Source organism: Pseudomonas yamanorum, assembly GCF_013386765.1.
Taxonomy (GTDB): domain Bacteria; phylum Pseudomonadota; class Gammaproteobacteria; order Pseudomonadales; family Pseudomonadaceae; genus Aquipseudomonas; species Aquipseudomonas yamanorum_A.
Genome location: NZ_JACARE010000009.1, coordinates 1 through 56,049 on the forward strand (window position 1 = coordinate 1; position 56,049 = coordinate 56,049).

Annotated in this window: 60 protein-coding genes and 1 tRNA gene (1 of these 61 only partly in view); 26 read left to right on the top strand and 35 right to left on the bottom strand. The window is 58.2% G+C overall.

Translation table 11 applies throughout. The features are described 5' to 3' along the window. Positions 1-226 precede the first annotated feature (226 nt). From HX875_RS05475 to HX875_RS05490, 4 genes are all read right to left on the bottom strand, one after another. On the bottom strand, positions 227-628 hold the full coding sequence (locus HX875_RS05475; RefSeq protein WP_003218118.1) for an ExbD/TolR family protein: 402 nt from the start codon (positions 626-628) through the stop codon (positions 227-229). A 1-nt stretch (position 629) separates the two neighbouring features. Then, a complete protein-coding gene (locus tag HX875_RS05480; protein WP_177042427.1) occupies positions 630-1,355 on the bottom strand; it encodes a MotA/TolQ/ExbB proton channel family protein in 726 nt (241 codons plus the stop codon). Between the two features lie 51 nt (positions 1,356-1,406). Beyond that, positions 1,407-2,216, bottom strand: coding sequence for an energy transducer TonB (locus HX875_RS05485; RefSeq protein ID WP_177042273.1), 810 nt, complete (start codon positions 2,214-2,216; stop codon positions 1,407-1,409). Between the two features lie 241 nt (positions 2,217-2,457). Further along, positions 2,458-2,847, bottom strand: coding sequence for a CesT family type III secretion system chaperone (locus HX875_RS05490; RefSeq protein ID WP_177042275.1), 390 nt, complete (start codon positions 2,845-2,847; stop codon positions 2,458-2,460). 436 nt (positions 2,848-3,283) lie between these two features. On the opposite strand from HX875_RS05490, the gene HX875_RS05495 reads away from it, so the two are divergent. Beyond that, a complete protein-coding gene (locus HX875_RS05495; protein WP_177080058.1) occupies positions 3,284-4,267 on the top strand; it encodes a hypothetical protein in 984 nt (327 codons plus the stop codon). 69 nt (positions 4,268-4,336) lie between these two features. Here HX875_RS05495 and HX875_RS05500 read toward each other — a convergent pair whose 3' ends face one another. Continuing rightward, positions 4,337-5,182 carry a LysR family transcriptional regulator gene (locus HX875_RS05500; protein ID WP_177042279.1) on the bottom strand — a complete coding sequence of 282 codons (846 nt, stop codon included), beginning with the start codon at positions 5,180-5,182 and terminating at the stop codon, positions 4,337-4,339. A 106-nt stretch (positions 5,183-5,288) separates the two neighbouring features. Here HX875_RS05500 and HX875_RS05505 point away from each other — a divergent pair, with 106 nt between their 5' ends. The 7 genes from HX875_RS05505 (at position 5,289) to HX875_RS05535 (ending at position 11,443) form a co-directional block, all read left to right on the top strand. Continuing rightward, entirely contained in the window at positions 5,289-5,750 is a 462-nt protein-coding gene (locus tag HX875_RS05505) for a nucleoside deaminase (RefSeq protein WP_177042281.1), read from the top strand. Continuing rightward, positions 5,737-6,936: a CynX/NimT family MFS transporter gene (locus HX875_RS05510; protein WP_177042282.1), complete on the top strand. Its 1,200-nt coding sequence runs from the start codon at positions 5,737-5,739 to the stop codon at positions 6,934-6,936. Before HX875_RS05505 ends, HX875_RS05510 begins: the two co-directional genes overlap by 14 nt. Before the next feature lie 74 nt (positions 6,937-7,010). Then, complete coding sequence (locus tag HX875_RS05515; RefSeq protein ID WP_177042284.1) at positions 7,011-7,943, top strand: LysR family transcriptional regulator; 933 nt, start codon at positions 7,011-7,013, stop codon at positions 7,941-7,943. A gap of 128 nt (positions 7,944-8,071) precedes the next feature. Next, positions 8,072-9,244: an L-dopachrome tautomerase-related protein gene (locus tag HX875_RS05520; protein ID WP_177042286.1), complete on the top strand. Its 1,173-nt coding sequence runs from the start codon at positions 8,072-8,074 to the stop codon at positions 9,242-9,244. A 12-nt stretch (positions 9,245-9,256) separates the two neighbouring features. Next, the gene (locus HX875_RS05525; RefSeq protein WP_177042288.1) at positions 9,257-10,138 is read left to right on the top strand and encodes a LysR family transcriptional regulator; all 882 of its coding nucleotides are present in this window, start codon (positions 9,257-9,259) and stop codon (positions 10,136-10,138) included. Positions 10,139-10,221: 83 nt separating this feature from the next. Next, positions 10,222-11,010, top strand: a complete 789-nt coding sequence (locus tag HX875_RS05530) for a glycine betaine ABC transporter substrate-binding protein (RefSeq protein ID WP_177042290.1) — start codon at positions 10,222-10,224, stop codon at positions 11,008-11,010. Between the two features lie 121 nt (positions 11,011-11,131). After that, positions 11,132-11,443 carry a putative quinol monooxygenase gene (locus HX875_RS05535; protein WP_177042292.1) on the top strand — a complete coding sequence of 104 codons (312 nt, stop codon included), beginning with the start codon at positions 11,132-11,134 and terminating at the stop codon, positions 11,441-11,443. Between the two features lie 38 nt (positions 11,444-11,481). On the opposite strand, the gene HX875_RS05540 is transcribed toward HX875_RS05535, so the two are convergent. Next, positions 11,482-12,561, bottom strand: coding sequence for a fatty acid desaturase (locus tag HX875_RS05540; protein WP_177042294.1), 1,080 nt, complete (start codon positions 12,559-12,561; stop codon positions 11,482-11,484). Positions 12,562-12,662: 101 nt separating this feature from the next. Between HX875_RS05540 and HX875_RS05545 the strand changes: the two genes are divergently transcribed. Continuing rightward, positions 12,663-13,667, top strand: coding sequence for an AraC family transcriptional regulator (locus HX875_RS05545; protein WP_177042296.1), 1,005 nt, complete (start codon positions 12,663-12,665; stop codon positions 13,665-13,667). A gap of 147 nt (positions 13,668-13,814) precedes the next feature. Here the strand turns inward: HX875_RS05545 and HX875_RS05550 are convergent, their stop codons facing one another. Beyond that, complete coding sequence (locus HX875_RS05550) at positions 13,815-14,180, bottom strand: response regulator (protein ID WP_003218132.1); 366 nt, start codon at positions 14,178-14,180, stop codon at positions 13,815-13,817. A 38-nt stretch (positions 14,181-14,218) separates the two neighbouring features. Beyond that, complete coding sequence (locus tag HX875_RS05555) at positions 14,219-14,905, bottom strand: Crp/Fnr family transcriptional regulator (protein WP_177042298.1); 687 nt, start codon at positions 14,903-14,905, stop codon at positions 14,219-14,221. 83 nt (positions 14,906-14,988) lie between these two features. Between HX875_RS05555 and HX875_RS05560 the strand changes: the two genes are divergently transcribed. Next, positions 14,989-15,513 carry an Mpo1 family 2-hydroxy fatty acid dioxygenase gene (locus tag HX875_RS05560; RefSeq protein ID WP_177042300.1) on the top strand — a complete coding sequence of 175 codons (525 nt, stop codon included), beginning with the start codon at positions 14,989-14,991 and terminating at the stop codon, positions 15,511-15,513. 155 nt (positions 15,514-15,668) lie between these two features. On the opposite strand, the gene HX875_RS05565 is transcribed toward HX875_RS05560, so the two are convergent. From HX875_RS05565 to dibA, 6 genes are all read right to left on the bottom strand, one after another. Continuing rightward, positions 15,669-16,649: a sulfate/molybdate ABC transporter ATP-binding protein gene (locus HX875_RS05565; protein ID WP_177042302.1), complete on the bottom strand. Its 981-nt coding sequence runs from the start codon at positions 16,647-16,649 to the stop codon at positions 15,669-15,671. A gap of 3 nt (positions 16,650-16,652) precedes the next feature. Beyond that, positions 16,653-17,525, bottom strand: coding sequence for a sulfate ABC transporter permease subunit CysW (gene cysW / locus HX875_RS05570; RefSeq protein WP_177042304.1), 873 nt, complete (start codon positions 17,523-17,525; stop codon positions 16,653-16,655). 13 nt (positions 17,526-17,538) lie between these two features. After that, positions 17,539-18,357 carry a sulfate ABC transporter permease subunit CysT gene (gene cysT, locus HX875_RS05575; protein WP_177042306.1) on the bottom strand — a complete coding sequence of 273 codons (819 nt, stop codon included), beginning with the start codon at positions 18,355-18,357 and terminating at the stop codon, positions 17,539-17,541. A 198-nt stretch (positions 18,358-18,555) separates the two neighbouring features. Further along, positions 18,556-19,566 (bottom strand): sulfate ABC transporter substrate-binding protein, encoded by a 1,011-nt coding sequence (locus HX875_RS05580; RefSeq protein WP_010168832.1) that lies wholly within the window; start codon positions 19,564-19,566, stop codon positions 18,556-18,558. Between the two features lie 76 nt (positions 19,567-19,642). After that, positions 19,643-19,825, bottom strand: coding sequence for a sulfur starvation response protein OscA (gene oscA, locus HX875_RS05585; RefSeq protein ID WP_003170956.1), 183 nt, complete (start codon positions 19,823-19,825; stop codon positions 19,643-19,645). Positions 19,826-20,129: 304 nt separating this feature from the next. Beyond that, on the bottom strand, positions 20,130-22,040 hold the full coding sequence (gene dibA / locus HX875_RS05590) for a phosphodiesterase DibA (protein WP_177042308.1): 1,911 nt from the start codon (positions 22,038-22,040) through the stop codon (positions 20,130-20,132). A gap of 166 nt (positions 22,041-22,206) precedes the next feature. Between dibA and desA the strand changes: the two genes are divergently transcribed. Together desA and HX875_RS05600 are read left to right on the top strand one after the other, a co-directional pair. Continuing rightward, positions 22,207-23,391 (top strand): delta-9 fatty acid desaturase DesA, encoded by a 1,185-nt coding sequence (gene desA / locus HX875_RS05595; RefSeq protein ID WP_010168824.1) that lies wholly within the window; start codon positions 22,207-22,209, stop codon positions 23,389-23,391. 444 nt (positions 23,392-23,835) lie between these two features. Beyond that, a complete protein-coding gene (locus HX875_RS05600; protein WP_177042310.1) occupies positions 23,836-24,834 on the top strand; it encodes a GGDEF domain-containing protein in 999 nt (332 codons plus the stop codon). A 136-nt stretch (positions 24,835-24,970) separates the two neighbouring features. Here HX875_RS05600 and HX875_RS05605 read toward each other — a convergent pair whose 3' ends face one another. From HX875_RS05605 to gabD, 3 genes are all read right to left on the bottom strand, one after another. After that, positions 24,971-26,179 carry an HDOD domain-containing protein gene (locus HX875_RS05605; RefSeq protein WP_177042312.1) on the bottom strand — a complete coding sequence of 403 codons (1,209 nt, stop codon included), beginning with the start codon at positions 26,177-26,179 and terminating at the stop codon, positions 24,971-24,973. Between the two features lie 137 nt (positions 26,180-26,316). Continuing rightward, positions 26,317-27,594: a 4-aminobutyrate--2-oxoglutarate transaminase gene (gene gabT / locus HX875_RS05610; RefSeq protein WP_003218153.1), complete on the bottom strand. Its 1,278-nt coding sequence runs from the start codon at positions 27,592-27,594 to the stop codon at positions 26,317-26,319. Positions 27,595-27,776: 182 nt separating this feature from the next. Beyond that, positions 27,777-29,219, bottom strand: a complete 1,443-nt coding sequence (gene gabD / locus HX875_RS05615; RefSeq protein ID WP_177042313.1) for an NADP-dependent succinate-semialdehyde dehydrogenase — start codon at positions 29,217-29,219, stop codon at positions 27,777-27,779. Positions 29,220-29,614: 395 nt separating this feature from the next. Between gabD and HX875_RS05620 the strand changes: the two genes are divergently transcribed. The 11 genes from HX875_RS05620 (at position 29,615) to HX875_RS05670 (ending at position 38,230) form a co-directional block, all read left to right on the top strand. Further along, a tRNA-Arg gene (locus HX875_RS05620) sits at positions 29,615-29,691 on the top strand. Positions 29,692-29,858: 167 nt separating this feature from the next. Then, complete coding sequence (locus tag HX875_RS05625; RefSeq protein WP_177042315.1) at positions 29,859-31,094, top strand: tyrosine-type recombinase/integrase; 1,236 nt, start codon at positions 29,859-29,861, stop codon at positions 31,092-31,094. A gap of 282 nt (positions 31,095-31,376) precedes the next feature. Next, positions 31,377-32,216 carry a hypothetical protein gene (locus HX875_RS32710; RefSeq protein WP_256348037.1) on the top strand — a complete coding sequence of 280 codons (840 nt, stop codon included), beginning with the start codon at positions 31,377-31,379 and terminating at the stop codon, positions 32,214-32,216. A gap of 101 nt (positions 32,217-32,317) precedes the next feature. Next, the gene (locus HX875_RS05635; RefSeq protein WP_177042317.1) at positions 32,318-32,638 is read left to right on the top strand and encodes a helix-turn-helix transcriptional regulator; all 321 of its coding nucleotides are present in this window, start codon (positions 32,318-32,320) and stop codon (positions 32,636-32,638) included. Continuing rightward, positions 32,635-32,940: a hypothetical protein gene (locus HX875_RS05640; protein WP_177042319.1), complete on the top strand. Its 306-nt coding sequence runs from the start codon at positions 32,635-32,637 to the stop codon at positions 32,938-32,940. The genes HX875_RS05635 and HX875_RS05640 overlap by 4 nt, the downstream gene beginning before the upstream one ends. A 47-nt stretch (positions 32,941-32,987) precedes the next feature. After that, positions 32,988-33,473: a hypothetical protein gene (locus tag HX875_RS05645; RefSeq protein ID WP_177042271.1), complete on the top strand. Its 486-nt coding sequence runs from the start codon at positions 32,988-32,990 to the stop codon at positions 33,471-33,473. Further along, entirely contained in the window at positions 33,470-33,754 is a 285-nt protein-coding gene (locus tag HX875_RS05650; protein ID WP_177042321.1) for a hypothetical protein, read from the top strand. The genes HX875_RS05645 and HX875_RS05650 overlap by 4 nt, the downstream gene beginning before the upstream one ends. Further along, positions 33,751-34,023: a DUF3077 domain-containing protein gene (locus tag HX875_RS05655; RefSeq protein ID WP_177042323.1), complete on the top strand. Its 273-nt coding sequence runs from the start codon at positions 33,751-33,753 to the stop codon at positions 34,021-34,023. The genes HX875_RS05650 and HX875_RS05655 overlap by 4 nt, the downstream gene beginning before the upstream one ends. Continuing rightward, positions 34,020-36,908 (top strand): DUF927 domain-containing protein, encoded by a 2,889-nt coding sequence (locus tag HX875_RS05660; RefSeq protein WP_177042325.1) that lies wholly within the window; start codon positions 34,020-34,022, stop codon positions 36,906-36,908. Before HX875_RS05655 ends, HX875_RS05660 begins: the two co-directional genes overlap by 4 nt. 91 nt (positions 36,909-36,999) lie before the next feature. Further along, on the top strand, positions 37,000-37,980 hold the full coding sequence (locus tag HX875_RS05665; protein ID WP_256348038.1) for a chromosome segregation protein SMC: 981 nt from the start codon (positions 37,000-37,002) through the stop codon (positions 37,978-37,980). Positions 37,981-38,044: 64 nt separating this feature from the next. Further along, the gene (locus tag HX875_RS05670) at positions 38,045-38,230 is read left to right on the top strand and encodes a hypothetical protein (RefSeq protein WP_177042327.1); all 186 of its coding nucleotides are present in this window, start codon (positions 38,045-38,047) and stop codon (positions 38,228-38,230) included. A gap of 305 nt (positions 38,231-38,535) precedes the next feature. On the opposite strand, the gene HX875_RS05675 is transcribed toward HX875_RS05670, so the two are convergent. The 3 genes from HX875_RS05675 to HX875_RS05685 are packed head-to-tail and all read right to left on the bottom strand — an operon-like array spanning position 38,536 to position 41,638. After that, a complete protein-coding gene (locus HX875_RS05675; protein WP_256348045.1) occupies positions 38,536-39,687 on the bottom strand; it encodes a DNA methyltransferase in 1,152 nt (383 codons plus the stop codon). Between the two features lie 5 nt (positions 39,688-39,692). After that, entirely contained in the window at positions 39,693-40,565 is an 873-nt protein-coding gene (locus HX875_RS05680; protein WP_177042331.1) for an SIR2 family protein, read from the bottom strand. Further along, positions 40,562-41,638: a ParA family protein gene (locus HX875_RS05685; RefSeq protein ID WP_177042332.1), complete on the bottom strand. Its 1,077-nt coding sequence runs from the start codon at positions 41,636-41,638 to the stop codon at positions 40,562-40,564. Before HX875_RS05685 ends, HX875_RS05680 begins: the two co-directional genes overlap by 4 nt. A 360-nt stretch (positions 41,639-41,998) precedes the next feature. Here HX875_RS05685 and HX875_RS05690 point away from each other — a divergent pair, with 360 nt between their 5' ends. After that, a complete protein-coding gene (locus HX875_RS05690; RefSeq protein WP_177042334.1) occupies positions 41,999-43,000 on the top strand; it encodes a DUF6896 domain-containing protein in 1,002 nt (333 codons plus the stop codon). Positions 43,001-43,176: 176 nt separating this feature from the next. On the opposite strand, the gene HX875_RS05695 is transcribed toward HX875_RS05690, so the two are convergent. After that, on the bottom strand, positions 43,177-44,658 hold the full coding sequence (locus HX875_RS05695) for a hypothetical protein (protein WP_177042336.1): 1,482 nt from the start codon (positions 44,656-44,658) through the stop codon (positions 43,177-43,179). A gap of 1,032 nt (positions 44,659-45,690) precedes the next feature. On the opposite strand from HX875_RS05695, the gene HX875_RS05700 reads away from it, so the two are divergent. Then, the gene (locus HX875_RS05700) at positions 45,691-45,912 is read left to right on the top strand and encodes a hypothetical protein (RefSeq protein ID WP_177042337.1); all 222 of its coding nucleotides are present in this window, start codon (positions 45,691-45,693) and stop codon (positions 45,910-45,912) included. 244 nt (positions 45,913-46,156) lie between these two features. Here the strand turns inward: HX875_RS05700 and HX875_RS05705 are convergent, their stop codons facing one another. From HX875_RS05705 to HX875_RS05740, 8 genes are all read right to left on the bottom strand, one after another. Then, positions 46,157-46,756 (bottom strand): hypothetical protein, encoded by a 600-nt coding sequence (locus HX875_RS05705; RefSeq protein WP_177042338.1) that lies wholly within the window; start codon positions 46,754-46,756, stop codon positions 46,157-46,159. Next, positions 46,753-47,313 (bottom strand): RNA polymerase sigma factor, encoded by a 561-nt coding sequence (locus tag HX875_RS05710; protein ID WP_177042339.1) that lies wholly within the window; start codon positions 47,311-47,313, stop codon positions 46,753-46,755. The genes HX875_RS05705 and HX875_RS05710 overlap by 4 nt, the downstream gene beginning before the upstream one ends. A 26-nt stretch (positions 47,314-47,339) precedes the next feature. Further along, a complete protein-coding gene (locus HX875_RS05715; protein WP_177042340.1) occupies positions 47,340-48,989 on the bottom strand; it encodes a vWA domain-containing protein in 1,650 nt (549 codons plus the stop codon). Positions 48,990-49,063: 74 nt separating this feature from the next. Further along, complete coding sequence (locus tag HX875_RS05720; protein WP_177042341.1) at positions 49,064-49,645, bottom strand: hypothetical protein; 582 nt, start codon at positions 49,643-49,645, stop codon at positions 49,064-49,066. Between the two features lie 242 nt (positions 49,646-49,887). Then, positions 49,888-50,478, bottom strand: a complete 591-nt coding sequence (locus tag HX875_RS05725) for a hypothetical protein (protein WP_177042342.1) — start codon at positions 50,476-50,478, stop codon at positions 49,888-49,890. Between the two features lie 320 nt (positions 50,479-50,798). Next, a complete protein-coding gene (locus tag HX875_RS05730) occupies positions 50,799-51,203 on the bottom strand; it encodes an SMI1/KNR4 family protein (protein ID WP_177042343.1) in 405 nt (134 codons plus the stop codon). Beyond that, positions 51,170-51,646 (bottom strand): SMI1/KNR4 family protein, encoded by a 477-nt coding sequence (locus HX875_RS05735; protein WP_177042345.1) that lies wholly within the window; start codon positions 51,644-51,646, stop codon positions 51,170-51,172. The genes HX875_RS05730 and HX875_RS05735 overlap by 34 nt, the downstream gene beginning before the upstream one ends. Before the next feature lie 37 nt (positions 51,647-51,683). Beyond that, positions 51,684-52,376: a hypothetical protein gene (locus HX875_RS05740; RefSeq protein ID WP_177042347.1), complete on the bottom strand. Its 693-nt coding sequence runs from the start codon at positions 52,374-52,376 to the stop codon at positions 51,684-51,686. Positions 52,377-52,700: 324 nt separating this feature from the next. Between HX875_RS05740 and HX875_RS05745 the strand changes: the two genes are divergently transcribed. Next, positions 52,701-52,889, top strand: a complete 189-nt coding sequence (locus HX875_RS05745; protein WP_177042348.1) for a hypothetical protein — start codon at positions 52,701-52,703, stop codon at positions 52,887-52,889. A 79-nt stretch (positions 52,890-52,968) separates the two neighbouring features. Here the strand turns inward: HX875_RS05745 and HX875_RS05750 are convergent, their stop codons facing one another. The 6 genes from HX875_RS05750 to HX875_RS05775 all read right to left on the bottom strand — a co-directional run. Continuing rightward, a complete protein-coding gene (locus HX875_RS05750; RefSeq protein WP_177042350.1) occupies positions 52,969-53,835 on the bottom strand; it encodes a hypothetical protein in 867 nt (288 codons plus the stop codon). A gap of 188 nt (positions 53,836-54,023) precedes the next feature. Next, positions 54,024-54,185, bottom strand: a complete 162-nt coding sequence (locus tag HX875_RS05755) for a hypothetical protein (protein ID WP_177042352.1) — start codon at positions 54,183-54,185, stop codon at positions 54,024-54,026. Then, positions 54,182-54,376: a hypothetical protein gene (locus tag HX875_RS05760; RefSeq protein WP_177042354.1), complete on the bottom strand. Its 195-nt coding sequence runs from the start codon at positions 54,374-54,376 to the stop codon at positions 54,182-54,184. The genes HX875_RS05755 and HX875_RS05760 overlap by 4 nt, the downstream gene beginning before the upstream one ends. 91 nt (positions 54,377-54,467) lie before the next feature. Next, the gene (locus HX875_RS05765) at positions 54,468-55,004 is read right to left on the bottom strand and encodes a hypothetical protein (RefSeq protein ID WP_177042356.1); all 537 of its coding nucleotides are present in this window, start codon (positions 55,002-55,004) and stop codon (positions 54,468-54,470) included. Positions 55,005-55,180: 176 nt separating this feature from the next. Continuing rightward, a complete protein-coding gene (locus HX875_RS05770; RefSeq protein ID WP_177042358.1) occupies positions 55,181-55,537 on the bottom strand; it encodes a hypothetical protein in 357 nt (118 codons plus the stop codon). A gap of 124 nt (positions 55,538-55,661) precedes the next feature. Next, on the bottom strand, positions 55,662-56,049 hold the 3' portion of the coding sequence (locus HX875_RS05775) for a transposase (protein ID WP_177042360.1). Its footprint extends 296 nt past the window's final position; the window shows 388 of its 684 coding nt (coding positions 297-684); its start codon lies off the right edge, out of view — the gene reads right to left on this strand; its stop codon occupies positions 55,662-55,664.

Genomic DNA, 56,049 nt, shown 5'->3' on the forward strand with positions numbered 1-56,049 from the left:
CGTGCTGCCTGCGTTCGGGCACACCGAGCCTAGGCGAGGTGCCGAGTGGTGGGGCAAGAGCGTTTTGCTTACTTTTGCGCTGTTCAAAAGTGAGCCGCTGTAAGAGCGGAACCATATCAGCCATCCCCCAAATAACGGATATGTACACACCCCCCCAAACCGCAGGCAAAAAAAAGGCCGCACCCTGCCAAGGAGACGGCCAAAAAAATTGTCGAGGCATTTGAAACTAACGTGCAGTAATCACCGACAGCTTGGTAATCCCAGCGCGTTCGATAGACGCCATGGCTCGCGCCACTTCGCCGTAGTTCACTCCATCATCAGCCTGCAGTTGCACCCGCACATCCGGGTCCTTGGCCTTGGCCGACTGCAGGTTGAATTCCAGCAGGTCCGGCTGGATTTCATCCTTGTTGATAAACAGTTTGCCGGCGGCATCGATGCTCACCACCAACGGGTCTTTCTGCTCCACCGGCGCCACGGCCTCGGTCTTGGGCAGGTTGATCGGAATCGCATTGGTCAACAGCGGCGCCGTCACGATAAACACCACCAGCAGCACCAGCATCACGTCCACCAGCGGCGTGACGTTGATCTCGCTCAGCACCTCATCACTGTCTTGCGTGGAGAAGGCCATCTCAGGACGCCTCCTTCACTTTTTGCGCGCCGCCCTGGGAGCCGGCCTTGCTCAGCGTCGGGTGCAGCAGCACACGGAACGAGTTCTTCTGCGCCAGGCTGTAGAAGTCGTGGGCGAAGTCATCCAGGTCGGCGGCGGTGAGTTTCAGGCGACGCAGGAAGTAGTTGTAGACCAGCACCGCCGGCACCGCGACAGCAATACCAACACCCGTGGCAACCAGCGCGGCACCAATCGGCCCGGCCACGGTTTCGAGGCTGGCGGAACCGGCGGCGCTGATGCCTTTCAAGGCTTCCATGATCCCCCACACGGTGCCGAACAGACCGATAAACGGCGAGGTGCTGCCGATACTGGCGACCACGGCCAGGCCGGTTTCCAGGGAGCGACGCTCACGCACAATCTGTTGGCGCAGGGCACGTTCGAGGCGGTCTTGGTGATTGATCGCCTGGCTCAGGTCAGCCGCGTGCGGCGCATCGCCGACCTGGATCGCGGCGTAACCGGCCTGGGCCACACGGGCAGCAGCGCCCGGTTTGGTTTCAGCCAGTTCCGCGGCCGAATCCAGGCTGGAGGCCGCCCAGAACTGTTTGTGGAACTTGCGATCCTGGGACTTGAGGCGGCCGAACTGGACGCCCTTGAGCAGGGCCAGGCCCCAGGTGGCGACCGAAAAGACCACCAGCAGCCAGATAACCGCGCTTTCGATGGATTCAGTTGGAGATGCTAATGCCATGATGTCTTCCCTCTGTGCAGGTCGCGATGTGTCCAACACACCGCATCCCAATAATTAATGAATCTTGAAATCGATCGGTACGCTGACCCAGCCGTCCTGGGCCACATCGCCCTGCTTGGCCGGTACAAAACTCCAGCGCTTCACGGCAGCCAGTGCGGCTTCGTCGAGTTGCTGGCGACCACTGCTTTTCTGAATCTGGATCTCACCCGGTTTGCCGGTAGCCAATACATGCACCCGCAACAACACCGTGCCTTCCCAACCCCGGCGCTGGGCCAGTGACGGGTATTCGGGCGCCGGGTTCTTCAGGTACGCGGCGTTGGCCGAGGCCGGCGTTACCGGCGCTGGCGCAGGCGGTGCCGGGGCTGGAGCCGGTGGCGCAGGTACAGGTGGCGCAGGCGGCTGCTCCGCCACCGGTTTCGGTGCGGGCTTGGGCACAGGCTTCGGTACCGGCTTGGGTTTCGGAATCTTTTTCGGCGCCGGCTTGGCGGCCAACTCATCGACCACCGGTGGCGGTGGCTCGACAACCGGTGGCGGCGGCGGTGGCGGCACGGGTGGCGGCGGTTCCACAACCGGCGGTGCCGGCTGGGAAAATTCGATGGTCATCGGCGGAATTTCCGGCGGCACAATCGGCAGCACCGGGGTTGGCTTCTGGCTGACCCAATAGATCACCGCGCCGTGCAAGGCCAGCGCGAGAATCCCCAACAGGATCGCTTCACGCCGACTCAACACACCCTTGGGGGTTTTCTGCGTACGCAGCTGCCCCAACGGCGCGCGATGCGGCCGGCCAAGGTCGACCAACTCACCACCCGGTGCCTGGCGCCACTGCGCCTCTTGTGCACTGGCGGCGGTCTGGACATTGCCCATTGATTAACTCCCCTGCGGTCTTAAGCAAAAAAACCGACGGGCCTGCCTTGGCGGCCGTCGAGGGGTGAATCATCGGCGGCAGACGCTTATCTCTTAAAGTAATCTTTAAAGTTATAGATAGATCTAAATTGAATAACCGAAACATCCGGATACGCCGAGGCCACGTCCTGCGCGGCCTGGCGCCGAGGGGGAAAATCTCAATGCTTTTCAGGCATAAGAAATATTCTCTAAAGGCATCGGTTCAGAGACAGCACTTACGCAATTGATCGCGCAGTTCAACAGCCACCTTCGTGAATCCCGACACCCAGTCACAGAAAATCACTTCGTCCAAGGCCTTCATCGACATCTGGGAACACAACCTGAGCAAACCGGCTTCATCCAAGGCTAACCAACACCCAGCACTGCGTCCCTGTTGAAAATTCATCTCAAGCATTCGTCGGCATCCCAACGGACTCAAGTCAGACAGGCCCATCGTGCAATGCAACGTCACACTTGCCGCATCCTTCGGCATTTCGATGATTACCGCTTCCTGTTGCCGAGCGTCGGCCAAAGCGCACACACCGTCCTGCAATGAAAAATTGCCACCAAACCTTTTGCTCAACGCCGCCATTAGCAAATTGCTAGCTTCCACCGTCATTCTCCCTCGAGTTGTACGGCACAAAGAGTGGTTAGACGGCGACTCAGAGTTCCATGCAAAGCGTAGGAAACTCTCCGCAGCAGCCGTACGGCGTTTGGAACTGCGCTCAGCAACCGTACCACTGAGCTAAACCAATCTGAGAAAAGGTAACCGCATGTTCATCCATCAATCCGTCCCTTCCATGCCCCCACTCGTTGGCGTGGAACCTCCTCAGCTAAACCAGCTTCGCCAGCACACGGCCCCACCTGTGTCGCGCAGCGAGTCCTTGATCGAAAGGGGCGCGCGTGGAGCAGATTTGACTGCCCTCCAGCAGGTTCCTCTGCCTGCTCTCCCCAAAACGACTGCCCAGCCTCAGCACACGGGCTTTGTCGACCCAGCCACTCGTTCCGCCGCAAACGGCCAAACACGACAATTGGCGTTGCAACAGACCATGAGTGCCAGGGACCTGCTCTATAACCCAGGCGAGGCGCTACGCACCGAACTGGGATTGGCCGCAGGCCGCGCGCACGACATGATCAGCGGCCTCGGTGATCTGCAGGACCCTCTGGGTGGGCACTTGTTCGGAGCAGAAGGGCTCATGCCAGGCCAGAACGCGCAGGCATTGCTCGACGCCTTGAAACGCCTGCATAACGACATACCTCCGGGCCGCAGCAACGCGACGGCGAAAGACCGATCGATATTGATCGCGCTCATGGGGGATATCGGCTCGATTCTGAGTGATTCCACTACGGGTGTTGAGCGTACAAAAGACCAGGACAAGCAGCTCAAGGAATTGATTCCAAAGCGACTGAACCTTGCGACGTCACCAGAGACGATCATAGCGCCCACTGTGGCATTGGGAGGCTCTGGCACCATAGGCCCGGCCAAGAAACAGGAAAGAATCAAGCCACCCAATGAGCAGCCTCCCCGCACAGGTATTCATAATCTGGGAAAAGAGGCGGATGACCAGTTAGGTATTGCGCAATCAGGACGGCTGCTCCCCAGCCGATGGGATGTGTCGCAGCTGAAAACCGAGCGAGTCCTCCAGACGACAGAGCCTTTGGTAGCCCATATGTCAGGTACCCAGGCGGAAACCCTGGCCGTCTGGGACATGCTTCGTGGAGAAAAAACACCCTACACGGGGGTAATGGAAAACCTCAGGGCACAACCACAGCAGGCAAACGACCCCATGGCCCATTTGCCTGACGACGAACGGAACGCCCGATACGCGCGTGCTGCCGGCACTGCCGCGTTCCTGATCAGCAATGGCTACCATAGTGCGGTGGAAGTTCTGGGCGGAACACTGGCTTACACAGGCCAGGATGGACAATCTGTGGTCGGCCCTGGACAAGACGCTGCGCATCTCTTCGGGCAAGGTGCCGCGACGGAACTCGTCAGCGAACTGATGAGTAAACAGAGGTCTCCTCGCACTTAAGCCGTGGCACCATGACCGGGCACGTTCATCGCCCCGGCCATGGTGCCTGTTTGATCCAGCCCATCGCTCTCACCTGCCTGCGCATAACTTTACGATTTGCCGTTGTAACGTCTGCCCTGCGGCTCCCAGGCCTCCCCGCACATACAACGCCAGACGCACCCCCTGCACCACGGGCAAACCACTGTCCGTCCCGAGCACGATATGCCCCGCCTGCACCACTCGCCGTGGCAACAGGCTGATGCCCAACCCCGCCCCCACGGCCGAACACACACTCGCCAGGCTCGCGCTTGAATAGCCGATGCGCCAGCGCCAGCCACCCACTTCCAGGTGCTGCAGCATTTCATTACGGTAAAGGCCGCCTACGGGAAATGCCACCAAGGGCAGCGGGTCACGGCCCAGGGACGGCGTACTCAGGCTGTCCACCCAGCACAGCGGCTCCGGCCAGGACGCCACGCAGTCATCGCTGTCGCCCATCTGCTTGACCAACAAAATATCGAACTCACCACCACGATACTGACGCTGCAATTCAGGGCCCAGCCCGCTGGTGACTTCCAGCCGCACTCGCGGATACGCCACAACAAACGCCGACAGCAGCGGCATCAGGCGCTCCGCGGCAAAATCCTCCGGCACACCCAGGCGCAATACACCGTCGCTCTGCTGGTTGATCAGCACGTCGGCGGCCTCTTCGTGCAGCGCCAGGATGCGTCGCGCATAGGCCAGCAACCGTTCGCCTTCTACGGTGGCCACCACGCGGCGCTGATCACGGTCGAGCACCTGGCTGCCCAGCACGTCTTCGAGGCGGCGGATCTGTTGGCTGACCGTGGACTGGGTCAAATGCAGGCGCTCGGCGGCGCGGGTGAAATTGCCGCAATCAACCACGGCGACAAAACTGCGCAACAAGACGGGATCGAACATGGGCCTCACCATTCCATTTGCCACTGATTGGCATGGTTATATTTAATTTCAGAATACCCCTGCGGCTGCCCATACTTCACGCCTCATTGCGCACGAGGGGGTTTCCATGACTGACGATCAGCAACATCTGCATCACGCCGTGCAACTGGCCCAGGCCAACGTCGCCGCCGGTGGCCGTCCGTTTGGTGCCGTGCTGGTGCGCGACGGCGAGGTGCTGGTGGAAGCGGTCAATGAAATCCACTTGAGCCAAGACCCCACCGCCCACGCCGAGATGCTCGCCATCCGCGCCGCCAGCCAACGACTCGGCCCGCGCCTGGAAGGCTGCGTGATCTACGCCAGCGGCCAGCCCTGCCCGATGTGCCTGAGTGCGATGTACCTGTGCGGCGTGTCCCGCGTGGTCTTCGCCGCCAGCAACGAAGTAGCGGCGCCGTTTGGCCTGTCCACGGCGGCGATCTACCAGCAATTGGCGCTGCCGCTGGCGGAGCAAAAACTGCCCGTACAGCATCTGCCACAGGCGGCGATGCAGACCCTTTACGCGCAATGGCAGGCCCTGCATGACGCTGAATAATTCGTTCGCCGGCAAACTCGCCGGCTGGGGCTTGCTGGTGGTGCTGGGGCTGAACCTGCGGCCCATCCTCAGTTCCATCAGCCCGTTGCTGGGGGAAATCCGCCTGGCCACCGGCCTGAGTTTCCAGAGCAGCGCGCTGCTCACCAGCCTGCCGGTGATCTGCATGGGCCTGGTGGCATTGGTGGGTGTGCGCCTGGAGGCCAAGCTGGGGGAACGCCGCGGGATCGCCCTGGGCCTGATGATGATTCTGCTGGCGTGCCTCGCGCGCTGGCTGTTTGGCCAGGCGCCGGCACTGCTGGCCACCGCGTTGTTCGGCGGCGCGGGTGTGGCGCTGATCCAGGCATTGGTGCCGGCGATGATCAAGCGCCAGTTTCACCAGCGCGTGCCACTGGCGATGGGGGTGTACTCGGCGTCGCTGATGGGCGGCGGTGGCTTGGCGGCACTGCTCAGCCCGTTGGTGGCCGGGCATTTCCAGCACTGGCAGGCGGGGCTCGGGATCTGGTTGCTGCCGGCCCTGGGCGCATTATTGCTGTGGGCCTGGCTACCATTGGGCGCGGCAAAAAACCCGCAAGTGACGGCGCCATTCCAGGGCCTGCGCAACCGTCGCGCATGGCTGCTGGCGCTGTATTTCGGTTTGGTGAATTGCGGCTACATGAGCATGGTCGCGTGGTTACCTGCCTACTATCAGCAGTTGGGTTGGGACGTGCTGCCCAGTGGTTCGCTGCTGGCGTTCATGACGATCTTCCAGGTAATCGCCGCACTGTTGATGCCCGCATTGGCGCAACGCGGCATTGATCGTCGACCGCTGCTGAGCATCAGCCTGCTGGCCCAGACCGTGGGCTATATCGGCCTGCTGACGGCGCCGCTGCAATTCCCGCACCTGTGGGTGGCGCTGATCGGCTTCGGCCTGGGAGCATGTTTTGCCCTGAGCCTGCTGCTGACCCTGGATCACCGCCGCGACCCTCGGGAAGCCGGTCAACTGGCAGCGTTTGTCCAGGGCGTGGGCTTTTTGATCAACGCTATCTCGCCGTGGCTGACCGGCTGGCTGCGGGAGTTGACCGGCAGTTTCGTCAGCGCCTGGATGGTGCTGACAGTGACGGTGGTGGCGATGCTGATACTCACCCGAGTGTTCAGCCCGGCCACCTACCGCACCGGCTCTATGAATATGCAATTTGAGTCTAGATAAAACAATAAAGCTTCTTTGGCGGAATAAGCGAGGCGATTAGAATCCCGGTTTCCTTCAGGACGCCGGAAAACTCCATGGACCTTCGCCAACTGCGCTACTTCATCGCTCTGAACGAGTACCGCAGTTTTGTGCGCGCCGCCGATGCCATGGGCATTACCCAGCCGGCGTTCAGCCGCAGTATCCAGAGCCTGGAACAGGAGTTCGGCTGTGTGCTGGTGGACCGCGCCCACAAAGACCTGCGCCCCACCCCCGAAGGCCAGGTGGTGTTGCAACATGCCTTGTCGCTGGTTCAGGGGGCGGCCCGGCTGAGCCACGAAGTTACCCGCATGACCAAGCTCGACGCCGGCGAATTGCGCTTTGGCTGCGATGCCGTGGCGGCAGTGAACCTGGTGCCCGAGGCGATCGCGCGGTTTGTCGGCGCCCATCCCCGAGTACGCAGCGGTTTGCAGGTGGATAACTGGGAAAAACTCGGGCGTAGCTTGAGCCGCGAGGAGATCGAATTCTTCATCGCCGATGTGCGCCACTTCGAGGCCGATCCGAACTTCCAGACCCAGGCCCTGACACCCCGGCGCAATGTATTTTTCTGCCGCGCCGGGCACCCGCTACTGGCCAAGGACAGCCTCTCAACCAACGATTTGTTTGACTACCCGCTGGCCACACCGCTGATCGCTCCCGGGGTACGCAAGCTGCTGGCCAACCTGAGCGGGCGTATCGACTTTTCTCCCGCAATCGAGCTGGAGCAGTTTGCGGCGCTGGCAGCCATCGTGCGCCAGTCCAATGCGATCGGCCTGGGCGCCGAGGATGCGTTTGCCGAAGACGTTGCCCGTGGCGCACTGACGGTGCTGCACTGGCGCAATGTGCCTCACAGCCTCGACAGTTTGAACAACCGCTGCGGGATCATCAGCCGTACCGGGTTTCGCTTGTCGCCGGCGGCGAAGGCGATGATCGAAACCCTGGTCACCGTGGACAGCCCCTCTGCTGAAGCAAGCTTGCTCGCGCGCAGCTAAAAAACCGGGCGTGCGCGGCAACCCATTCTCTTGATTTCAATGAAACTGTTATCGGCAATCAGCGGGTTTTTTCGTCTGCCGGGAACCGACACCATTGGCCCCAGAACAGAAAAACCTGGAGCCCCGCCATGTACTTGAAATACCCACTCAGTTGGACTGCCCTTGCCTTGGCAGTGGCCCTCACCGGCACTGCCGCCCAGGCTTCCATGCCGGCGAACCTGCCCGCCGATCAGAGCGTTGGCGCCATCGAGCAGGTGCACGCCTTCAACGATGCCATGCCCACCGGCGTGAGCGTCACCGAGACCGGACGCATCTTTGTCAACTTTCCTCGCTGGGGCGACGAGGTGCCGTTTACCGTCGCAGAACTGCGCGATGGCAACGTCGTACCCTACCCTGACCAGGCGATAAATCAGGCCAACCCCAAAGACCCGGCCAAGGGATTTATCAGCGTACAAAGCGTGGTGGCCGACGGGCGCGGGCACCTTTGGATACTGGACACCGCAGCGCCTGGCTTCTCGTCTCCACAGCCGGGGGGTGCCAAGCTCGTCGCGGTTGATCTCGCCACCAACAAGGTGGTCAAGACCCTCGTGTTCCCGAAAAACGTCATGCTGCCCGGCACCTACGTCAACGACATGCGCTTTGATTTTCGCGTAGGTGACCAAGGCGTGATCTATATCACCGACTCCTCCCTTACCGGCCCGGGCGCGATCATCGTCATGGACATCGCCAGTGGCACCGCCATACGCCGGCTCAGTGGTGCACCCTCGACCTCGGTCGACCCGAACTTCGTGCCCACGGTCGAAGGCCAGGTCCTGAAAGTGCGGGATGCCAAAGGCGGCACCCAACCGTTTGCCGTGGCTTCGGACGGCATCGCCCTGTCGGCAGATGGGCAGACCTTGTACTTCTGCCCGCTGTCGAGCCGGCATCTGTATTCCATCCCCACGGCACTGCTGCGAGACGCGACAGTCAGCGAAGCGCGCCTCGAGATGGCGGTCAAAGACCTCGGGGAAAAAGGCGCCTCGGACGGGCTTGAAGCCGACGCCTCGGGGGCCGTCTATGCCGGCGACTACGAAAACAACAGCGTGCGCAAACGGCTGGCGAACGGGCAATGGCAGACCATCGTCCATGATCCTCGTGTGCTCTGGCCCGACACACTGTCAATCGGTCCTGACGGTTACCTGTACTTCATCGCCAATCAGTTGCACCGCCAAGGCATCTTTCACGCAGGCAAAGACTTGCGCCAGAAACCCTACAGCCTGCTGCGAGTGAAGATCGATGCCGCACCGGCGCGCACCCACTAGCGGCGCACAAGCATGAATATCGATGCGTTGAACCTTTTCATGCGATCAACGGAACTGGGCAATATCACCGCAGCCGGCAGGGAGCTGGGACTCGCGCCCTCGGTGGCCAGCCACAAACTGGCGAAGCTTGAAGAGTACCTGGGCATGCGCCTGCTGCATCGCACCACCCGCCAGGTCAGCCTGACCGAAGACGGCGCGCTGTTTCTGCCCCATGCAATCCGGGTGCTGGCAGCCGTGGACGAAGCCTATCTGGTCGCGGTGAAAGGCAAGGACGTGGCCAAGCGGGTGTTAAGAGTATCCGCCCCCGGGTCCTTCGCGCGGATGTGCCTGATGCCGGCCATTACCCGGTTCCTGCACGCCAACCCGAAGCTGAAGATCGACCTGATACTGTCCGATCAAATGCAGGACCTGACCGAGATCGGGATTGATGTGGCAATCCGCATCGCCGCCTTGAAGGACTCATCCCTGGTGGCGCGCAAGCTCGGCTGCGACCGGCGCATCCTGTGTGCGGCACCCGCCTACCTCCAGGCGCATGGCGAACCGACTTCACCGGCGGAGCTGGTCAACCATTCCTGCATCCTGCTGGGCGACGAGGACCATTGGCGTTTCGTGGGCGCCCAGTCACACGAAGTCACGGCAATCAGTGGTTCGCTCAGAGTCAATTGCGGCGAAAGCGCGCGGCTTGCCGCCGAGGGTGGGCTCGGCATCGTCTCTGTTTCACAGTGGAACGTCAGGGCCTCACTGGAAAGCGGCGCGTTGGTGGAAATCATGCCGTGCTGTGTGCTGGAGCAAACCCGGGATATCTGGGCGATCTACCCCAGCGCGCGGTTGATCTCCTCCAAGGCTCGGGCGTTCGTCGAGTTCATGATCGCCGAGTTCCAGGGCGATTTTTAGCATAGGAAAAAATCATGACGGTGACTCACCAAACTGCAGGCAAAACAAATCTCGCGAGCGGCCCACGCGTCGTTCGACTAGGGGTGACGGACCTGTCTTTCCATCGAGTTACCGCTGCGGTGGTAGCGCTGGTGTTGCAACGCATGGGCCTGACCGTTGAGCGCCACTATGCCCTGCACGAGGAAAACTTCGAGCAGTTGCGCAAAGGCTCGGTCGACATGCTGGTCTCCGCCTGGATTCCGTTCAGCCACGGGCTGTACAAGCAAGCGGTGGAGGCAGTGACGCCCACTCGCGAACTGGGCCTGCACTACCAGCCTTATGCCTTGTGGGGAGTGCCGGACTACGTCAGCAAACAGGACGTGGAATCCATCGAGGACCTGCTCAAGCCCGACGTCCGGGCCCGGATGAACCCGCTGATCCAGGGGATCGGCCCGGGTGCAGGCATTACTCGTTTCTCGCTGAAAATCATGGACGAATACGGGTTGAACAACGCCGGATATCAGTTCCGCACGGGCAGCCAGGACGATTGTATCAAGGCGTTCGAGGCGCTGTATCAGCAGCGGCGCTGGGGCATCGTGCCGCTGTGGCATCCTCAGTTCCTGCACCACCGTTATCGAATTCGCGACCTGAAAGACCCCAAGGGATTACTCGGCAGTGTCGACAGAGCGGTGCTGCTGGCCCGCGAGGATCGCCTGGTGTTACTCACGGCTGCCGAAATCCAGGTGCTGGACAATATTCGCCTCTCCAACCTCATCGTTGCCGAACTTGATGATGCGCTCAACCGTGGAGGGCAAGCCGCGGATGACGCCGCGAGCGACTGGCTGGCAAGGCATCCCGACACCTTGCGCACCTGGCTCGCCCCACTGGCCTGACTCGGCAACGAGGCCTTTTACGAATTCTGAATTCGCGGCGGGCTGGCTACAAGGGCCCGCTCACTGAGGCTAGTTTGGCGATGCAGATGTTCTGCAATCTCCCCAAACCGAGGATTCCAACATGCTCTACCTGGTTTTCAGCGGCACCATCAAAGAAGGCAAACAGGCCGAGTTCTATCGTGATGTGGCGGCCGTTTCACAGAAACTCACCCATCAGCACGACAAGGCCGTGGTCTATCAATGGCATAAGGATGAAGAGAACCCCAACCGGTTCTTTCTCAACGAACAGTGGGAAAGCGTCACCGACCTGCACGCGCATTTCGAAACGCTCTACAAAGCCTTCGGCCCGGCGAAACCCACCGAGCGCCTGCCGGCGAAAATCCTCGCGTACCTCGATGAAGCACAGGTGAACTTCTACCAGGCCATTCAGTAAACCGCACCCGGTCACCCCAGGGTGACCGGGACGCTTGCTCAGCGCGCGGTCGTTTCCACCGGGTTGAGTTCGCTCAGCCGTCCCTCCTGGCGCGCAAACCGGTTAGCCCGGGCAAACGTGCCGAAATCATTGAAGCGTACGCCCATCTCAGCCATCACCTTGTGCGCCGTTTTCACCGTCATCTGGCGGATGTAGAACGGCTCCTTCACCACAAAATGATGAATCCCGTGGGTGCTGCCGAAGTTGAAGCAGAACGCCTGCAACGGCCACAGCCACCAAGGGTTGAGCACCTGGGTTTGCTGGATCACATTGCCCGGTTCGATGTCGCCGTAGTAGTGCATGTTGGAGCTGACAAAGTGCAGGCAGAAGGTGCGCAGCACGTTGGGGCCGATGATCACCACGGCGGCGATGTCGATGACGTGCATCACCGCCAGCGTGTTGGCCGACCAGTCGATCGGCGCGCCCAGCAGGCTGGCGATGCCATTGGCCGCATGGAAGCCGAGGAACACATACCACGCGCCCCAATGCAGCAACGCCAGCGGTGCGTAGACCAGCGTCGTACGCTTGAGAATGCCCAGCTTGTGCTTCCAGGACGGCGCCCGCAGCACCCGGATCAACGCCGACATGATGTTGTCGCCGACCATCAGCAACCGCGCGATTCCCCACGGCTCACCGTTGGTGATTGCCCGCTCCTCGATGTCGGTTTCGCTGCCGGACACCTTGTGGTGATTGAGGTGCAGATGGCGCCGCACCCAGGGGTTGATGGTGCTCGGCCGCGCCAGCCACACCAGGCCCATCATCAGGTTGTGGGGCAGGCGCTGCTTGCGAAAGTACATGCTGTGGATCAGGTCGTGTTCCAGCTCGTGGGTCAGTGACGCGAGGAACGCGTTGAGCAACAGGCACACCCACCACGCCATATGCCCGGTGATATACAGCGCCGCCGAACCCAGCATGCCCACCAGGGCAAAGGCCAGGATACCCGCGCCAAGCGCGTCCTGGTGCAGCAGCCAGGGGTGGCGCTCACGCAATAACAGACCCTCAGCCAGCACCACTTCACGAATGTGCGCTGAACGCTGTTGCGCGTTCATCTGCCGGGGACTTGCAGAAGTACCGTCCATGCTTCCATCCTCTGTCTTATTGATGCGTACATCCTGCCCTATGCGATCTGGCGGGACGCTAGCCCCACACGCCAACCTGTTGACCGCAAGCGCCAATCAAAATGACTGAACCGACCTCCCTCGCCAGCTGGACCCGCGCCCTGCGCAAGCAGCTGGACGCCCTGGACCTCGACAGCGCCGCACTGTGCGCCAAGGCCGGGCTCGACCCGCAGTTGATGGACGATCCCAACGCGCGCTATCCGCTATCGGCCACCACGCGCCTGTGGGAACTGGCGGTGCAGGCCAGCGGCGACCCGGCGATTGGCTTGCGGGTGTCGCGGTTTGTCAGTCCCACCACCTTTCATGCCCTGGGTTATGCGCTGGTGGCCAGCGGCAGCCTGCGGGAAGTGTTCGAGCGGATCGTGCGCTATCACCAGGTGGTCAGCGATGCCTTGAGCCTGGAGCTTAGCCGCGAGGGCGAACGTTACCGCTTTCGCCTGCAACAGCCCGCCGGCACGCCCGCGCCAGCGTTTGAGGCAATTGATGCATTCGCGGCGATCTACGTGCGCACCTGTCGCAATCGGCTGGGCCGTGAATACGCGCCGCTGGCGGTGTACCTGCGGCGGCCCGAGCCGGCCGACCCCAAGCCGTGGCACACGGTGTTTCGCGCGCCGGTGTTTTTTGCCGCCGAAGAAGACCGCCTGGAGTTCGCCGCCCGGGACTTCGACAGCCACCTGGACGATGCCAACCCGGAGTTGGCCGAACACAATGAAACCGTGCTCAAACGCACGCTGGCGCAACTGCGGCCGCTGACCTGGGAGCGCAAGGTGCGTTCGGCCATTGAAGCGCAACTGCCCGACGGTGAGCCGAGCGCCGAGCGGATTGCCCAGGCGTTGCATTTGAGTTTGCGCAGCTTGCAGCGGCACCTGGCAGACGAAGGCTGCCGGTTTGATGCGCTGCTGAATGAGTGCCGGGAGAACCTCGCGCTCCTGCATCTGCGGGATCCCGAGTGTTCGTTGGCGGAGATCAGTCATTTGCTGGGGTTTGCCGATACCAGCAGTTTTAACCGGGCGTTCAAGCGCTGGACAGGGATGACGCCGGGGCAGTTTCGCGATGGTTTAAGGTAGTTGGAGATGCGGTGGCTGTTAGGGCCTCATCGCGGGCAAGCCCGGCTCCCACAGTTGACCGAGTTGGCTTGGGCAACAGTGTTCAAATGTGGGAGCCGGGCTTGCCCGCGATAGCGATGGTTCAGCCACCACAAATACCAGAGGCAGTCAGCGCCCCCGATCCCGCCGCAACACCTTCTTCACCCGCGCCACCAGCGCCCGGGCTTCAAACGGCTTGAGCAAATAATCATCCTCATGCAATTCCAGCCCGCGCAGCCGATCCTCAATCCCGTCGGGCGTGGTCAGGAACAGCATCGGCGTCTCGCCTTTCAGCCGAATCGCCTGTTGCAGCTTCCAGGCATTCAACCCCGGCAACATCACATCCAGGATCACCAGGTCGTACTCGGTGCTTTCCACAAAGCGCAGGGCTGCCATGCCATTGGCCGCCACCTCCACCGTGTAGCTGGCCTCCTCAAGACTGCGGCCCATCGCCTCGGCCGCCTCTGACTCGTGTTCCACTAGCAGGACGCGCATAACACACCTCGAATAATCGTGAGCGCAGGCTACCACCCTCAGGCGTGTGCCGCCTCGCGCAAACGCTGCGGGTCGAGGATTTCGATCTCGCCATAGCCCAGGCGCACGATGCCCTGGCCTTGCAGCTCCTTGAGCAAGGCGTTGGTGGTCTGGCGTGAAAGGCTCAGCATCGCGGCCAGGTCTTCCTGGGGCAGTTGCAGCACCTGCCGGGCCTGGTCGATGTCGCCGTAGCCTTCGGCGATCATCAGCAAGCGGTGGGCCACCCGCACCGACGCCGGCATCAGGCTCAGTTGCTCGATGTTGATAAAGGTCAGGCGCAGTTTCTGGCTCATCAACAGGGCCATGTCGCGCCAATAACGCGGTGCCTCTTCAAGTATTTGCAGCAACGCCGGCTGCGGCACTTGCAACAGCGTGCAAGGCCCGACGGCGCAGGCGTCGTGGGTGCGTGGCAACCCGTCGAACAGGGAGATCTCGCCGAACCAGTACGGTAACTCTGCCAGGCTCAACACCGCTTCCTTGCCCTGCTCGTTCACCGCGCTGATGCGCAGGGAGCCTTCCAGCACCGCGTACAACCCGCACGGCGGGTCGCCGCGCTTGAACAGGTACTGCCCCGCCGTCAGCTGCCGCAGCCGGGCGCTGGCCAGCAGGCTATTCTGTAAATCAGCAGGCAGATGGCTGTACCAGTGACCGGTGGCCAGCCGTGGGTGCCATTTCTCTGCATCCATGAGAACTCCGAAGATTGTCGGCCAGTTGACAGTGTGTCGAAGGCCTACAGGGCATGATCAAACATCCTACAGGAGGAATAACAATGAAAAGCCTCGTCGACCATCTCAGTCAATACGCCGCCTACCACCGCGACCCGCGCAATATCGCCAGCCACTTTATCGGCATCCCGCTGATTGTGGTGGCCGTGGCCGTGCTGCTGTCACGCCCCGAATGGACAGTGGCCGGGCTTTGGCTGTCGCCAGCCGTGGTGGTGGGGCTGCTCTCGGCGTGGTTCTACCTGCGCCTGGAACTGGCCCTCGGTGTGCTGATGACGGTGCTGATGGGCCTGTCGGTGTGGGCCGGGCATGTGCTGGCGGCGCAAAGCACGCTGGTGTGGCTGAGCAGCGGCATCGGCATGTTCGTGGTGGGCTGGGTGATCCAGTTTGTGGGGCATTACTACGAGGGCAAAAAACCGGCGTTTGTCGATGACGTGTCCGGGTTGATCGTGGGGCCGTTGTTTGTGGTGGCGGAGTTGGCGTTTCTGGTGGGGCTGCGGCATGACCTCAAGCAGCAGATTGAAGAGCGCTCGGGGCCGGTGGCCGTGCGGCACAAGAACGCCACGGCCTGACAAGCAACACAAACTAAATGTGGGAACCGGTTTTCTGTAGGAGCTGGCTTGCCTGCGATGCTGGCACCTCGGTGTCTCAGGCATACCGAGGTGACGCTATCGCAGGCAAGCCAGCTCCTACATAAGCCTGCTCCCATATGGGTTTTGCGGCGCTTTTAGGCTTTTTGCCAGACCTTGGGCTTGAAGAACAACGTCTCGCCCCGCGCCAAACCGGTCAGGCTGTCGTGATCCTTCACCACTTCAGCCTCGATCAGCTCGCTCTGGCCCTCGACCTTCAGGGTCACCCGGGTGGTCGCGCCCAGTGGGCGAATATCACGCACTTCAGCGGCGTGGTGGTCTTCCAGCTCATGGCGCGACAGCGACACTTCATGAGGACGGAACAGCACGTGCTTGTCCTCGCCCAAATGCAGGCGGTTGGAATCACCGAGGAAGTGATAAACGAAATCGCTGGCCGGGTTTTCGTAGACTTCGCCCGGTGAGCCGATCTGCTCGATCACGCCCTTGTTCATCACCACGATGCGGTCCGCCACTTCCATGGCTTCTTCCTGGTCGTGGGTCACGAACACCGAGGTCAGGTTGATGTCTTCGTGCAGGCGCGCCAGCCAGCGGCGCAGTTCTTTACGGACCTTGGCATCCAGGGCACCGAACGGTTCATCCAGCAGCAGCACCTTAGGTTCCACCGCCAGGGCACGGGCCAGGGCGATACGCTGGCGCTGGCCACCGGAGAGTTGTTCCGGGTAGCGATCCGACAACCAATCGAGCTGCACCATGTTCAACAACTCATGGACTTTGACCGCGATCTGGCTTTCGGTCGGGCGCTGGTTTTTCGGTTTCATGCGCAGGCCGAACGCGACGTTGTCGAACACGGTCATGTGGCGGAACAGCGCGTAGTGCTGGAACACAAAGCCGACGTTGCGATCGCGCACATCGTGGCCGGAGACGTCTTCACCATGGAACACGATGCTGCCGTCATCCGGGGTTTCCAGGCCTGCGATGATGCGCAGCAAGGTGGTCTTGCCGCAGCCGGACGGGCCCAGCAACGCCACCAGCTCGCCACTCTGGATGTCCAGATTGATGCTGTTCAGGGCCTTGAAGGCGTTGAAGTTCTTGCTGACATTACGGACTTCGATCGACATGACTTATTCCTCACCAGCGCTTTTGCGCAGGCGGTTGATACGGTTCTCGCTCCACTGCTTGAGCAGCAGGATGAAGAGCGCCAGGATCAGCAACAGGCTCGCGACGGCGAACGCGGCGACGTGGTTGTATTCGTTGTAGAGGATCTCGACGTGCAGCGGCAAGGTGTTGGTCACGCCGCGAATATGGCCGGACACCACCGACACCGCACCAAACTCACCCATCGCCCGCGCCGTACACAACACCACGCCGTAGATCAGGCCCCACTTGATGTTCGGCACGGTGACATGCCAGAACATCTGCCAGCCGTTGGCACCCAGCAGGCGCGCGGCCTCTTCTTCCTGGGTGCCTTGTTCCTGCATCAACGGGATCAGTTCACGGGCCACGAACGGCACGGTGACGAAGATCGTCGCCAGCACGATGCCCGGCAAGGCGAACACGATCTGGATGTCATGGTCCTGCAGCCAGGGGCCAAAGAAGCCCTGGGCGCCGAACATCAACACGTAGACCAGGCCGGCGATCACTGGCGATACCGAGAACGGCAGGTCGATCAGCGTCACCAGGATACTTTTGCCACGGAACGAGTACTTGCTCACGCACCACGCGGCGCTGACCCCGAACACCAGGTTGAGCGGCACCGAGATCACCACGGCGATCACCGTGAGTTTCAGCGCCGACAACGCGTCCGGTTCAAGGATCGCGGTGAAGAACGCCCCCAGGCCATTCTTCAGGCCCTGGGACACCACGATAAACAGCGGCAGCAACAGGAACAGCGCGAACACCAGCCAGCCAAGGCTGATCAGGATGCGTCGGGACACCGCACTGCCACGGCGGGCAGCGTTGGCCGAGGACGCGGCGGAAATAGACGATTGGGACATGTTCCGCGCCTCCTTATGGGTGTTCGATGCGCCGCTGCAGCAAGTTGATCAGCAGCAGCAGGACAAAGGAAACCACCAGCATCATCACGCCGATGGCCGTGGCGCCGGTGTAGTCGTATTGGTCGAGCTTGACCATGATCAGCAACGGCAGAATCTCGGTTTTCATCGGCATGTTGCCGGCGATGAAAATTACCGAACCGTATTCACCCACGCCTCGGGCGAAGGCCAACGCAAAGCCGGTCAACCAGGCGGGCAGCAGCGCCGGCACCAGGATGTAGCGGAACACTTGCAGTGGCTTGGCACCCAGGCAGGCGGCGGCTTCTTCGATTTCCCGGGGGATATCGGCCAACACCGGCTGCACGGTACGCACCACGAATGGCAGCGTGACGAAGGTCAGTGCCAGGGTAATGCCCAGGGGGGTGTAGGCGATCTTGAAGCCCAGGTCTGCGGCAAACTGCCCGACCAGGCCTGTCGGCGTGTACAGCGCAGTGAGCGCGATACCGGCAACGGCGGTGGGCAAGGCAAACGGCAGGTCGATCATCGCATCGATGATCTTGCGACCCGGGAAGGTATAACGCACCAGTACCCAGGCCAGCAGGGTGCCGATAATGCCGTTGATGATCGCTGCGCAAAACGCGGTGCCGAAGCTCAGTTTCAACGCCGCCAGCACACGGGGTGCGGTGATGATGTTCCAGAACTGATCCCAGGTGAGTTGAGCGGCATGTACAAACATCGCCGCCAGGGGGATGAGTACGATCAGGCTGAGGTACACCACGGTGTAGCCCAGCGTCAGCCCGAAGCCGGGTATGACGGGGGAGATACGACGCGACATAAGAGTCCTTGGTTAGCGGGTAGATACCACTGTAGGAGCGCGCTTTCTGTGGGCGCCGGCTCTTCTGTGGGAGCCGGGCTTGCCCGCGATAGCATCACCTCGGGGTGTCAGCCACACCGCAGTGATGCTATCGCAGGCAAGCCAGCTCCCACACAAGCCAGCTCCCACAGAAAGGCGCGCTCCTACCGGTAGTTTGGCTTACTGCGCCGAGTAGATCTGGTCGAACACGCCACCGTCATTGAAGAATTTCGGTTGGGCAGTTTTCCAGCCGCCGAAGTCTTTGTCGATAGTCACCAGGTCCAGTTTCGGGAACTGCTGGGCGTATTTGGCGGCGACTTTCTCATCGCGTGGGCGGTAGAAGTTCTTCGCCGCAATCTCCTGGCCAGCCGGGCTGTACAGGTGCTTGAGGTAGGCGGTGGCAATTTCAGTGTTGCCCTTTTTCTCGGCGTTCTTGTCGACCACGGCCACTGGCGGCTCGGCGAGGATCGACAGCGAAGGCACAACGATGTCGAACTTGTCGGCGCCGCCGTCTTCTTTCAGGGCCAGGAAGGCTTCGTTTTCCCAGGCCAGCAACACGTCACCCTGACCGTTGTTGACGAAGGTGATGGTCGAACCGCGAGCGCCGGTGTCGAGGATCGGCACGTGCTTGAACAGTTCTTTCACGTATTCCTGGGCCTTGGCTTCGCTGCCACCGGCTTTCAGGCCATAGGCCCAGGCGGCGAGGAAGTTCCAGCGGGCACCGCCGGAAGTTTTCGGGTTCGGGGTGATCACGGAAACGTCTTTCTTGATCAGGTCGCCCCAATCCTTGATGCCTTTAGGGTTGCCCTTGCGCACCAGGAACACGATGGTCGAGGTGTACGGGGTGCTGGCGTCCGGCAGGCGGGTTTGCCAGTTTTCCGGCAGGGTCTTGCCCAGTTTTGCGATTTCGTCGATGTCGCCGGCCAGGGCCAGGGTCACCACGTCGGCACGCAGGCCGTCGATCACCGCACGGCCTTGCTTGCCCGAACCACCGTGGGACTGCTGGATCTTGACGTTGTCGCCCGGGTGCTCTTTCTTCCAGAAGCTGGTGAATTCAGCGTTGTAGTCCTGGTAGAGCTCGCGGGTCGGGTCGTAAGACACGTTGAGCAGTTCGTAATCCTTGGCAACAGCGGAACCGGCAAACACGGCACTGGCCAGTGCTGCCAGGGCATAACGGCGAATCGACGACATAGAAGGCTCCTGAAATTCTTGGGTGTTGGCTTTTTTCTTATAGTTGCGGGTCTTGCAATCGAATCGCCGATCTTGCTCAGCTCGGTTTGTTGCCCGGGTTCTGCAAACGGAATTTCTCTTTGCGTTCGATTTGTACTACCTGGGCGTTGTGCACAGTGATTTCCACCGCACCAAACCGCAGATCGCGCAGGGCGCTCTGGATCTCGCGCAAAATGGCTGCTTCGTCCTGGCCGTCAACGCTACGTAGAGATGCGCTCATGGTCGTGCTCCTGAAATGAGAAGTGCCTCGCAGTGGCGGCACTGCTTGCGGCGTGAGGGCGATAGTAGATAAGCGCGGATATTCTTAAAAATACTATTTAAGAATGTTTATATAACCAGAAAGAATTTTCTGGTGGGGCGTGGGGTTGCGCGGGGTTTGGGCCTGAAAATACCGAAGCAAGAACGAGTGCTGTACTTGTGGCGAGGGAGCTTGCTCCCGTTGGACTGCGTAGCAGTCCCATTTTTTGGGGGCGCTGCGCACCCCAGCGGGAGCAAGCTCCCTCGCCACAAAACCCACATGATGTTCAGCGAATGATCGGCGCCTTGGCCCAATCCAGCTCATTGGCCGGCATCGGCCGGCCAAACCAATACCCCTGGCCCAGGTCACAGCGCTGCTCCAATAGAAACCGCGCCTGTTCAACCTGCTCGATGCCCTCGGCATGCACCTGCATGCCCATGCTCTGCGCCAATGCGATCACCACCCGTACAATCGCCGCGTCGTCTTCATCCCACGGCAACCCGGCGACGAAGCCCTGATCGATCTTGAGCTTCTGCACCGGCAACCGCTTGAGCCGCAACAGCGATGAATAACCGGTGCCGAAGTCATCAATCGCCAGGCGCAAGCCCAGCTCCCGCAGGCGGTGCATTTGCTCAAGGGCGACTTCCGGGTCTTCCATCACCGCGCTTTCGGTGACTTCCAGTTCCAGGAACGCCGGATCCAGCCCCGTGTCATGCAGCACCTTGGCCACTTGCCCGTACAGCTCACGCCGGGCAAACAGGCGGCTGGACACGTTCACCGCGAGGAACGTGAGCGGCGCGCCCTCGGCCAGCCACTGGCACATCTGCCGGCAGGCCTGGTCCATGACCCAAGCATCAATATCGGCAATCAGCCCGGTACGCTCGGCAATCGGGATAAATTCCCCCGGCGGCACCAGCCCGCGCTCCGGATGCTGCCAGCGCACCAGGGCTTCGACGCCGATCAGGCGGCTGTCTTGCAGGTCGTGCACCGGCTGGTAGTAGACCCGCAGCTCTTGCTGATCCAGGGCACGGCGCAGTTCGCCGGCCATTTCCACGCGGTGCTGGGCGTGGGCGGTGAGTTCTTCGGTGTACAAGGCGTAGCCTTCGCGGCCGGCGCTCTTGGCCTTGAACAGCGCGGAGTCGGCGTTGCGCAGCAGTTGTTCGGCGCTCAAGGCATCGCTGGGAAACAGGCTGATGCCAATGCTGACGCTGATAAACAGTTGATGACCATCGAAGATCACCGGGTCTTTCATCGCGTCGAGAATCCGTTGCGCCAGGGCCGCGGCCTGGACCACCTGTGGACAACTTTCCGCCAGCACCGCGAACTCGTCACCACCCAGGCGCGCCAGGGTCACGCCGGGACCAAACAGGCCTTGCAAACGTTCGCCCACGGCCTTGAGCAACTGGTCACCGACATTGTGGCCGAGGCTGTCGTTGATGATCTTGAAGTGGTCCAGGTCGAGCAACAGCAAGGCGCAGCCGCGTTTATGGATCTGCGCCGAGGCCAGGGCCTGTTCGGCGCGGTCGGTGAACAGCAGGCGGTTGGGCAGGTCGGTGAGCGGGTCGTGGTGGGCCAGGTGCGCCAGTTCGTGCTCGGAGTGCTTGATGGCACTGATGTCGGAGAACACCGCGACGTAGTGGCTGAGCTGGCCCTGCTCATCGCGGATCACCCGGATGGTCTGCCACTGTGGATAGATTTCGCCGCTTTTACGGCGGTTCCAGATCTCGCCGCTCCATTCGCCTTCGCGCTCCAGGGTCTGGAACATCTGTTGATAGAAGCTCGCGGAGTGGCGCCCGGACTTGAACAGGCTCGGCTGGCGGCCCAGCACGTCGTCGCGCTGGTAGCCGGTGATTTCGATAAAGGCCCGGTTGACGTGAACGATCAGCCCTTGGGCATCGGTGACCAACACCCCTTCACGGGTGCAATCGAATACGGCAGCGGCCTGGCGCAGGCGCTCGCGGTTTTCCTTCAGGGGCTGCTGGATCAGGTTTGCCCGGGCAAAACGGGCGCAAATCAGGTAAATCGCCAGGGCACTGAGGCTGACCCACAGATAACCGCGCATCTGAAGCCAGCGGCCCAACTCCACGGGCTCATCGATAAAGTTGATCAATACCTGATGGCTGAGCTGAATCCACACAATCGAAACCAGCAGGTACATCAGCCCCGCACGCAGGGCACCTCGGTATGAAAACAGCATATGGTCAGTAATCCTTACTAAAAAACCAGAATCGCCCTACAAACGACCCGGATTATAGAATAGGAAACACCTTGTAAGTCTTATCTGAAACGGTCACTGGTTTTATCCGAAAAGGGAGTGATAATGCGGATGCTGTTTTTTTCTTTATCTGAGGGCCATACAGCCTATGTGGTACAACGGTTTTCTTGACTTGTCGGCCTGGCAACTGGTCGCGGTCACCCTGTTGATGACCCACGTGACCATTGTCGGGGTCACGGTCTATCTGCACCGCTATTCAGCCCACCGCTCCCTGGAGCTCAATGCTGGCCTGAAACACTTCTTCCGCTTCTGGCTGTGGCTCACCACGGCGCAGAACACCCGCGAATGGACCGCTATCCACCGCAAACACCACGCCAAGTGCGAAACCGTCGACGATCCCCACAGCCCGGTGATCAAAGGCTTGTCTACCGTGCTGCGCAAAGGCGCCGAGCTGTACCGTGCCGAGGCCGAAAACCCCGAAACCCTGCGCATCTACGGCAAGAACTGCCCGGAAGACTGGATCGAACGCAAGCTCTACACCCCGTACCCGTTGCTGGGCGTAGCAATCATGGGCGTGATCGACCTGCTGCTGTTCGGCACCATCGGCATCACCATCTGGGCCATCCAGATGATGTGGATCCCGTTCTGGGCCGCCGGCGTGATCAACGGCCTGGGCCATGCCATCGGCTACCGCAACTTCGAATGCCGCGACGCGGCGACCAACCTGATTCCCTGGGGCATCATCGTTGGCGGCGAAGAGCTGCATAACAACCACCACACCTACCCCAACTCCGCCAAGCTGTCGGTGAAGAAGTGGGAATTCGACCTGGGCTGGGCCTGGATCAAAGTGTTCAGTTTCCTGCGCCTGGCCAAGGTGCAACGGGTGGCGCCGATCGCCCACCGGGTCGAAGGCAAAGGCCACCTGGACATGGACACCGCCATGGCGATCCTCAACAACCGTTTCCAGATCATGGCCCAGTACCGCAAGTTGGTGATTGGCCCGCTGGTCAAGCAGGAACTGGAGAAGGTCGATCACTCGGTACGCCACCAGTTCCATCGCGCCAAGCGCCTGCTGTCGCGGGAAACCAGCCTGCTGGACGACCGTCACCACGTGCGCATCCAGAGCATGCTGGAACACAGCCAGGCCCTGAAAGTGATCTACGAGAAGCGCCTGGCGCTGCAACAGATCTGGCTGAAAACCAGCACCAACGGCCACGACATGCTGGCGGCGATCAAGGAATGGGTACACGAGGCCGAGGCCAGCGGGATTCAATCCCTGCGGGACTTTGCCCACCAGTTGAAGACCTATTCGCTGCGGCCTGCGGCGGTCTGACACGGCTGTAGCGAGCCGATTTTTTGTGGCGAGGGAGCTGCTGTGGCAAGGGAGCTTGCTGTGGTGAGGGAGCTGCTGTGGTGAGGGGGCTTGCTGTGGCGAGGGAGCTTGCTCCCGCTGGGCTGCGTAGCGGCCCCAAAATCTTGGGAGCGCTGCGCACTCCAGCGGGAGCAAGCTCCCTCGCCACAGCAGCCCCCTCACCACAGCTATCTCCCTCACCACAGCAGCCCCCTCCCCACAGCTATCTCCCTCCCCACAGCAAGCCCCCCACCCCAACAAGCTCGTCCCTACATGTTTCTGACGCCATTTCTTGGTCGCCTCAAATCGACGCTGATAACGGAACTTAGCTGCAAATTCCCCCTCTCAAACAACACTTCGCCATCCCGGCGGCCCTTGTTGTGACCGCTGCCCAACCCCGCGGCATGCCCAGAGAGAGTTGTGCCGATGGTCCACGAAAAGACCTTCACCGACCCACCCGTCCTCGACCCGCCACGACCGGCCGCCGCCGCTACGTTGCTGGCGCTGATGCATGCCCAGGGCGAAGTGGAGCGTTTGAGTGAACGCGAGCAACTGCTGAGTTCGCTGCTGGTGAGCGTGAATGCCGTGCTCTGGGCCATCGAGTGGGACACCCGCCGCGTGCTGTATGTCAGCCCGGCCTATGAGCGGGTTTTCGGACGTACGGCGGGCCTGCTGCTGAGCGACTATCGGGAATGGCGCGACAGCATTCACCCCGAAGACCTCGACTACGCCGAACACAGCCTGGCCCAGGTGCTGCACAGCGGCGCCGTGGAAGACCGCGAGTACCGCATCATCACCGCCGACGGGCAGATCCGCTGGCTCAGCGACAAGTGCTACATCAGCCAGCAGGCCGAGCCCGGCCAGCCGGTGATCGTGGTGGGCATGGCCGAAGACATCACCGACAAGAAGCAGCTTGAGCTAGAGCTGCACCGCCTGGCCACCACCGACGTGCTGACCCGCAGCAGCAACCGCCGACACTTCTTCGAGTGCGCCCACCACGAGTTCGAACGCGCCTGCCTGCAAGGCACGCCGTTGGCGTTCCTGTTGCTGGATATCGATGACTTCAAAGTGATCAACGACACCTACGGCCATCTGGAGGGCGATCAGGTGCTGCGGCGTATCGCCGAGAGCGGTCGAGGGGTTTTGCGCCGTGGCGACCTGTTCGGGCGCATTGGCGGCGAAGAATTCGCGGCGGTGCTGCCCGGTTGCGCCCCGGAGATGGCCATGCAGGTGGCCGAACGCCTGGGACACGAGATTGCGCAACTGAGCTTCAGCCATGACGGCGAGAGCTTCGCGGTCACCGTCAGCCAGGGCCTGGCCAGCCTGACCGCCGAGGACGCCAACCTGGACAGCCTGTTCGCCCGGGCCGACGCCGCGATGTACGAGGCCAAGCGCCAGGGCAAAAACCGCGTGCTTACGGGCTGACGCTACACGATTCCCTGTAGGAGCTGGCTTGCCTGCGATAGCATCACCTCGGTGCAACTGACACACCGAGGTGCCTGCATCGCGGGCAAGCCCGGCTCCTACAAAAGCCAGCTCCCACGCTGGCCCGCATCGCCTGCTAGGTTTTGCGCATACGCGCCAATTCCGGCAAACCCACCTTGAGCAAGCGCGCGGTCTTGCCTTTGGCCAGCGCCTCGACGCCTTCATGCTCGGTCAGCCGTGCCAGTTGCGCCGCCAGGTTCACCACCAGCGCTTCCCGGGAATACACCCCGCCCTCCAGCGAATAAATCGCCGCGATCAACTGGCGCAACTCCAGCGGCAAGCGCCAGCGGGTACGCAGCGCCGAGCCATAGGCCGCACCAAAGGTGTAAAGCGACTCGCCAATCACTTCGTCATCCAGCTCGCCGCCACCCTGCAGCCAGTCTTGCAGGCACCGCAGCAAGGCCAGGTCGCCGAGGCGATGGAGGATGCCGGCGCTGTAGCAGCGCTCGTGATCCAGGTCGAGCATGCGCGCCAGGCTGCGGGCGTAATCGGCGGTGCGCTGGGACAGTTGCCAGTGACGCTCGGCGTAATCCACAAGGCTTGGGTCGCTCAGCACCACGTTGTGCTTGAGGGCGAGCCCCAGGATCAGGTTCATGCTTTGCCCGGCCGCCAGCTTGTGCAGGGCCATGGACAGGGTTTGCACCGGCGAGCCGTGATGGCCGGCGCTGTTGGCCGCGGCGATCAGCACGGCGGTGATTTGCGGGTCTATGCGCACCTGTTCTTCCAGGCGCTTGAGGTCCAGGCCTTCCGGTTCCAGGCTGTGTTGCACGGCGGCCTGCACGTCGACCCGCAGCGGCGCGCCGTCGGACGCTTCGCGGCGCCGCTCAAGGAACACCGGCAAGGTCATACCCGGCGCCAGGGCCGGGACTTCGCAGTACACCGTCTCGCCTTCGTTCAGCAGCAAGTCTTGCAGGCGCTGGGTCAGGCCTTCCATGTTCAGGGGCTTGGTCAGGTACGCCGTCGGCGCCAGGGGCAAGGCTTCGCGCACGCTGGCGCTGTCGTTGCGGGTGCTCAGCAGGATAAACGGCAACAGCGGCGAACGCCGTTGCTGACGCAGGCTGCGCAACAGGCTCAGGCCATCGATGCCGGGCAGCTCCCAGTCAGCGATGATCAAGTCATAGGGTTTCTCTCGCAGCAACTCGGCGGCCCGCTGGCCATCGGCACACACATCCAGCCGCGCGTCACAGCGCACATTCAACAACACCTGCTTGAGCAAATCCCGGGACCAAGGGTCGGCCTCGGCAATCAACACACGGGGTACCGCAGGTAAATCAACAGCAGTCATCCAGCACGCTCCATCGGCAATACCTGCACCTTAGACAAAGGAGCCGCCTGCGTACAATGAACAACCGCTGAATACCGTTCATCGGGCACAAAAAAACCCGCCTAAGCGGGTTTTTTGTCGATCAGGTCAACTTTTGATCACAGCTCGGAGAAGCACTCTTCGATGATCGCCAGGCCTTTGTCCAACTGCTCGTCCGGCGAGGTCAGCGGAACCAGTACGCGCAACACGTTGCCGTAGGTGCCGCAGGACAGCAGGATCAAGCCCTTGTCGCGAGCCTTGGCCACCACGGAAGCAACGGCTGCTGCGTTCGGCTTGTGGCTGTCGCCATCTTCGAACAGCTCCACCGCAATCATCGCGCCCAGGGCACGTACTTCACCGATCACCGGGTACTTGGCCTGGATAGCTTTCAGGCCGGTCACCAGGCGCTCGCCGACAGCCTTGCAGCGGTCCAGCAGGTGTTCTTCTTCGAACACTTCCATCACGGCCAGGGCCGCGGCGCAAGCGATCGGGCTACCGGCGTAAGTGCCGCCCAAGCCGCCCGGTGCGATGGCGTCCATGTATTCAGCCTTGCCGCACACGCCGGCCAGCGGGAAGCCGCCTGCGATGGATTTGGCGAAGGTGGTCAGGTCGGCTGCAACGCCCATCTGTTCCATGGCGAAGAAGGTACCGGTACGGCCGGCACCGGTTTGCACTTCGTCGGCGATCAGCAGGATGCCGTGCTTGTCGCACAGTTCACGCAGGCGCTTCATGAAGGATTTAGGCGCGACGTAGAAACCGCCTTCGCCCTGCACCGGCTCGATGATGATGGCAGCGATATCACGCGGCTCGGCATCGTTCTTGAAGATGCGTTCGATGCTGGCGATGGAGTCGTCGTCGCTCACGCCGTGCAGTTCGTTCGGGAACAGTGCGCGGAACACGCCGCCTGGCATCAGGCCCATGCCGGCCGAGTACGGCACGACTTTACCGGTGAGGCCCAGGGTCATCATGGTGCGACCGTGGTAAGCGCCGGTGAAGGCGATCACGCCGGCACGGCCAGTGGCGGCACGGGCGATCTTCACGGCGTTTTCTACCGCTTCGGAACCGGTGGTGACCAGCAGGGTTTTCTTGGCGAAATCACCTGGCACCTTGGCGTTAACTTTTTCGCACAGCTCAACGTATGGCTCGTAGGCCAGTACCTGGAAGCAGGTGTGAGTCAGCTTGTTCAGTTGCTCGGTCACGGCCGCGATGATTTTCGGGTGCACGTGGCCGGTGTTCAACACGGCGATACCGCCGGCGAAGTCGATGAACTCGCGACCTTCAACGTCGGTCACGGTGGCATTCTTTGCCGACTCGGCGAAGATCGGGTGAATCTGGCCAACACCGCGTGGTACAGCGGCTTCGCGGCGTTTCATCAGGGATGCGTTGGTCTTGCTCATAAAGTCCTCATTCGCCACTCATCGGGTGGCGTGGTCCAAGGAATACGTGGCGGGGAGGCAACTACGGCAGCATGCGATGATCGACTGCCACAGCTTTCCCGGCCACTACGAATAACGGGGTGAAACACGCAAAGGGACAGCGCTCTCGTGCCCTTTGCGTTTGCAGCAATCCTTTACCCGGCTTAGATGCCCAGGCAGAGGTATTTGATTTCCAGGTAGTCTTCGATCCCGTACTTGGAACCTTCACGGCCCAGGCCCGAAGCCTTGATGCCGCCGAACGGCGCCACTTCGTTGGAGATCAACCCGGTGTTGACGCCGACCATGCCGTATTCCAGGGCTTCAGCCACACGGAACACACGGCCCAGGTCGCGAGCATAGAAGTAGGAAGCCAGGCCGAACTCGGTGTCGTTGGACATCGCGATCACTTCGGCTTCGTCTTTGAAGCGGAACAGCGGCGCCAGTGGGCCGAAGGTTTCTTCCTTGGCGACGGCGGCGTCTTTCGGCACGTTGACCAGGATGGTCGGCTCGAAGAAGTTGCCTTCCATCACCTTGCCGCCGGCCAGCAGGGTTGCGCCTTTGCTCAGGGCATCCGCGATGTGCTCCTGAACCTTGGCTACCGCTTTCTCGTCGATCAGCGGGCCAGTGGTGGTGCCTTCTTCCAGACCGTTGCCGATCTTCAGCTTGGCCACGGCCACTTTCAGTTTCTCGGCGAACGCGTCGTACACCGAATCCTGAATGTACAGACGGTTGGCGCAGACGCAGGTCTGGCCGTTGTTGCGGTACTTGGAGATGATCGCGCCTTCGACGGCCTTATCCAGGTCGGCGTCGTCAAACACGATGAACGGCGCGTTACCGCCCAGTTCCAGGGAGACTTTCTTGATGTCCTTGGCGCATTCGGCCATCAGCTGGCGACCGATTTCGGTGGAGCCGGTGAAGGACAACTTACGCACGATCGGGTTGCTGGTCAGCTCGCTGCCGATATCGCCGGCGCTGCCCGAGACCACGCTGAACACGCCGTTCGGAATGCCGGCACGCTGGGCCAGTTCAGCCAGGGCGAACGCCGAGAACGGGGTTTGCGACGCAGGCTTGAGCACCATGGTGCAACCGGCGGCCAGGGCCGGGCCGGCTTTACGGGTGATCATCGCGGCCGGGAAGTTCCACGGCGTGATGGCGGCGGTAACGCCGATCGGCTGCTTGATCACGATCAGACGCTTGTCCGGCTGGTGGCCGGGGATGACATCACCGTAGACGCGCTTGGCTTCTTCGGCGAACCACTCGATGAACGAGGCGGCGTAGACGATTTCGCCCTTGGCTTCGGCCAGTGGCTTGCCCTGTTCCAGGGTCATCAGGCGGGCCAGGTCATCCTGGTTCTCGATGATCAGTTCGAACCAGCGACGCAGCTTGTTGGCGCGGTCCTTGGCGGTGAGTGCACGCCAGGCCGGCAGAGCCTTGTCGGCGGCTTCAATGGCGCGACGGGTTTCGGCGGCGCCCATTTTTGGCACGGTACCGAGGATTTCGCCGGTAGCGGGGTTGTTGACCTTGATCGTTTGACCGTTGTCCGCATCGACCCAAGCGCCATCAATGAAGGCTTGCTGGCGGAACAACTGGGTGTCTTTGAGCTGCATGTCGGCTTTCCTTAACAGCACCGCGCACGCGCGGAGCGAATTAGAGTTGTTGAAAGGCGCCTTGAGGGCTGCCGTCAGGGAAATCATTCACTGGGCGCAAGCACGTAAATAGCGCACGGATGGACAGATGTGCGGTTCAGCACCCAGACAAGAGCGTTTGAAATCTCAAACGAATCCTAGGATCAATGGGGGTACAGGGCAATAGTCTGTTCGAAAAAAAGAACGAAAACGGCGCATTTGCTCCATTTTTCTGATCAGCGTATTTCAAGCGAGTTCCACCCCGATGGGCCAAGACGCCCGGCACAGGGCTTCAGCGGCGCGTAATCCTACGGGCGGGCGGGCGAAAAGCGGCATGGACGCCCAAGGTCGACATGGGTATGATGTCGCCCGCACAAGCATCCGTAGCTCAGCTGGATAGAGTACTGCCCTCCGAAGGCAGGGGTCGTGGGTTCGAATCCCGCCGGGTGCACCATATAGCAGTCTCGGGCTGTCTCAGACAGTCTACGAAACACCCCAAGAAGCCCGCCCCGTGCGGGCTTTCTTGTTTCTGGTTATCCATCCCTGTCTACCCCTATAACTTCCCGCCGTGTATGCCCACGTGTATGCTTTGAGATTTCTATAACTGGAGGCATACAGGAAGTGAAGCGTACTGAAATCAAACGCCGCCCCTTAGCAGACACCACTCTTGCAGGCCTGGAGCCTGAGCAAACAACGTATCGGGAGCAGGACGGGAATGGCCTGTACTTCCGGGTGAAACCTAACGGGCAGAAATCATGGGAGCTGCGCTACAAAAAGCCAGACGGAAAATGGTCTTGGCTGGGTCTCGGCGGCTACCCGGAAATCAGTGGCTCATTGGCGAGACAGAAAGCAGCTCAACTGCGTGAAGACGCATCGACCGGCAAAAATCCATTGGTGAGCAAGCAAGCTCGCAAGGTTGCCGACCAGGTTGCTGCCAACAACACTTTTGAAGCGTTAGGCCGTGAGTGGTTTGAAGCCAGACGCACAAGCTGGGAAGCAGGTACGTCCCGACGAGTACTGGGAGCACTGGAGCTTCATGTGTTCCCTGTCTTCGGTAAGCGCGTGTACACAGAAATATTGCCCCTGGAATGGATGGAGTTTCTACGCGGCATGGAGCAGAAGGGGATCATTGAACAAATGGGCCGAGTTCGTGCCTTTTGCAAAGAGATCTATGACCTGGCCCGCGTAACAGGACGAGCCGTCCACAACCCCCTTGAAGGTCTCAGCAAATTCCTGCAATCACGTAGCGCAGAAAACTACGCACACGTTTCGATTGAAGAACTGCCTGCACTACTTCGAGCGATCAACTCCTACCCTCACGCAAAGGACGTTCGTATAGGGCTTCGCTTGCTTGCCTTATTGGCATCGCGACCGAGCGAGATTCGGGAAGCACGCTGGTCAGAAGTCGATCTATCCAAAAAGTTATGGACGATCCCAGCCGAACGAATGAAGCGTCGTCGCGAACATGTGGTGCCTCTCTCTCGACAGGCAATCGAAGCGCTTACTGAGTTACGAACACTGACAGGTGCGTACCCGCTCCTATTTCCAGGCAGGAAAGACAGGACAATCCCCCGTAGCAACACTGTCTTTCTAATGGCGCTCCGCAGACTGGGATATGCAGGTCGTCAAACAGGCCACGGTTTTCGTCACATCGCGAGCACCATACTCAATGAGCAGGGTTTCGATGAGAATCACATTGAGGCCCAGCTCTCTCACGCAAAGGAGGGGATTGCCGGGGTGTACAACAAAGCGGTGTACCTGCCTCAGCGCAGAGTGATGATGCAGTGGTATGCCGATCATCTTGATGCGCTAGCGAGCGGAAATGTCGTGCAGGGGCAATTTGGAAAGGCAGTATGAGAGCACATACCCAACCCCCCTCCAAAACCGGTGTAACGGGTGTTACTCGTGTAACGCCCATCGCCAAACGCGCGGTTTCATTGGCTTTCACGCGCGTTACACAGTTGAGCAGCTTAGCGTTCATCCGATGTAACACTGCCCGTGCGTGTAACGCCAAAATCAGCGTATGGCTGCTGCGGGCAAGCGCTCTGCACCCATGCCTACAAAGCGGCTTTCGCTGGTTACCCGCTTTGAATCCAGGGCGTGGGACTCTCCGTTACACGGTACCGATGACACTTCGCCATGACTGATCACCGACCCATCTTGCATTTGGCGTTAAGCCGGGGACTGCTCAGTTATCTCTCCGCGCAACCGCTCTATGACCTCTGCCGTGAGCAGGTCGCTGACGCCTGCCGCTTGATCGACCAATGCTGTCTGCGCATTCATGGTGACGATATCAACAAAGATCTCGCCAGCATGTGCATTCAGACGACGATCCATGAGGAGACAATTTTTCAATATTCCTCCACCGATAGCAAGGCACGCCTTGCGCATTGGGTCCGCATGTACAGCAATTGCTACACGGCATCAGAGCGCGATGCTCATTCTGCGTACATCATGGCTTGTGCCGTAAAAGCGCTGGAGGCGATAGCCAGCTGGATGCACACAGCCGACCAAGAGGCGTGGTCTCATGTCTCCGAACTTCCCACCGACTGGCCCAAGGATCTCTACTGCCAATTCGTAGAGATGCAGGTCGATCCGAACACGCGCATTGAGGCGCTTGATCAGTACGCCCTCTACTTGGAACCGATCACGTCCCTACCCTGCCTTACCGCAGATGAACTGAGACCTATCGCCCACCGCGCGATTAAGAATGCCACCCGCAAAATCGGCGGCATCATCAGCGGTATGGAGCGTAACGAGGAGATTAGCGTTCGAGACGCCGCAATAGTTAAACAGGGACGTCACTACCGCGCAGCGGGGATGTCCAAACGCAACGTTGCAACGAAGGTACATGCCTGGCTACAGCGTGAGGTCGCCAAACCTCCAAAACAACGGCCTGATTGGATTGCACTTGAAACCGAAAAAACCCTAACTCGCAAAAGCGTTGAGACCATTCTCAAACGCAACTTGGTGCTGTAGCTAAAATTTCAATTGGTTTTCAATTGGAAGTGAACTGCTCACCGACGCCCCATTTATAGACCATTGCTCTCGCCAGTCCAAATCAATCGAGAGCAATACCAATGACAAAGAACATCGCCCACCAGCCCGCTCCACTCTTCCCAAATTTTGCCAGCCCCTTCGACTCCACCAGCGCCGTACCAGGCTTAGCCGCTCCATTTGACCCCGCTACCACCCTCATCAGAATGCCGCGGCTTGAAATCGTTACAGGATACAAACGCTCGACGATCTACAAGCTTATGCAGTGCCCCGATAGTGGTTTCCCACAGCCTGTCAAATTGAGCAACAGCACCGCGCGCGGCGCACCTGTTGCCTGGGTCCTTTCCGAAGTTCAAAGCTGGGTTAAAAGCCGCATCGAAGCACGCGACCGGGTGGCAGCATGAAAAAGCGAGTCGCCGACAAAGCCATTTTGCAGCCCTTTTCAGTACTCAGAACAGTCGGATTCTCATCACGCGGTATGCAGCGTTTTGAACGTTACCGCGCAGAGCAAAAACGCCTGAACCGGGACGTGATGGTGATGCGATGGAGAGATGGGATCTGGTGCGCATTGTCAGTTCCCTGCCAAGCCCCTCAAGCAATCATCGTCGACGAAGGCCAACAAATCGATGCCTACGAGGATGCGCGCGCATGCCTCGAAGGCGACCTGTTGCCCTTTGTCTCCCTGCGCTGGGACATCCATGCCTGAAACGAAAACGCCCCCGGCGGCAACCGGAGGCGTTGAGGTAAATCTACATGCGTGATCAATTTATGCCGCATCGAAAAAATCCGCAAGCGATCCACACAGTTGCACTTTCAAAAAACGGGCGTTACTCTCTGGCTGTCGCTGCAAATTCAGCGACCGGGCTTGGTAACCCGACGAAATCAAGGCGCAACAGCGCCCCCATTACGATTGCAGGCGCTTTTTTTGTGCCCGCAGTTACGTGTTATGGCGGCTGTGCGTGGGAGGCATTCGTGCCTGCCGGGTTCCTTGATTCCCGGTTTACCAACCTGCGCACAGCTGCCACCCATTCGCTTGGTAACGAACGTGGCAGCTCCTCAAATCAAGGAGCTACACAGATGAAACACGCCCTCAATCCGTCCAAAATTCGCGCCGCCGCTCATCGAGCAATGGCTCTCGCCGCTTTACACGCCAATTCCAGCCTCGCTACACGCCTCGCCCGTTACAACGCCCATATGTCCAAAGCGCGAGCTCTGGAAGCCGTAGGGGGTGCCCAATGAGCATGCTCCCAGGCTTTACACTGCCCGAGGATCTACTCTGCGTCAGCCCGGACGCCGAAGCCGGTCTGCCTATCGACGCCATCACCTGTGCGCTCGACCGTGCCGACTCCGTTCTCATGCTGCTGGAAGACCACTTAGACGGGGATAAACCCCTGCTGTCCAATCGCGTACTGTCGTCTGTTATTTGGGACGTGCGCGGCACCTTGGGCTTAATCAAAACACTCACCATGTACGGTGATGCCTCTTCTGTGCCAATGGGCCAGAAAGGCGGTGCGCTATGACCCACTCCAGCACGCGTGGACGCTCCGAGTTTTCCCCTGCCAACGGTAACGGCCAAAACCTGTTTCGGGTGAATGCCGGTATCCCGGTAGAGGACGCACTTGAGGCCGTCTCCCAGATTCTGCACCACGCCAATCAACTGATCCTCGACGCCGCCATCAGCGATGCAGGCGAGCGTTTTAGTTGGCCTGCGTTCTACCTCGGCGAGATGGCCAAAGCGCTGATCGACGACGTGAATGAGGCGTTGCTTGAGTCGAGGGCCACGCCATGACTCAACGCACCGGCAACACCTCAAAGCGTCCCAGCTTCGCCGACGTAAAAAGTGCCTCACTGAAGAACATCGACCGCGTCCTTACTCAATGGCTGCCGAACGGCAAACGCGTCGACGGCGGCAAGGAATATACCGCGCCGAATCCGACGCGTACGGACAAACGCGCAGGCTCACTCAAGGTCAATTTGAGCAAAGGCACCTGGGCGGATTTTGCCACCGGCGATAAGGGCGGCGACCTGATCGACCTCGTGCGCTACATCGACGGCGGCACCGACGTTGATGCCTGCAAAAAGCTGGCGGACCTGCTCAACGTTTCCGCCGGTTCGGCGAACGCTAAAAACGCACCGGCCAAGCCCGCAGCGCCGGAGTGGATTGCGATCCAGCCGATCCCGGCCGAGGCCATGAACAAGTGCCCTGCCAAGCACCGGCAACACGGTGTTCCGTCCAAGGTGTGGATCTACCGCGATGCACAGGGCCGGCCGGTCATGGCGCTGTATCGCTTCGACCTGGGCCCGGATGAAGATGGCAAGCCGCGTAAAGTCTTTGCACCGTTGACCTGGTGCAAGCGCTCAGATGGGCAAACCACGCAATGGCGCTGGCAAGGGTTGCCGCAGCCTCGGCCTCTGCTACGCCTGGATGAACTGGCACAGCGTGCCGATGCGCCTGTGGTGTTGTGTGAGGGTGAAAAGGCCGCTGACGCTGCCGCTGAACTGATGCCGGACTACGTCGCCACCTGCTGGCCGAACGGCTCCAACTCTTGGCACAAGGCCGACCTGACGCCACTCAAAGGGCGCACGGTGGTGCTATGGCCGGATAATGATGCCAGCGGCAAGGCCTGCATGGACGCCATCGAACTCAAGTTGATTGAGCTGGGCGCCGCTTCGGTGCAACGAATCTCCCTCGACGTGTTCAAGCTCAAGCCCAGCAGAAAAGGCGGCAAGCCGACACTCGTCAAAGGTGGAAAATGGGAAGACGGCGACGATGCAGTAGACGCATCAGCCAAAGGCTGGACCGCTTGCCACGTAGCCGAGCTGGTGCGCAGCGGTGAGTTTTTCGGCGGTGTCGCTGAGCCAACTGCGCCCCAAGAACAGAAGGCCAAGGCGCCCGCCAAACGCCCCGCGAAATCGAAAAATGATCTGTTGCCGGGCGGCTTTCGCCTGACCGCTGAAGGGGTTTTTTATTCCGGCGATGATGGTGAGGCGCGCCCCGTGTGTTCGCCTCTCGAAATCATCGCTCGCACTCGCGACGACAAGGGCCACAACTGGGGCTTGTTGGTTGAGTTCGATGACCCAGACGGCGCTAAAAAACGTTGGAACATTCCGGCCCGGACCATGACCGGCGATTTCGGCAAAGACGTACTCGGCCCGCTGGTAGACATGGGCCTGCGCCTTGCCGGAAGCCGATCAGGGCGCAACGCACGCAATGACCTGCAGAGTTACCTCGGCGGCTTCGATAGCGCCCAGCGCGCACGTTTGGTAACGCGCCTGGGTTGGCACGACAACGCCTTCCTTCTGCCCGAACAACAGATCGGCTCGCACGCCGAGCATCTGCATTTTTATGAGGCCGGTGCGCAGCTTCCACCAATCAGCGAAGCGGGTTCTCTGGAGCAATGGCAGCAGCAAATCGGCGCGCTGTGCGTTGGTAATCACCGCTTGGCGTTTGTCGTCTCTGTGGCCTTTGCGGGGCCTCTGCTGAACCTGCTGGGGCATGAGTCGGGCGGCTTCCACCTCTACGGCGACAGCTCCGGGGGCAAGACCACTCACCTGCAAGTCGCTGCCTCGGTCTATGGAGGGCCGCGTTTGGTGCGTTCGTGGCGTTCGACAGATAACGCCCTGGAGTCCATCGCCGCAGCCCATTCAGACGGCCTCCTGGTACTTGATGAAATCGGCATGTGCGATCCACGCATTATTGGCGAGACGGTGTACATGCTCGGCAACGGCACCGGCAAGGCCCGGGCGAACGATCGAGGACAAGCAGGCCGACAGGTGCAGGAGTGGCGCTTGCTGTTTCTCTCAACCGGCGAGAAGACGTTGGCGCAACACATGGCGGATGCCAACAAGGAACTGAAAGCCGGTATGGAGGTGCGCATGCTCGCCGTACCTGCGGATGCCAGCAAAGGCCTCGGCATGTTCGATGTGCTGAACGGTTTTGAGGACGCTGCTGCCCTCTCCGACGCGCTCAAGGCCCGTGTAGCCAAATACTACGGCACACCCCTCACGACTTTCCTGCACGCATTGTGCGCGCCAGGAGAAATGCTCAGGTGGTCAGTGATCGTGCGCCGCACGGTGGAGCAGTTCATCACCCAAAATCTGCCCGCCTCAGCCAGTGGTCAGGCCCAGCGTGCCGCCCTTCGCTTTGGCCTCGCAGCAGCGGCCGGAGAGTTGGCCACCGCCTTCGGCGTCACCGGCTGGCCGGACGGCACGGCCACGACCGCCGCACGGGTGTGTCTGCATGCGTGGCTGGCAGAACGTGGTGGCGCCGGTAACTTCGAGGGTGATGCGATCTTGGCTCGACTGCGCCAGGTGATCGAGCGATTCGGAGAAAGCCGCTTCACCCGCTGGGAATCTGCCGCCGCAAAGATCGATGAACACGGCCCACGCACGATTGATCGGTTGGGCTTTCGCAAGACCCTGGAACACGGCATGGGGGATGCACTGCACACCACCAACACCTACTACGTGCTGCCAGAAGCCTGGAGGGCCGAGATCTTCAAGGGCATGAACATCAGTGCAGTAAACAAGGAGCTGCTGCAAAGAGGCGTGCTGGAACCGTCCAGCGACGGCAAAGCGTCGAGTCTGGTTCGGTTACCCGGTCTGGGTCAGCAACGCTGCTACATCGTGAAGACGACTCCGGGCACGGATGAGAGCGAGGCCAGGGCTGCCTGAGGGCCTCTCTGATGATCGAGGTAGCGCCGGCTTCTTCCCGGCCTCGCCAGCCGCTCATTCAACCCAAACCCAATTTTTAGGAACAAGACAGATGACCGAATTTCAAGCATCCACAGAGCAACACGAACTACTGATCAACGAGCTGGAAGGCAGTGAGGCCACAGACTTTGCACAGCCTATTTCGGATGCCAGTGAAGTAATCAGGTATGGCGAAAAGAAACAGCGAATGATGGAAGAAATCGAAAAACTGAAAGCCGAAAGAGAAAAATACTTAAGTGAAGTCGAACAGATTTATATCGAGATCGCTCCGCTAGAGGCGCTGCTGGAGGACGAGGAGACGCAGGATGCTGATCGGCTTTACGAAATTCGCAAACAGTACAACACCCTGAAAATCCCTTACGACTCTCGAAAGCATCAAGCCAATATTATTACTAATCAGATTACCCGACGTGAAAAGCTCGTTAATCACGAAACATTGATGGCGGGCTACACCGAATCGATGGCGAGATGGAAAGCGGACGAACGGGAGCTCAACGAAAAAAGCGAGAGCCTCAGCACCCGCTTGGAGCAGATCCAGCAACAAGCGGTAAAAGACCTGGCTAAGGCACGGCAAGCCGAAACCGATGCAGCCACCGCCTACGCACAGGCAGTGGCTTGGGGCGATATCGAGGGCGAAAATAACGCCAATACCGACGCGCAAAAGGCTGCGAAAAACCTTGCGTCTGCCGTCGAGCACAATCGTCGCCAACACCTCATCATTGCCGCACTAGAGCAGGAGCTGGCCATCGTCGACCAGCACATTGCCGAAGCGCAAAGCGAACACCTTTCCATCCAGAGAACAGCCTTGCTGCTGGCCGAGAAGGTATTAGAAGAGCAGTGGAACGAAAAAGCTCAGACACTGATGGAAATTGGCGCCAAGCTATGGGCTGCTCAACGTTTGCTAGGTGGCGATCAAATCAGCCTGAGAAGGTTAGTGCTTCCTAAAGAAGGTGAAGGCTTCGACACATGGGGTAGTCGCGAGCTCTCTGACCGCTCGTACAACTTTACCGTAGAAGACATTTTCTCGCTGTAACGCACTCCGCCACCTGAAACAGCCTGCGCACGCGGGCTGTTTAATCACTCCAAGGATCCAAGCCATGAACGTAGCAACACAAAACAGCTCGTCCATATCCGAAACGCTTAAAGCGAGAAAAGCTCACCTGGCCGCACTCCTCAAGATTGTGGATACCCAAATCGGAAAAAGCACAGCAACGCAAAAGCTCACTATCACTGCGATCAAAGCCGAAATCGGGCTAATCGAACAAAAGCTGAAAAAACGGTGATGAAGATAAACGGAAGCTCGCAAAAACTTCCGTAGCATTCAAATTGGGCTGCCAGCCTCCGACCAATAGCTGCTGTTCAACGCTGCCACCTGTCCGCTAGAAGCGGACACTCGATATTTCTGAGAGCAAAGGCTCCACAGCGAAGCTGTGATACGGTTTTGATTAGGCCGTCGAAAATCAAGTTCTCAATTATCGCTGGTTTTACCAGCGTGTTGTCTTTCGCCGGAGACAATATATTCGGCAGCCTTACTCAATATCACGGCACCAAAAGGAGCAGAATGTTTCTATTTAGTGCAAGCACGAGTTCAGGTTGGTAGTAAAAGCTCTTCGCCGCCTTCTTTCTGGAAAACCAATATGTGCTCAGCTTTTGTTGCCGCTCCATCTTTTCGGGATCTCCGTATATCAGGAATACTATCCCGAATAGCACTAATGAGTTTGAACACCCCTGTCGACAAAAGTGCGTCTATATAGGAGCGAGATGGATGCGTTTTTGTTCGCTTCCTTATAACTGTCTCCCCAACTACCAAAATTACTATACCCCCAGGCTTCAGCGAATTTAAAGCATGCTTAACCAGGGAAGAAACCATTGTTTCTAAGCCCTTAGCTTTGTCTGTTGGTTCAGTAGAATAATTCTGAGTGTTGCGATCAAGTATCCATAGGCGAAGTCGATTGTCGCGACGGTAATCTAAGGCATTCATGTAAGGCGGACTAGTTATAATGGCGTCCACCGTAGCAGGCAAAACGAGTCCTTCAATACTAGACTTCTTAACGACGGACGGCAGAGTTGGTACTTCTCCTGAGTTTTTAAAAGCCCGTGTTATTTTTGCGCGCATTCTTGGCATTAAAGCCCGATATTCATACATCTCAGGAAAATCTGATTTAGGATATTTTTTGTCCCGAAGATAAGGTACAAGATGACTACTTGGATAAGAAAGAAAACCTGGTCGTTGGTGGTGCAGAATGCCTAACAGGCAACCTAGCAAAAACCAGCTTCGACTTGCGATGCATTCATCCGCAAATTTTATGAGTTCTCTAAAACTATCAGGGTGAAAAAAAGAGCGGACCCAATCGGGAGCTTCACTAAAACTATCATCCGAGCGCCTGTTAGACTTCTCATACACTTTTTCTAGTTGGCAAAGCGCATCATCTAAGGAAGGAGGAGGTGAGAGCTTAGCTTTAGTTAAAACAAATGCATAAGGATTGGAGTCGCTCGCCACAACCTCGCGACCCGTCAAATAAGCTTCCAGAGGCACGGTGCCGGATCCGCAAAAAGGATCAACCACCAGTTGCCCAGGACGCGTATAAGTAGCTATAAGCTCCCTCGCGATGTTAGGTTTGAGCTTTCCAATATAAGGGGAAAGTTGATGGAGTGACGAAAACGTTTTATCAGACTTGGCGGCCCAGTGAGCTGGCGCATCTGCGAATGCAAGCTCTTCTTTTACTATATTGGTATCCATTTCCACTACCAATCCATAGTTTCAAGAAGGCCCATACGAGCTTCTTCTACTTGAGCTCGCAATGCCTTGATGCTCAACCCAAGCTGCTTGTGATTGTCACTAGAGTCATATGGGATAGTTTGAAAATTCATTGACTGCTCCATTACATCCAAGACCTCTGGCGAGGTGCTACCTTCTGGCATTACAACATAGTGAGGACGCGACCCCTTAAACCGTAGGGAGTAATCCTCTAGCAGCAAAGCCATATCAGGATCACGCATAGACGCGCCAAGAAAAAGGAACGTATGCGTCATGAACAGAGCTTCTAGGACCGAGTAAAAATGAGAATGCTTAGTCCGTGCGTCCGCATAGTCGATGCGAGTAAAAATTGTACTCCCTGGAGCGTCGATAGTTCCATGGACCTTAATTATGCAACGATTTTGCCTTCTAATCACATCCGCTACATCAACATCAGAGTGAGCCTTGACTATTACGTCCCCATGAAGAAGAGCATTCGCTGTCATGTCGTATAATTTGTCAACATTAGTCGTCAGAACAATTCTGGAATCAATACCGACGAGATCAGTATGTATTTCCCCAGATTGAAATCTTTTTTCCGAAAAACACTTAAGAAGTTCAGTATTAAAGTTCGGCGGCCTGAGCGATTTCCGTGCGACCTCGCAAGCCGTTAACAGATCCCCACTGCTGATACAATCACGTACTACTTGTGCCGTTGACGCGTTCGTAATGAGGCCGGCCAAGTGGTTTAAGAACTCGGTCCAGTCCATTGGACGCTCGCCTTTGTCATTGCTTGAATTTTTAGATACTCCCGCACCTAAAAAAATCACACATCGTCGGCGAGCGATATCATTGATTAAATCTTTTGGCCAATTTATCACGCTGCCGCACTCCCTCGGACTATCTTCAGGTTTCGTATTAATGAGCCTGAAAGGGCAGCAATAAATTCAATATACGAACCTTGCTGGTTATATTGACCTCCTGAAAGTCCGTCTTTGGACGTCAAAAGGTCAATCGGAGATGCAGCACTTTGTGCGAGAGGAACCAAGCTGAACATGTGTGGCACATCACCTAGCTTTAACATATCTGCATCCAAGCCAGGCGCCATCATATCCCCCAAACTCGAGTTTATATTTTTTGGTATAGAGTTAAGAATTTCGTCATACGCAGCAGTTGCACGCCTCTCGTTTCTGATTGTTTTAGTAATATATTGCTGAACTGTATACCCAACGAAACGGCACATTTCGGATTCGGCCGTTTTAATCGGATAAAGAGGAATTTGGTCGTTGAAATTACGTCGACACAATTCCAGACCTTGGAAGTACAGAGTATTCCAATCTTCCAGCCAAGCAGCGATATTCTCGATACCAATCAAACTAAATATGTCACAGCCCATAGGCGCAAGGAAATAGTCCACACCCACCAAAACAGCGCGATTGAGCGCCCCCAAGCTCGGACCTATATCGAAAATCACCAAATCATACTTGCCATCCAACGAGCGTAAAAAATCAGTATTCCAATTGGTTACACGCGCACCACCCAAGTCACCGCCAACAAATGAGGTCCAATTAGTACTTAGCTTATCCTCAAGTAATGCGATTTTTGGATGGCCTGGCAGGAGGTCGATACCGAACCTGTTATGCTCTCGCGGTACAACGCTGAACTCTTTTCTGGGTGCAGGCTCGCCTGCACTAAGTGGTGAAAGTATGTCTTTCAGTGTATCAACTGCAATGCGTCCACCTTTAACTTCAAGATAGCCGCCGCTGTAAATTTCAGCCGCCCCTTCAGAACCTAAAATTAGTTGTGACGCATTACACTGAGGATCCGCATCCACAAGCAAAACGTTTAATTTTTCAGTCCTAGCCAAGTAGGAGGCCACATTGCAAGCTAATGTCGTTTTACCGACCCCGCCTTTATTGTTAAAAAAGCATAGCGTCCAAGGTTTTGCTGACATGATCGAGTCCATGACCTCTCTGCGGGTTGCGGGGTATGTTGGCATTTGGACATGATACGACAGGAGTGGTCGATTTCACACCGTATCAAAGCGATGCCCTACCTAAGGAGGGATCCCGAAATCACTGAGCATGTCATGACCCGCCGTAGACCAAGGGTAGGCTTCAGTAGTGGTCTCGTGTCAACCGCGGTTCTGCCGACGAGCGGTATAGTCCTCGGCTGCAGCTGCAAGATTTGTCTATGCTTGCAGGCCCCGCATGTGTACGTTTGATCTATTCACTAAGTCCATCTAATGTCTTTTGGGAAGAGAATTAGTCGTAAAATACAACATGCTAGAATAGACAGCTTTATGGTGAAACTTATGGACGCGCGTCTCCACAGATTAATTATCAGCTATCAAGAGAGGGTGTATTTTGCTCTACAACTGTTACGACAGAAAGGTATTGCAATGCCCTTTACATACGGTGACTGGATAAATTATGAACTGCCAAAACCATCATTGCAGCATGATGATTTCACAATCGAGAAGCACGGAAGAGGCTGCACTGTGCACTGGGGCAGTAAATCAGTCGATTTCGACTTCGGTGATCAAGGAGAAATAGATGGTTTTGACCTTTACAGACTGACTAGCATTGCCAAAGACAACCTTAAAAAATATGAGTTTAGTTCTACAAATCAAATCCAGGAATTATTCTTAAGCTCGATAGCGTCGGGTGAAGTTCTCTACTCTGGAAAAACCTTATATTACCTAAAAAATCCGGCACGGCGCTATGCAGTAGATGTAGATATTCGCGACATTGATGACAAGCTACCTCATCGAGACTCTGATCAAGTTCTGGTTTTATATGTGCACTATTTTAAGGCCGCAGATCTAATGCGAGAAAACTTCGAAAAGGCCAAGGCCAAATTTAAGCGAAAACATTCAACCGTCGATCCAGACATTAATCAAAGTATTTATCTTTCATCTTGGCTAGGCTTTTTGGCGGTAAGCTGTGAAGGTTTTAAGAAACTTCGTATGCGACTCATGCTCAACACTGAACGCCCTAGCAGCTTTCACGACTTAACGACACAGAGCGATCACATCGGTCGACTAATAAATCAACACGCAGGGGTTTTAAGAGAACTTCGAAACGATATTTTTCATGTTCGTACCGACCTGAATGCAGTGCGAAACTTCTTCTGCAGAGATGATGACCTCTTATCTTGGGCTGTTAGCTTGCACGATAAAATGGCATCATTTTTTTCAGACTACAGAATCCATTGTGAGGTGCATTACCTTACGAACGATCGTCGTTTTGAGAGTGATGTATGGGCTCCAAAATATTCCTCTTCAGCAAATAAGATAATTGCAAAGGACGACTAACCTCCTTGCATCTAAGGTCCTCCATTGGCCGGTAGGAGCCGCTGGCGACGACCGCTTTCGACCCAGAAGCATACTCTGCCGGACGGAGGCCGGCTCAGGTAGAACCCTAGGTCGGTGCTTGTGCCAATCTTTAATTCTACCTTCGGGTTGGACGCAGCTTTGCCCGCCCGACGAAGTCAGTCACTTGTGACGCAAGCATACGCGGATAGGAGTGCTATTTGACTTTCAGTCCCGTGCGATCGAACAAACCCCTGCATAGCGTCAGACAGTGGTGGCTCGATGAAAAAATCCCCGTACTGCTCAACGAGTCCAGGCCAATGGGCCGTAAGCAGACCTTGGCCCCGGTATTTGGGTGCGATCCAAATCCATGCAAGCGTCCACTCCACTCCGCCAGGCCCCGGATGTTCATTCGAAAATGCGCATGCACCCGCGATAATGCCGTCTGGTCCGGCCGGGAACAGGTGTCCATGCCAGCCAACTTTCACCGGCCTTACATCGTCCCCTGCCCATTGAACGAAGTCGTACCGGAATTCGCGCTTGAATTTGACGGCACGTCGGTACACCTCCTTCTGCATCCACATAGGAGCCTTGGAGTCGACAATTATGGGCTGATCTGTTTTTGCCAAGCGTTTGGCGAATCGGGTGTTAGGAACTGGATCTAGCAATTGCGCGGCTCGACGATGGACTTGCCGATGCGCCCTGGTCTCAGCCGGCGTATTGGACAAATACGATAAGCCGCAGTAATCACACTCAATGGTTTCCTGCTTGAGCTCGCGGTGCTTAGGCCCCCTGACTTCCAACGATAGGGCTTGACCAGCCTGTCTAAGCATCTTGTAGCGGTAACCCGTAGGGCTCCGGAATGTCTCCACCGACTCAGCACCCGGTATGCGTTTGGCAGTTGACCGGATGACCATAAGCCGCCTGCCAGCCCATAGCCTGTAGGTCAGAATCGAATGCTCGGCTTCTGTGAGCAGCGTGCGCGTCTCAAGCCTGGGAAGAAGCTCATCCACCAACAACGCGGCGGAAACCATGATTCCGAGCTGCTCCATATACACAAGCAGGCCAACTGCGTCAGTCACCTGGAAACCGAAAAAGCCACACGTGTCATCACCAATGTGCTGCGGTCTGTACAGCAAGCTGCGGGCAGGGATATCAGCCTGCTCGGCCAGCCACTCGATGTAATGCTCGATCCGGCCGTAATTGCGGCCTTCAGTCAGCAGCGTGTAGTCGCCAAGATCAGTGATCGTCACCCCCTGGTCCCGGAGCATTTTCGTCTCGTAGGGTGAAAGCCGAGTTCTGGGCGTGGGCACCGGCCGGATCTCTTTGACCAGTCTAAAAAGACCTTCCAGCATCTCGCTAGACTCTTCACCTGTCATAGGAGCCCCCATGGTGTCGCTGGCGCCACGTTGCGGCAAACAACCCGCATGTGTGTTGCTGATAGCGTTTCTGAGCCTTTCTCGATCATTGAGGCGCTCCATGTTGAGGACTAATACCCTGATCTTAACCGGGTATTTGTAATCGCTGGAATCACAGGAAAGCACTAATAAGCTAGTAGCGGGATCGGTTGGGGCGGACTTGTTCATACCGGCGAGCATCGCCCCTTCCAAAGTCCAGCTATGGCAAGTCTTCGTTTTGAAGCGAAATGCAGTCTTCGACAAATGGTTATTTTTTCCCGATTGCGGCCTGCGGTTTATCCAACTTGTAAACGCAGCTGTAACACCTATTTGGCTTGTAACACCCACGCGCGCGAAAGATTAAAAACGTGTAGCAGATAATAAAAACAAACGAATTCAAATAGTTATAGTCTTACGTAACACCCGAAACACCTGTAACACGTCTTTTCTTGTCCCCGCACCCCATCGGCGATACCGCCGCCAGCGAAAGCAATACTGCTTTTTACTGGGTCGCCGAAACGCCGGGACGCTTGTGAGAGGCCGTCGGCCAACAACGAACAGGGTGATGCATCGACGAAGACATCAACATCGCGAGGGTCCCTGGGGATGTTCGGTAGATACGGGGTCGGAAACCCGCAGGATCGTGTTAGCGGAAAGTCACCCAGCTTAGTGAACAGGTGAACCTGGTGAACTCCAGTTCACCTGTGCATTTGCCCTACCATTTGAGCCATCTGGGAGCACCATTACCAATACGGTAACGATGCCCTCTTTTCTTCAAAATCCTTTCAATTTCAACGATTGAAATTTCAGTAACTTCCATCGCCTCCCACTAACTCGATCCCGCGGGTTTCATGCCCCGTGTAACGCGAAACCTCTCAGGGTCCCCAGCGTGATTTCCTGTCATCGAGAGGCGGAGCAAGCGAAACTCGCTTGGTAGGCTGGAGCGCAAAGCGCCTGCCCACGACACCTGGATGCTGACGTCAGCGTTACACGCACGGGCAGCGTTACATCCGATGTACGCGATGCCGCTCAACTGTGTAACAGGCGTGAAAGCCAATGAAACCGGACGTTTGGTGAAGGGCGTTACACTCGTAACACCAGTTACACCGGTTTTGGAGGGGGCTGGGTGTGTGCGCTCATGCTGTCTTTCCAAATTGGTCCTACACCACATTGTTGACCTCTAGAGAATCAAGATGGTCGGCATGATTTCTGATCACCAGGTGGTGAGGACAGCTGATATGCAATGCCACTGGCTCGAGGTAGATTGACTACCTGACAAAACGGCGAGAGACCATCATGGAAGACACCCCTTTGCTTGCGTCATTACTCAAGCGCATGAATGAAAACCAACTGGCGCTGGGGGCAGCTATCGAGGAGCTGTCAAACTGGGTTGAGCAAAGAGGATCTACGGAAGTGGCACAGAACATTCGAGGGGCACTGGATACCCTGGATGAAAATGCAGGATTCATCACCCTTGCGCTCGCCTCACTGGCGGCAGAAGGTCGAATGAAGAAGTAACGACTCAGCTGGAAGGCACCACATCAGTAACCATTTGGTGTTGCTTTACCCTACGGGGATACCACGAAAAAAGTGGCCAGAAAGAAGCGCCGTGTATGCCCACGTGTATGCCTAACTGACTCGCCAACAAACACACCCAATGAATACGAGCCTCTCACCCGCCAGTTCAAACGACGCCGGGGCACCAGATACAGACGAAAAAGCCCCAGGTCGAAAGACCTGGGGCTTTTTTGTGGGCGCTGACTTATGGCTTCTGCAACGCCTCCAACCGCGCCGGCAAATCCTCCTTGGGAAAGCGCTTATGCAACTCCAGCAGTTTCTCATCCGCCGCCTTGGCCTCTCCCGCCTGCCGCAACCGCAGGATTTCCTGCAAGCCTTGCTCCAGCGGCGACAGCACAACAGCCGCACGTTTGCTCATCTTCGCTACTGGCTCATCCGCCAGCGAACCCGCGACTTCTGCCTGCACCTGCGGCGCGCTATCGGCCTGCGGAGCCACAGAGAATCGAGCCATCGGCGCGGCTGCCGGGGCTGGCCGGGCCAGTTCTTGCGGGGCGGCCGCGTAAGTGCCTGTGGATAACTCCGGCTGCGGCACCGGCGAGCGCGTTACCAAACCAATCATCAGCGCCACGCCGGCCACGGTGGCGAATGCCATCTGCCAGCGCGGCCGTTGGCAGGCCTGCAACCAGCGTTGCCAAAGGTTGGGCTGGCGCACAGGGGCTTCACGGTGGGCGGTGGCCAGGATGAAGGCGTCCAGGGAAGCCGGCGGCTCACCGCTGGCGTGTTGACGGAAATGCTCGATCAGCAGGTCGTCGTTTGAATCCTGGGTATCTCGGGAGTCAGTCATGCGGGTACCTCCTCGGCCAGCAGTCGGCGCAGTTTCTGCTGGGCGTAACGCAAGCGGCTTTTTACCGTTTCCAGTGGGGCGCCGGTGAGCGCGGCAATTTGTGGCACTTCCAGGTCGCCGTGCAGGCGCAGCAGGAACACTTCGCGCTGGTCTTCGGGCAAGCTTTGAAGTGCGGTGTCCAGGCGCGCCTGGTCGCGGCTCAGGCTCAGCAGTTGCTCGGGCCCGGCGCTGTCGTCGGGCTGGCCGTGCAGCTGCTCATCGTAGCTGTCGTGCAGCGGGTTGTGGATGCCGTGCCTGCGCCAGTGGTCGATCAGGCGGTTGCGGGCAATCTTGAACAGCCAGGTACGAAAACTCGCCCGCCCCTGTGGCTCGCTGGTGCTGCGGATCAGGCTGAGCCAGGTGTCCTGGAACACTTCCTCGGCCAGTTCGGCCTTGTTGCTCAAGGACACGAGGAAACGGTACAGGCCCTGTCGATGCCGAGCATACAGGGCCTCGAACGCCGCGCCGTCGCCGCTGCGATAGCGGGACAGCAGGGCTTCGTCGCTGGGTGAATCCATCAGGTGGCGCACTCCTTTGAGGTGAATCAGTGTTTGGCCGGGGCCTGGAGGCTCTGGGCCAATTCGACCAGTTGCACAAACTCGCCGCGCAAGCCGAAGGGGTCGTCGCCCCGGGCGGAGCGGGCCAGTGCGGCCGTGTCCTTGAAACTCATGCTGCCAGTGTAGCGGCCATCACCCTTGAGTTGCTGGGCGAAAGCGGCCACGGCGGCAGAGAAGCGCAGGTCGTCGCTGGGTTTGGCGTTCTGCGCACTGCTGATCGGGTGTTCGATCAGTCGGCTATTGCCACCTTCAGCCGGCTTGTAGCGTACCCGCAGCATGGCGAATTCGGAGCTTTTACCGTCAGCGTTGGGTGGCGATGCGTAGCGCAGTGGCTCCAGCCATCCCTGTTCGCCCTTCGGGACAATTTCATACAGAGCCGTCACCGTGTGCCCTGCACCGATCTCTCCGGCGTCGACCTTGTCGTTGTTGAAATCCTCTCGTTTCAAGGCACGGTTTTCATAGCCCAGCAATCGGTATTCACTGACCTGCGTCGGGTTGAATTCCACTTGCAGTTTCACATCGCGGGCCACCAACGCGAGGGTCGAGCTGAGTTGGTCCACCAGCACCTTGCGGGCTTCGCGCAGGTTATCGATGTAGGCGTAGTTGCCGTCTCCGGCATCGGCCAGTTGTTCCATCAGGTGTTCGTTGTAGTTATCCACACCAAAGCCGAGGGTGGTCAGGGACACGCCGCTTTTGCGCTGGTCCACAGCCATTTGCTTGAGGCTGTCGAAGTCGCTCACGCCCACGTTGAAGTCGCCGTCGGTGGCCAGCAGGATGCGGTTGATGCCTTTGTCGATAAACCCTTCGCGGGCCATTTGGTAAGCCATCTCGATACCCGAAGCGCCTGCGGTGGAGCCGCCGGCGGTCAACTGGTCGATGGCGTTGCGGATCGTGGTTTTGTCCCGACCCGAAGTGGGCTTGAGCACCACCCGCGATTCGCCGGCGTAGACCACCAGCGACACGCGGTCCTGGTCGCGCAATTGATCCACCAGCAGCTTCAGGGTGCTCTTGACCAGTGGCAGGCCTTCGCGGCGGTTCATCGAGCCGGACACGTCCACCAGGAACACCAGGTTGGCCGGTGCCAGGTCCGCCACGGCGCGGTCCGAGGCCTTGATGCCGATGCGCAGCAATCGGGTGTGGGGGTTCCAGGGTGACGGTGCCACTTCGGTGGTCACGCCAAAGGGCGAGCCATCGGTGGGCAATGCGTAGTCGTAGGGGAAGTAATTGACCATCTCCTCCAGTCGTACAACACCCTCGGGTGGCAGGCTGCCTTGATTGAGGAAACGTCGTACGTTGGCATAGCTGCCGGTATCGACATCGACGCTGAAGGTGGAGACCGGCGTTTCAGCCACGCTGCGGATCGGGTTGTCCGGGAGGTTCTGATATTGCTCCCGGTACTCCATGGCAGCCGAGTCACGCATCACCAACTGCGACGCCATCGGTGCCGGCGCAACCATGCGCTTGACCATGGCGCCCTGGGCGCGGGCGGGTTCGCTTTGCAGCTCCGCAACAGGCGCCGTGTCAGCCGGCTTGGCCACATCACGGGATGAAGAAAGCCCACACCCGGCAAGCGCCACCAGCAGGGTCACGGCAAAGCCTTGGGCGGCAGGGCGCAAAAGCAGAAGAGGACGGGACATGGGCTGAACCTCGTGAATGAATGATCCGTTCACAAGGTCAGACGCAAGGGATTGGTGATTCGGGTTAAAGCAACTTAGCGCGACGGAATATCGCGCAAATCATCGACGATAAAGCGGCTCAACACGCCCGTGTAAAAAGGCTCGACGCTGGTGTTGCCGGTGTTGCTGATGACCCCGCCCATGGTCTTGTACTGCTGCCACTGGCCCAGCACACCGCCGGGCACCAGGCCACTGCGGTCCTTGGCAAAGTGCAACACCTCGGCACCGCCCTTCTTGACCTTGACCTGATAGCTGAAGTCGACACTCAGCAAGATGGTGTTGTCATCAACAAGCACCGTGGCGAGTCCGCCCTTGGAGTCCTGGATATGGCGGGTGTAGACCAGATTCACGTCCAGCAGGTAATCGGCGGTTTCTTTGCTGGTGGCGTAGCGCTTGGCCTTGAGCAGGCGGTTGACCAGGTCGACGCCCAGTTGCTCGCGGACTTTTTCATCAGGCAGGAAGCGTGTGTTCTTGCCCACCACTTCAACATCGAAGGTGTCGAGCCAATAGGTGGCGGTCTTGGGGATGTGAACCGGTGCGGGGGAAATGTAGTAAGCCGGCTTGGAGGCGCAGCCCGCCAGAAAGCTGAAGGCCAGGAGTAAAGCAAAAACGCGCATGTCTGAGTTCTTCCCTGAGTGATGTCAATTTGACTTCATTTTACGGAATTGTCCGCGCCTTTTCGAGCCCGACCTCAATTCGAGGCCAGGCGAACTTTTCTGGCATAAACATAGACATGGCAGGGGATAAACAGGCACAGCAGTGCATGCACATTCCCCGAGCGCCGGGCAGCCGCCGGCGCGTGACCTTCATTTCAGCCGCGGTATCCGCCGCGGGCTTAATCGCCACCTTTACATCGGCGTCAGCCTGCAGCTCCTGTCGCCGCTGCCACAGTCGCCACCGGGATACGCTCATTGGGCGCAGTCACGTCATACACATGCTGCTCACAGCCCTTCCCGATAATCACGAACTCCACCAGGTAAACCTTCTGCTTCTCAGGCTTGAAGGTCGAACTCATGGGGCCGCATTCATACACATAGGTTTTGACGAGGCCGACGTAGTTGGCGTTGTAGACCCGTGACTCACCGATCACTTCAAAGGGCTGCCCCGGGTCAGCCTGCGCTTCCAACTGCGGGAAGCGTTTGACGACAGCGCTGTTGGTGACCTCGCTCATTTTGGCGATCCAGCCGAACACTTTGCCGCGACCGGAATCCACGACTGTCCCGAGGATTTCCGGACGCTGGTCGGCATCGGAGCTGCGACGTATGGAGAACTGCACCGGGTAGGTGAAACCGGTGGCCCGCATGATGACCTTGGCGTGTTCGCTATCCGCCTCGACCTTTTTTTGCTGCAACTGCACACCGTCCGTGAGCAGGGTTGGCGAGGAGTTCCTGGCGGTGGAGTGGCAGCCGGCCAGAGCCAGGGCGAGGATCAGGAGTGAGGTCTTTTTCATTGGGTTTTTCCCTAAACGCATTTAAAAATCCGAAACTACATTCAAAGCCGCCAATACGACGGCCACAGTAGCTTTGCCAAAAGAGGGATCAATTGATCCCAATGCACTCCCCCGAAGGTACCTTTCTGAAACGCAGGCGCGCGCATGGGCGCCGACGCCGGCGGTGACAGAGAAAAGGTTGGGTGGGCGAGGTTCACATTAATCCTTAATGTCATTTGGAAACGCGGCAGTCCATGCAGCCCGACCGGTTGCGGGTGGGCGGGGTAAAGACACTGGAATATACAAAATGTTCAAGATGCTGCGCGTTATGGCACCGGGGCCTACCCCGCAGGCTCAAGCGCTAACCGAACAAAAAGCTCGGGCACATTCTGCGCGACCGGCTCGGCATACTGGCGCTCCATACCGATAAGGGGGATGCGCACAATTGGCATCGAAGCCTCATCGGTGTCAAAACCGTAGCCTTCGCCACCACCATCGCAAGCAAATAGAAAGATGCCCGGGGCATAGGTTCCAACCTCGTACTCACGATTGAAGTCAGCCAGTTCCTGCGCTTGCCAGAAGACGATGTAATGGTCGCCGATAAAGCCATCACCGCCATCGTGTGCTTTGAGAAAATCGAGGTAGCTCGGCGGGAGCGCGACGCCCAGTGCTGCGTTGAGACCGTCGACAAATGCAGCCTCGGCGGGGCCGTTCAGTTGGCCTTCGGTGAAGTTGTAGAGCTCCATGCCTGCCTCCTTTCGATCAAATCTTTTACATAAGCCAGCTTATTTAAAATGAAGCTCGAAAAGTCTTCAGACACGACTTCAACCTCATCGATTTCAGCGTCCAGCTCAACGATCGCCCAATTGCCCCGAGTATCAAAAGCGTATGAAACCTCACAGAAGTCCCCCGCGAAGACATACAGCCCGGCATAGACGCCCGCGTCTGCATCGGCTAGAGCGGTATACCTTACCGGCCCATCACTCACATAGAGCGCACAGTCCAGCTCACCAAACCCAAAGGTGGCAAGGAACTCCAGATAGTCAGCAGGAACACCATTGCGACTCGCGGCATCCACCCCGCTCAGTATCAAGTCGACGTTATCGATACGGTCGCCAAAGTCCCCTTCATAGCCCACAGCCGAGGTAATCTCGCTGATCAACTGTCGTATTTCAGATGTGTTTTCCATTGTCGCTCTCCTGATATTTTCTGATCTGCTCGCGGAGCTACTTGAGCTCCTTCACCAGATACCCACCGGAGATCTGCGTGATACCCGTCAACGCGCGGCGCAACGCCTCAGGATCCGTGCGATAAGTGAGCGGTGTGTAGCCATAGACATTCTGACCATTGAACGGCGTGACCGACTCCACCGTGCGCCAGAGCATCTCGTCGCCACGGTCCATGCGCGCCACCACGGTAAGCGTCGGGTAGACCACGCTGCTGAAACCCTGGGTCAGGCGAAAGCCCCACTCGCCCACTGTCAGTTGAATCTGCGCATCGGCCGGTTCATCGTCGCCCACCACCTTCAGCGATGACGCCTTACCCAAGGCCTCGATAAACGCCTGCTTGAGCAACACGCCCAAGTCGATATTTTCGGCGTCCATCACCGTGAGGATCGCCGCCGGCGTCGACATCTCGGCCAGTTGCCCCGCCTTCATACCGGCGGCAAACCCCGCGCCGCTCAAGGCCGCCGTGCCCAGCTTGGACGCACCGCTGGCCATGCCGACGCCCGCGCCAAGCCCGGCGCCCAGGGCTGCACCCCAGGCTTGTTCACGGCCCATGTAGACCATGTTCTTTTCCCATTTCACGGGCAGCACTTTGACTGTCTTGACCTGCGCACGATGCTCGGGCGTGAGGGGCTGGCTGACACAGCCGCCGAGGATGAGGGTGGAGAGGAGAATCAGGAGAAGGTTTTTCACATCAGTCCTTTAATGTTGGTGGTGGGTGGATGCGTTTAATCATCGCCAGGGTGTCGGCAATGGGGGTGAAGACATGAGGCATTGGGATTGGGCCAGTACTTTGCTGCCTTGCGTGGGTTTGGGTGGGGGCTTATAGTCCGGGCCGTCGCCCACATGGCGATTCAGAGCTGTGCATGATATGGCGGCTGTGCGCGGGAGACCTTCGGGTCTGCCGGTTTACTCTGTTGCCGGTTCGCCAACCTGCGTACAGCTGCCACCCATTCGTTTGGCGACGAATGAGTGGTGGCTTAATCCACCAACAGAGTACTGACAATGAATCGATACATGCCCCTCACGGGCCACGACTGCACCGTCCCCGCCCTGCTTATCGACACCCATGCGCCCCTCGATGTCCTCCATGACGCCGCCGTGTACCGTATTCGCGCCGTCACCCAATTGCTGGCGATTCCGTTGCGCGATGGGTGTGAGTTGCTGGATGTCATCAGTCGCCGGCTCAATGCCGATCCATCCTGAGTAAAAGCCGGGCGGCGGTAGCGCCGCCCACTTGATGGCCAGGGCGGAGATGAAAACGGGGCTTTGACCGCTTTCATGTTCAACCAAAAAAACGCCTGTAAGCGGATTCAACCCTTACGACCAATTCGTCAGGTGAGAAAACCAAGTGTCTCGATGCCGCCGCTCCCACGCAAAGCAGCGGGTCTGTCACGGTAGGTAATGGCAGGCCAAGCTGTTGGCGCACCCGATAAATCGCGCCGACCTCCACCAGCAACACATCAAACGGCGGGCTTTTGAATTCGGGTTTCCAGGCGCCGCCATTGTCCTCGGCATTGGCCAAGTGATATCGACCAAGCTCCTCCAGCACCACTGCCAACTGCTGCTCTTCAGCCCAGTTGTCGATCACCGACTGATAAATCCCCAGGTTCATCGACCCGATCTGCGCGGCGGCCTCCTCCTGCGAATAAACGGAGTAAAGCCACAACATGAACGGCTCAAAGTGGCGTCCTTTCAAAAAGCGCGCATCAACGGCGCCCGGCACAGACAGCATCCCGGCCAACACATCGGCCGTCGATGACGCCAGGTCACGCCGGTTCGCCGCGATGAAGGCCGCGAGCAAACACGCCGCATGGCTCAGATGATTGCTCAGGTCAGGCACCGTCTTGATGCCTTGGAGAAAACGCGTGTTGGAGAAGGACCTGGCTCTCAACATCAGTGTCCAGTAGCGATACATCATCGAACGGGCGACGTTCTCCCAGCCGGTTTCATCGCCGTCGAAAATGGCAACTTCGCCCTGAATGCCGTAATGGACCGCGAGCATCCCCAGCGAGTCCGAGACGTTGTCAAACCCCAGCAACGAGTCACTGGCCAGGTCCTCGTCCAGGAACTCAAGCTCTTGAGCAACCATGAGAGGCGAGCGGGACAGCCAATGCCGGTGTTGTTCAAGAATGCGGTTTAATTTTTTCATGATCGTCCTTGGCAGCCATGCTCGTATATCGCTCACAGATATCGGGGCAGGACACCAGAGCACCGTCAATTTTCTTCAGAGCACAATCGCTCACGGTGACACCCCTCCCCCCTCAATAAGCCCCTGCACTCACATCCGCAATGGACAGCCAGTAGGCCACTACCTTATCGAACGCTTCATCATCTGCCTTAGCCTGCAACGCTATAAGGGCTTGCCTTGCGTCGGCAAACAAGCCCCACCGCGTCGGCGAACTGCTCAAGCTCCGGTGTGATGCCGTCGTCCACACTCATCGACATCATCGCGATCACGGCAAACAACTGCGCGGAGGTCCTGGCGATTTCATAGGTCATGCAGTGGGGCCGGAACCGTCACTCCAGATAGGCGTAAGCGCAGGTGGAAAGCAATACCAGGCTGCGGGGGCTTCCAGCGTGCAGATAGGCACGCTGATGGCTTCCTGCGCGCAGGCCAGCAACGTCTCGGGCAGGCTCAACGCGGTGGCTATTTCGCTGATCAGCTGTCGTATTTCAGGTGTATTTTTCATTGCCACTCACCTGAAATTTCCTTATCTGCTCGATAAAATCCATAAAGCGGGTGTGCCGTCTGGGGCTCCTGACCCAAACCGATCAGAACACCTATTTTTTTGCGCATCTACTCGACGGGACTTCTGCGACAGCGCCAGGCGCCTCTACGCCGGAGAGCAACCGAATTACCCCACCGCATTGCCCGCCTTGCCTCTGAAGGTACGCCTCATAGTCTTTACCCGCCTCAGGAACAAACACGCGGGGATCTGGCACACAAAACGCCTCGCCGGAAAGCATTTTCATCACCACTACAGACGGTAAACCCGCAGGTATAACAAACTCTGCGTAAGACTCGCCGTAGCTCAGGTGATCACTTCTCCAGGAAGCAGGCATTCCGACACTTCGTTTGGTGTGTTGCCCCAAGGTGGAATTGACCTTATCCGCAAGGGTATAACCGTAGGCATAAAGAGGCTCTTTACTCGAAGCGCAGTCTTGCCCTGGATTGATGGCAACCGGCAAACCGTTGTTCCCAAAAAGACGGATGCGTGCGGTGGTTGCCTGATCATAGGGAATAGGCTTCTCATAACTAGTAGAGCCGCAGCCGCTCAGTAACAGCGCAGAAAAGAGGGCTAGCGAAAGGGTCTTCAAGATAACTCCTAGGCTTACATATCAAGCTGTTATGGGTAATTTATTGAGGGGTGAATAGGGGCATACTACCAATATTCGCCGTCTCGATAATCGGAGAGAAATAGGGGTCAGACCACTATTAATACTATTAATGATTTAATTAGAAAACCGTGGTCTGCACCCTATTTCTACACACTTCAAACTTTACTTCTGACATGCACATAAGTAACAAATCGACTTTCGGCATCATAATGAACCGTTATCACTTTCTGCTTTAATAGAAACTCACACCCAGGACTTGTAGGTGCTCTTCCGGGAATACGTATGGAGGGTACATCCCGCGCAGGTTGTCCAAGAAGATCGATTGAATCGTCGACAGTCGCAATATCAAGACACTCCTTTTTTGTTTCGGAGTCAGCATGATAATACTCATCCGTGGCCTGATAATAAACTCTGTAAGCCGCAATAACTCCGTCGCTACCGGCTTGAAAATATACGCCGAATTCGGGAAACTTTAAAAACTCATCATCTTCAACTTTGGCGTAGTCAACCATCGATATGGACTTCCTAAAGCTCACTAAAGTTTCAATCAGTAGCTCGCCTAAATAGTCATTTGGATTCATACTTAATACCCATCCCTTCAAAGAAAAATAGGGGTCAGACCACTATTCTTCTAACTCACATTTTTGGACGTCCTGATCTACCCCGAGAAACTCTTTTACCTAATGCCTGTGCGATCTCTGAAGCAAACTTCTGACCACCCAAAACGTAATTGCCGTTTGTAGATAGTCGAATTTGCTCCATTAGCTCAGGGGAAAGCCGGTCTTTGAATATAGACTGGTAAGCTTCTGCTCGTTGCGAGATGTTGCTGCCTAAGTTTCTATAAACCGCATGCGGGTTGATAAAATCTGATGGCTCGCACTGTGCGTTCACTCTATAGCTGGTCCATCGATACTCCCCCGGATGAGCAACCATACCCGCTCTAACTGGGTTCATTTCTATATATCGATAGCAAGCCAAAACATAGTCATCTTGCTGAACCAAGCAAGAGCGAAAGCGGCCTTCC

Bases quoted from the DNA above. Each gene is read 5' to 3' on its own strand.
- HX875_RS05475 (WP_003218118.1), bottom strand. From the start codon at position 628: ATGGCCTTCTCCACGCAAGACAGTGATGAGGTGCTGAGCGAGATCAAC.
- HX875_RS05485 (WP_177042273.1), bottom strand. From the start codon at position 2,216: ATGGGCAATGTCCAGACCGCCGCCAGTGCACAAGAGGCGCAGTGGCGC.
- HX875_RS05495 (WP_177080058.1), top strand. From the start codon at position 3,284: ATGAGTGCCAGGGACCTGCTCTATAACCCAGGCGAGGCGCTACGCACC.
- HX875_RS05500 (WP_177042279.1), bottom strand. From the start codon at position 5,182: ATGTTCGATCCCGTCTTGTTGCGCAGTTTTGTCGCCGTGGTTGATTGC.
- HX875_RS05505 (WP_177042281.1), top strand. From the start codon at position 5,289: ATGACTGACGATCAGCAACATCTGCATCACGCCGTGCAACTGGCCCAG.
- HX875_RS05510 (WP_177042282.1), top strand. From the start codon at position 5,737: ATGACGCTGAATAATTCGTTCGCCGGCAAACTCGCCGGCTGGGGCTTG.
- HX875_RS05515 (WP_177042284.1), top strand. From the start codon at position 7,011: ATGGACCTTCGCCAACTGCGCTACTTCATCGCTCTGAACGAGTACCGC.
- HX875_RS05520 (WP_177042286.1), top strand. From the start codon at position 8,072: ATGTACTTGAAATACCCACTCAGTTGGACTGCCCTTGCCTTGGCAGTG.
- HX875_RS05525 (WP_177042288.1), top strand. From the start codon at position 9,257: ATGAATATCGATGCGTTGAACCTTTTCATGCGATCAACGGAACTGGGC.
- HX875_RS05535 (WP_177042292.1), top strand. From the start codon at position 11,132: ATGCTCTACCTGGTTTTCAGCGGCACCATCAAAGAAGGCAAACAGGCC.
- HX875_RS05540 (WP_177042294.1), bottom strand. From the start codon at position 12,561: ATGGACGGTACTTCTGCAAGTCCCCGGCAGATGAACGCGCAACAGCGT.
- HX875_RS05545 (WP_177042296.1), top strand. From the start codon at position 12,663: ATGACTGAACCGACCTCCCTCGCCAGCTGGACCCGCGCCCTGCGCAAG.
- HX875_RS05550 (WP_003218132.1), bottom strand. From the start codon at position 14,180: ATGCGCGTCCTGCTAGTGGAACACGAGTCAGAGGCGGCCGAGGCGATG.
- HX875_RS05555 (WP_177042298.1), bottom strand. From the start codon at position 14,905: ATGGATGCAGAGAAATGGCACCCACGGCTGGCCACCGGTCACTGGTAC.
- HX875_RS05560 (WP_177042300.1), top strand. From the start codon at position 14,989: ATGAAAAGCCTCGTCGACCATCTCAGTCAATACGCCGCCTACCACCGC.
- HX875_RS05565 (WP_177042302.1), bottom strand. From the start codon at position 16,649: ATGTCGATCGAAGTCCGTAATGTCAGCAAGAACTTCAACGCCTTCAAG.
- cysW (WP_177042304.1), bottom strand. From the start codon at position 17,525: ATGTCCCAATCGTCTATTTCCGCCGCGTCCTCGGCCAACGCTGCCCGC.
- cysT (WP_177042306.1), bottom strand. From the start codon at position 18,357: ATGTCGCGTCGTATCTCCCCCGTCATACCCGGCTTCGGGCTGACGCTG.
- HX875_RS05580 (WP_010168832.1), bottom strand. From the start codon at position 19,566: ATGTCGTCGATTCGCCGTTATGCCCTGGCAGCACTGGCCAGTGCCGTG.
- oscA (WP_003170956.1), bottom strand. From the start codon at position 19,825: ATGAGCGCATCTCTACGTAGCGTTGACGGCCAGGACGAAGCAGCCATT.
- dibA (WP_177042308.1), bottom strand. From the start codon at position 22,040: ATGCTGTTTTCATACCGAGGTGCCCTGCGTGCGGGGCTGATGTACCTG.
- desA (WP_010168824.1), top strand. From the start codon at position 22,207: ATGTGGTACAACGGTTTTCTTGACTTGTCGGCCTGGCAACTGGTCGCG.
- HX875_RS05600 (WP_177042310.1), top strand. From the start codon at position 23,836: ATGGTCCACGAAAAGACCTTCACCGACCCACCCGTCCTCGACCCGCCA.
- HX875_RS05605 (WP_177042312.1), bottom strand. From the start codon at position 26,179: ATGACTGCTGTTGATTTACCTGCGGTACCCCGTGTGTTGATTGCCGAG.
- gabT (WP_003218153.1), bottom strand. From the start codon at position 27,594: ATGAGCAAGACCAACGCATCCCTGATGAAACGCCGCGAAGCCGCTGTA.
- gabD (WP_177042313.1), bottom strand. From the start codon at position 29,219: ATGCAGCTCAAAGACACCCAGTTGTTCCGCCAGCAAGCCTTCATTGAT.
- HX875_RS32710 (WP_256348037.1), top strand. From the start codon at position 31,377: ATGACTGATCACCGACCCATCTTGCATTTGGCGTTAAGCCGGGGACTG.
- HX875_RS05635 (WP_177042317.1), top strand. From the start codon at position 32,318: ATGACAAAGAACATCGCCCACCAGCCCGCTCCACTCTTCCCAAATTTT.
- HX875_RS05640 (WP_177042319.1), top strand. From the start codon at position 32,635: ATGAAAAAGCGAGTCGCCGACAAAGCCATTTTGCAGCCCTTTTCAGTA.
- HX875_RS05645 (WP_177042271.1), top strand. From the start codon at position 32,988: ATGCGTGATCAATTTATGCCGCATCGAAAAAATCCGCAAGCGATCCAC.
- HX875_RS05650 (WP_177042321.1), top strand. From the start codon at position 33,470: ATGAGCATGCTCCCAGGCTTTACACTGCCCGAGGATCTACTCTGCGTC.
- HX875_RS05655 (WP_177042323.1), top strand. From the start codon at position 33,751: ATGACCCACTCCAGCACGCGTGGACGCTCCGAGTTTTCCCCTGCCAAC.
- HX875_RS05660 (WP_177042325.1), top strand. From the start codon at position 34,020: ATGACTCAACGCACCGGCAACACCTCAAAGCGTCCCAGCTTCGCCGAC.
- HX875_RS05665 (WP_256348038.1), top strand. From the start codon at position 37,000: ATGACCGAATTTCAAGCATCCACAGAGCAACACGAACTACTGATCAAC.
- HX875_RS05670 (WP_177042327.1), top strand. From the start codon at position 38,045: ATGAACGTAGCAACACAAAACAGCTCGTCCATATCCGAAACGCTTAAA.
- HX875_RS05675 (WP_256348045.1), bottom strand. From the start codon at position 39,687: ATGGATACCAATATAGTAAAAGAAGAGCTTGCATTCGCAGATGCGCCA.
- HX875_RS05685 (WP_177042332.1), bottom strand. From the start codon at position 41,638: ATGTCAGCAAAACCTTGGACGCTATGCTTTTTTAACAATAAAGGCGGG.
- HX875_RS05690 (WP_177042334.1), top strand. From the start codon at position 41,999: ATGGACGCGCGTCTCCACAGATTAATTATCAGCTATCAAGAGAGGGTG.
- HX875_RS05700 (WP_177042337.1), top strand. From the start codon at position 45,691: ATGGAAGACACCCCTTTGCTTGCGTCATTACTCAAGCGCATGAATGAA.
- HX875_RS05705 (WP_177042338.1), bottom strand. From the start codon at position 46,756: ATGACTGACTCCCGAGATACCCAGGATTCAAACGACGACCTGCTGATC.
- HX875_RS05710 (WP_177042339.1), bottom strand. From the start codon at position 47,313: ATGGATTCACCCAGCGACGAAGCCCTGCTGTCCCGCTATCGCAGCGGC.
- HX875_RS05715 (WP_177042340.1), bottom strand. From the start codon at position 48,989: ATGTCCCGTCCTCTTCTGCTTTTGCGCCCTGCCGCCCAAGGCTTTGCC.
- HX875_RS05720 (WP_177042341.1), bottom strand. From the start codon at position 49,645: ATGCGCGTTTTTGCTTTACTCCTGGCCTTCAGCTTTCTGGCGGGCTGC.
- HX875_RS05725 (WP_177042342.1), bottom strand. From the start codon at position 50,478: ATGAAAAAGACCTCACTCCTGATCCTCGCCCTGGCTCTGGCCGGCTGC.
- HX875_RS05730 (WP_177042343.1), bottom strand. From the start codon at position 51,203: ATGGAGCTCTACAACTTCACCGAAGGCCAACTGAACGGCCCCGCCGAG.
- HX875_RS05735 (WP_177042345.1), bottom strand. From the start codon at position 51,646: ATGGAAAACACATCTGAAATACGACAGTTGATCAGCGAGATTACCTCG.
- HX875_RS05745 (WP_177042348.1), top strand. From the start codon at position 52,701: ATGCCCCTCACGGGCCACGACTGCACCGTCCCCGCCCTGCTTATCGAC.
- HX875_RS05750 (WP_177042350.1), bottom strand. From the start codon at position 53,835: ATGAAAAAATTAAACCGCATTCTTGAACAACACCGGCATTGGCTGTCC.
- HX875_RS05755 (WP_177042352.1), bottom strand. From the start codon at position 54,185: ATGACCTATGAAATCGCCAGGACCTCCGCGCAGTTGTTTGCCGTGATC.
- HX875_RS05760 (WP_177042354.1), bottom strand. From the start codon at position 54,376: ATGAAAAATACACCTGAAATACGACAGCTGATCAGCGAAATAGCCACC.
- HX875_RS05770 (WP_177042358.1), bottom strand. From the start codon at position 55,537: ATGGTTGACTACGCCAAAGTTGAAGATGATGAGTTTTTAAAGTTTCCC.